Below are 48,243 nucleotides of genomic sequence, written 5' to 3' on the forward strand. Positions count from 1 at the left end.
GTAGGACGTCGCCAAGCAACTAAAAACACAAGTCATTTGACTTGTGTTTTTTTGTATTGTTAAAAAGAATGGGAAAGAAGTAAGGGTGATACAAACACGTTGCCCAAGAGTTAATCATATTATATAAAAGATGGGTGTATATTTTTCTGTAAATTGTTAAGGATTAGAAGTATAAAATAGGTTCACTGAAATAGGGAGGGAAGGCTATGAAATTACAAAGTGAAGTTTGTATTGTTTGTGAGACAAAAAGAAAAGAAGGTATATATGTTTATAATAATTTAATATGCTATGAATGTGAAAAGGATATGGTGAATACAGAGACAGATGATCCGAAATATATACATTATTTAAAGCAGCTTCGAAAACTAGAAGTATCATATTTTTAAATAGGCATATGCCTATTATTTTTTTTGTTCTGTATAATAGATAGAGAATGAATAATAAGGAAGAGATGTAGATGAATCAAAATCGTATGCCTTTATATGAGGCGTTAATAGAGTTTAAAGAAAGAGGGCCGTTATCCTTTCATGTTCCAGGTCATAAGAATGGTTTAAACTTCCCTCAGGAGGCAATAAGAGAGTTTAAAGATATTCTATCTATTGATGTAACTGAGTTAGCAGGACTAGATGATTTGCATAGTCCGTTTGAATGTATAGATGAGGCACAACAATTATTGGCTGAAGTTTATAATACAAAGAGGAGCTATTTTTTAATTAATGGTTCAACAGTCGGGAACTTAGCAATGATTTTGTCTTGTTGCGGGGAACATGATATTGTTCTTGTACAAAGAAATTGCCATAAATCAATTATTAATGCTTTAAAACTTGCGGGAGCAAATCCCATTTTTTTAGATCCATGGATTGATGAAGCTTATAACGTACCGGTGGGAGTTCGTAACGAAATTATTAAGAAAGCAATTGAAAAGTATCCAAATGCGAAAGCACTCATTTTAACGCATCCTAATTATTATGGTATGGGTATGGGTATGGATCTAGAGGCAAGCATCGCTTTTGCACATGCACATAAAATCCCTGTTTTGGTAGATGAGGCACATGGGGCACATCTGTGCTTGGGAGAACCATTCCCGAAGTCAGCATTAACATATGGTGCAGATATTGTAGTTCATTCTGCACATAAAACATTACCCGCAATGACAATGGGTTCCTATTTACATATAAATAGTCACTTAGTAGACGAAGAGAAGGTTACTACTTATTTAAGTATGCTACAATCTAGTAGTCCATCGTATCCAATTATGGCTTCCTTGGATATAGCACGCTTTACAATGGCGCGTATAAAAGAAGAAGGTCACAGTGAAATTGTTGAGTTTTTACGAAGATTGAAGGAACAATTACGTTCTATTCCCCAAATCGCCATTTTAGAATATCCGTTGCAAGATGAGTTAAAGGTCACCGTACAAACTCGTTGTCAGTTATCAGGGTACGAATTACAGTCTGTATTTGAAAAGGTCGGTATATATACAGAGATGGCTGATCCGTACAATGTCCTATTTATTTTACCCTTACAAGTAAATGAGGGATATATGAAGGTTATAGAGATGATCCGAGTAGCATTGCAACATTATGAGGTGAAAGACAAGAGGGAATCTATTCGTTATACTTATAAAGGTGAATTCTCTCGTTTACCGTATACGTATAAACAACTAGACGGATATGAAACAAAGATAGTATCTATAAAAGAGGCTGTTGGAATGATAGCGGCGGAAATGGTGATTCCGTATCCACCTGGAATTCCATTGATTATGTATGGAGAGAGAATTACTTCAGAGCATAAAGAGCAAATTATGTATTTAGAGAGAGCAGGAGCTCGTTTTCAAGGTAATACGAAATATATGAAAGTGTATGATATAGAAAGTAGGTTTTAGGATGAAGGGATTATTTGTAACAATTGAGGGCCCAGAAGGTTCAGGTAAAACAACGTTAATTAAAAGCTTATTGCCATATTTTGAAAAAAAAGCACAAAAGGTAATGGCGACAAGGGAACCAGGCGGTATTGCAATTTCTGAGGACATTAGGACGATTTTACATAAACAAGAATATACGATGATGGAAGCACGTACAGAAGCGCTTCTTTATGCTGCTGCGCGCAGACAACATTTAGTAGAAAAAGTTATGCCAGCACTTAATGAGAACTACCTCGTGTTATGTGATCGTTTTATAGATAGCTCTTTAGCATACCAAGGCTATGCAAGAGGATTGGGTATGGATAAGGTATTTGAAATAAATCGTTTCGCAACAGAGGACTGTATGCCTAGTTTAACAATTTATCTAGACATTGAGCCTGAGGTTGGTTTGGCTCGGATTGAAAAAGATGCAGGACGTGAAGTAAATCGACTAGATATGGAAGATATCTCTTTCCATAAACGTGTGCGCGAAGGGTATTTACAAGTTGTAGAACGTTTCTCGGATCGTATTGTATTGGTAAATGCTGATCAGCCGATGGAAAAACTTATAGAAGAAGTTGTTCAGATTATAGAAGATAAATTGTTATAATAGAAGGAAAGAATGAAATAAGTGAGGTATGCATTATGACGAAGACGTGGGAGCAGCTTTCTGCTATACAACCCATCGGTGTAAAAATGTTGATGAATAGCATTGCAAAAGAGCGTATATCCCACGCTTACTTGTTAGAGGGAGGGAAAGGGACAGGAAAGTTTGCGACAGCAATTCAAATGGCAAAGAGTTTCCTCTGTTCTGAGCGGAATGGGGTAGAGCCCTGCCATGTATGTACAAACTGTAAGCGAATTGATTCAGGTAACCACCCTAACTTACATATTGTAAAACCAGACGGATTATCTATTAAAAAGCAGCAAATTCATGATTTACAAGAAGAGTTTTCAAAAACAGGATTAGAGGCAAATAAAAAATTATATATTATTGAGCACGCAGATCGTATGACAGCAAATGCGGCAAATACACTTTTGAAATTTTTAGAAGAACCAAGTAGTGATACAACTGCTATTTTACTTACTGAACAAAGTCATCAAATTTTAAATACGATTTTATCTCGTTGCCAAGTTGTTACGTTTAGACCGTTACCTACGGAATCTTTAATTAGAAGATTACAGGATGAAGGGATTACAGCATCTTTATCGACACTTGCTGCTCAACTTACAAATAGTTTTGATGAAGCTTTAGCTTTATGTAGTGATGAATGGTTTGCACAAGCACGAGCTTTAGTGATAAAATTATGTGAAGCGCTCGAAAAAGATAAAACCTCTATTTTTTTTGTACAAGAAAAATGGGGAAAACACTTTGGAGAGAAAGAACAATTACAGCAAGGTTTAGATATGTTACTCCTTATTTATAAGGATTTATTATATGTTCAACTTGGAGAAGAAGATCGTCTTGTTTTTCATGATCAGAAAGAGATGTTTGAATCGTTTTCCTATGCTCAGAAGCGCATTGTATCAGCTCTCTTTAATATATTAGAGGCAAAAAATAGAATCAACGCTAATGTAAATGCGCAGCTTGTGTTCGAACAGTTAGTGTTGCGGTTGCAGGAGGGATGACCGTTTTGTATGATGTAGTAGGTGTTCGCTTTAAGAAGGCCGGAAAGGTATATTACTTTGATCCAAACCAGTTCGATATCTCTGAAAATGAGTTTGTCATTGTAGAAACGGTAAGAGGTATTGAATACGGAAAAGTAGTTATTACCAAAAAACAAGTTGATGAAAACGACGTTGTATTACCGCTAAAAAAGGTTATTCGTATTGCAAATGAAAATGATCGTACCATTGTTGAAGAGAACAAACATGCTGCCAAAGAAGCATATCAAGTCTGTCAACAAAAGGTAGTAGAGCATAATCTTGATATGAAACTTGTAGATGTAGAGTATACATTCGATCGTAATAAGATTATTTTCTATTTTACTGCGGATGGTCGGATCGATTTCCGCGAACTAGTGAAGGACTTAGCCGCAATTTTTAGAACAAGAATTGAACTAAGACAAATTGGTGTTCGTGATGAAGCGAAGATGCTAGGTGGTATTGGTCCATGTGGTCGTATGCTTTGTTGTTCTACTTTTTTAGGGGATTTTGAACCTGTATCCATTAAAATGGCAAAGGATCAAAATTTATCATTAAATCCTGCAAAAATCTCTGGTTTATGTGGTCGCTTAATGTGTTGCTTAAAATATGAGAATGATGAATATGAGGCAGCAAAGGAACAACTTCCTGATTTAGATCAACGTATACAAACCCCGCATGGTACTGGCCGTGTTATCGGATTAAATATTTTAGAAAGATTAATTCAAGTGGAACTAGTAGACAAGGAACGGATAGTAGAATATACGTTAGATGAGTTAGTGAATAAAGGGGTCGTTTCGAGTCAAACCACAGATTAATGAGGTGGGTGCTTGTGGAGAAAAAAGATATTTTTGAATCGGTTTCTAGTATGGAAGAGCAAATTGGACATTTATATAAACAGTTGGGAGAGTTAAAACAGCATCTTGCAGAGTTGTTGGAAGAAAACCAGCATATAAAAATGGAAAATAACAATTTGCGACACCGTTTTGAAGAAGTGCAGAATAAAGAAAAACAAAAAACTCAAAAACGTAAAGAAGTGAAGCCGAAAACAGATATTGGTGAAGGCTATGACAATTTAGCGAGACTGTATCAAGAAGGTTTTCATATTTGCAATCTACATTATGGAAGTGTACGTAAAGAGGGAGATTGTTTATTCTGTCTGTCATTCTTAAATAAAAAGTGAAATTACCTTTCCAATTATAATTGGAAAGGTAATTTTTTATACATGAAATAGGGTAGGTTAAGGGTAAGAAAAGGAGCAGTATATGAATTTATATGAAGATGAACGTTTAGATTACTTATTAGCACAAGACATGAAGATTATACAAAGCCCATCAGTATTTAATTTTTCTTTAGATGCCGTTTTACTTGCAGATTTTGCATGGGTACCAATTCAAAAGGGGAATTTACTTGATTTGTGTACAGGTAACGCGGTTGTTCCCCTTCTATTAAGTACAAGAACAAAAGGAAATATTACTGGGGTGGAAATTCAAGAACGCTTATATGATATGGGAGTAAGAAGTGTTCAATACAATGGGTTGGAGGAAAGAATTCACCTCATACATGGAGATTTGAAAGATATGCCAGAGAAACTTGGGCGTCATCAATATGATGTTGTTACATGTAATCCACCATATTTTCAAACACCTCAAACTTCAGAGAAAAATATGAATGAACATTTAGCGATAGCTCGTCATGAAATTATGTGTACATTAGAAGATGTTGTATCTGTAAGTAGTCAGTTAGTAAAACAAGGTGGGAAAGTAGCGTTTGTACATCGTCCAGGGCGATTACTAGACATTGTCACATTAATGCGTAAATATAAAATTGAACCAAAGCGCGTGCAATTTGTTTATCCTAAGGTTGGAAAAGAAGCAAATACATTGTTAATTGAAGGAATTAAGGATGGAAATGCAGATTTGAAAATTTTACCGCCTCTCGTTGTATATGAGAACAATAACGAATATACAAAGGAGCTACGTTCGATTTTATATGGAGAAGAATAAGCACTTTTTTTATGTGGTAGAGTGCTCTGATGGAAGTTATTATGCTGGATATACAAACCATATAGAAAAGAGAATTCAGACTCATAATAGCGGCAAAGGGGCTAAGTATACACGCGTCAGGCTTCCTGTTGTTTTAAAATATGTAGAGACCCACGATGATAAGCGTACAGCTATGCAAGCGGAGTATTACTTTAAGCAATTAACGAGAAAACAAAAAGAGGCATATATGCAAAAAGGAGAACGCTATGTGGCAACAAAAAAGCTTTCAACAAAATGAAAAGGGAGTTTTATATTTAGTACCAACTCCTATTGGAAATCTAGAAGATATGACATTTCGTGCAATCCGAATTTTAAAAGAAGTTGATTTAATTGCTGCTGAAGATACGAGACAAACGAAAAAACTTTGTAATTATTTTGAAATTGAAACACCTGTTACGAGTTATCATGAGCACAATAAAGAAGTAAGTGGGAAGAAACTATTAGAGAAATTAGAGGATGGAAAGAATGTAGCACTTGTTAGCGACGCTGGTATGCCGTGTATTTCTGATCCAGGTTACGATATTGTCGTTGAGGCAGTAGCTGAGCAATATCATGTAATTCCGCTTCCTGGAGCAAATGCAGCCCTTACAGCATTAATTGCATCCGGTCTTGAAACAAAGCAGTTTTATTTCTATGGTTTCTTGCAGAGAAACAAAAAGGAACGAAAGATGGAGTTAGAAAAGCTTCGTTATGTACAAACTACAATGATGTTTTATGAAGCGCCTCATCGTTTAGACGATACTTTAATTTCGATGCAGGAAGTGTTGGGAAATAGAGAGATTGTATTATGTCGAGAGTTAACTAAAAAATTTGAGGAATTTATTCGAGGGACAATCGAAGAAGCAATTGAGTGGACGAAGCAAAATGAAGTACGTGGTGAGTTTTGTATTTTAGTAGCTGGTTCAACAGAAGAACCTGCTCCAGAAGAACAATGGTGGGAATCTCTTTCGGTATATGATCATATTGAATATTATATAAATGAAAAAAGTATGAATTCAAAAGAAGCGATTAAAACAGTCGCTAAAGATCGAGATTTGTCGAAAAGAGATGTATATCAAATCTATCATGTCGATAAAAAATAAGCTTCTCATAATTGAGAAGCTTATTTTGCTGTTTCGATATAATCTTGAAGTTCGTTTAAGATTTGCTCAGCGCCTTCTTTGCTTAAGATGATTTTACCTTCAGCTAAAGAAAGGTTACCGTCAGATACTTCACCAGTTACTTGGCAAGTCATGTTTGGTTTATATTTCTTTAAGATGATTTTTTCGTCATCAACATAGATTTCAAGAGCGTCCTTTTCTGCAATACCTAAAGTACGGCGTAATTCGATTGGAATTACTACACGACCTAATTCATCAACTTTACGAACAATACCAGTAGATTTCATAATTTTTTTCCTCCTAAATAAATAGTTTATAAGTTTCGAGTCTATTTTTAGATTCGTCATTTTTCGACAAAATACCCTATGGACATATGATACCAATCATTTACATTTCCGTCAATTCTTAAATTCTATATTTTTTAAAAAGATTTATAGATTTCTTATTTCTTATATATAATAGATTGAGAGGAAATTCCACAATTATTTACATTATTTTCTGAAAAAATAATAAATTAAAAGTGGAGATTGTATATTTTTGTGAAATATGAGCAATAGATGATAAAGATATCGAGCATTAAGACCTAAATTTAAAATTAGGTTGGCGTAAAGAAGATAAGTTAGATTTGGGCTGCTCGTAAAAGCCCAATTAATGTGGGCTAATAATTAGTGGGGAGGAACAAAAACCCTACTGATTAAAGTTTCACTTTATATATGAGTTTTTGATATACTGTTTATAAATACATATGAGGTTATTCGGGAGGTCCAAAACAATGACAGAGGAAAATAAGTCCTTTTATATTACTACCCCAATTTATTATCCAAGTGGAAAATTACACATTGGACATGCTTATACGACAGTAGCAGGAGATGCGATGGCACGATATAAGCGTATGCAAGGTTATAATGTGCATTATTTAACAGGAACTGATGAGCATGGACAGAAGATCCAAAAGAAAGCAGAAGAGTTAAATATTACGCCACAGGCATATGTTGATAACATTGTTGCAGGAATTAAAGAGCTTTGGGAGAAGATGGATATTTCTTATGATGATTTTATTCGTACAACTGAAGATCGTCATAAAGATGTTGTCGAAAAAATCTTTAAGCAATTAGTAGATCAAGGTGACATTTATCTTGATGAATATGAAGGTTGGTATTCTGTACAAGATGAGACGTTCTATACAGAGCATCAATTAGTAGATCCAATTATGGAAGGCGACAAAGTAGTTGGAGGAAAAAGCCCAGATAGTGGTCATGATGTAGAACTTGTTCGTGAAGAATCTTATTTCTTTAGAATGGGTAAATATGTCGACAGACTATTAAAGTTCTATGAAGATAATCCACATTTCATTCAGCCGGAGTCTCGTAAAAATGAAATGATTAATAATTTTATTAAACCAGGATTAGAAGATTTAGCGGTTTCTCGTACTTCATTTGACTGGGGAGTTCGTGTTCCTGGTAACCCAAAACATGTTATTTACGTATGGGTTGACGCATTATCTAACTATATTACGGCGTTAGGTTATGGAACAGCAAATGAAGAGAAATATAAAAAATTCTGGCCTGCAGATGTGCATTTAGTTGGGAAAGAAATTGTTCGTTTCCATACAATTTATTGGCCGATAATTTTAATGGCATTAGATTTACCTCTTCCGAAGAAAGTCTTTGCTCATGGCTGGATTTTAATGAAGGATGGAAAGATGAGTAAGTCAAAAGGAAACGTAGTAGATCCAGTTACATTAATCGATCGTTACGGATTAGATGCATTACGTTATTACCTACTTCGTGAAGTTCCATTTGGATCTGATGGTGTATTCACACCAGAAGGATTTGTGGAGCGTATTAATTTCGACTTAGCAAATGACTTAGGTAATTTATTAAATCGTACAGTAGCTATGATTGATAAGTATTTTAACGGAGAAATCCCTGCATTTAAAGAAAATGTGACGGAATTTGATGAAACGTTAGTAGCGTTTGCACAAGATACTTTGAAAAAAGTAGAAGAAGCAATGGAGAATATGGAGTTCTCTGTAGCGTTAGGATCTATTTGGCAACTAGTTAGTCGTACGAATAAATATATTGATGAAACACAACCATGGGTATTAGCAAAAGATGAGAATGATCGTGAAAAGTTAGCTTCTGTAATGGCTCATTTAGCAGAAGTACTTCGTCAAACAGGTATTATGCTTATGCCATTCTTAACAGTAGCACCAAGCAAGATGTTTGCTCAGCTTGGCCTTACTGATGAAGCTCATAAATCTTGGGAAAGTCTATCTACAATTGGCTGCATTCCAGCTGGAACAAAAGTAGAAAAAGGAAACCCAATTTTCCCTCGTTTAGAAATGGAAGTGGAAGTAGAGTACATTAAAGAACAAATGAAAAGCTCTGCTCCTAAAGTAGAAGAGAAAAAAGAAGAAGAACCGAAGGCAGAAGAAATTACAATTGATGATTTCTTTAAAGTAGAATTACGCGTAGCTGAAGTACTATCTGCTGAACCTGTGAAAAAAGCAGACAAGTTGTTAAAAATTCAACTAGACTTAGGCACAGAAAAGCGTCAAGTTGTTTCTGGAATTGCAAAATTCTATTCGCCGGAAGACTTAAAAGGTAAAAAGGTTATTTGTGTAACAAACTTAAAACCTGTAAAATTACGCGGTGAATTATCGCAAGGTATGATTTTAGCGGGTGAAGAGAATGGCGTATTGTCATTAGCATCAATTGACCAAAATCTACCAAATGGTACAAAAATCAAGTAATTAAGACAAAAAAAGAGATGTTTCACGTGTAACATGTGTGAAGCGTCTTTTTTCTTTTTACACTCTCTATTTTTGCATTAAGATTGTAGTATTGTTATCGTTAAGTTATTAAAGAACTTATTTTTGTAGAATAAACTTGATTTCAATATAAAAGGAGTTATGTATTATGTTGTTTGATACACATTCACATTTGAATGCAGAGCAATTCGAAGAAGATTTGCAAGAGGTTATTGCCCGAATGAAAGAAGCGGGAGTTACTTATACAGTTGTTGTTGGTTTTGATGAAGTAACGATAAAAAAGGCGATGGAATTAGCTGAAGCCTATGATTTTATTTACGCTGCGGTTGGCTGGCATCCAGTTGATGCAATCGACATGACAGAAGAACATTTAGCTTGGTTAGAAGAACTTGCTTCTCATCCTAAAGTCGTTGCACTTGGAGAAATGGGCTTAGATTATCACTGGGATAAGTCCCCAAAAGAAATACAGAAAGAAGTATTTCGTAAACAAATTGCATTAGCGAAAAAAGTAAATTTGCCGATTATTATACATAACCGCGATGCAACTCAAGATATTGTCGATATTCTAGAAGAAGAGAATGCAGCTGAAGTAGGAGGCATTATGCATTGCTTTAGCGGTAGCGTAGAAGTAGCAGAGCGATGTGTTGATATGAACTTTTTAATTTCGTTAGGTGGACCAGTTACATTTAAAAACGCTAAGAAACCGAAAGAAGTTGCTACGGAGATTCCATTAGAGAAATTGTTAATAGAGACGGATTGTCCCTATTTAACGCCGCATCCATTTCGCGGGAAACGAAATGAACCGAGTTATGTAAAACTCGTAGCAGAAGAAATTGCGAATTTAAAAGGAATTTCTTATGAGGAAGTAGCAGAAATGACAACTAAAAATGCAAAAGTTTTATTTGGTGTTGAATAAAAAGAACGGGGGAAACCTGTTCTTTTTTATTTTGAGAAAAACTAGTAGAAGTAATGAAGAAAATAAATGTGAATGATGAAGTGTTACAATAAGGACAGGGAACAAAGATTTTTCTATTCTATTTTTTAAAATATAAGAATGGGGAAAATAATAATGGAAAAGTCGTCATTTTTTTGTTTTACTAAGTAGAGACGAAATGAGTGTGGAGGCAAGCATGAAAATAAAAGAGATTATCGTTGTAGAAGGTAAAGATGATACAGTTGCGATTAAGCGTGCTGTTGATGCGGATACAATTGAAACGAACGGTTCAGCAATCGGTGATCATGTTATTGAGCAAGTTAAATTAGCGCAGCAAAAAAGGGGCGTTATTATTTTCACAGATCCGGATTATCCTGGAGAGCGTATTCGAAAAATTATTTCTGACAAGGTTCCTGGCTGTAAGCATGCTTTTTTACCGAAGGAAGAAGCGCTTGCTAAAAGGAAAAAGGGTGTTGGGATTGAACATGCTTCTAATGAGTCGATTCGCCGTGCTCTAGAGAATATACATGAAGAAATGGAAGCTTACACAAGTGAAATTAGTTGGAGTGATTTAGTCGATGCAGGCTTAGTGGGCGGAGAAATGGCAAAGAGCCGCAGAGAAAGAATGGGTAAGCTATTAAAGATTGGTTATACAAATGCAAAACAGTTACATAAACGATTACAGATGTTTCAAGTTTCAAAGGAATCATTTGCAGAAGCTTATAAGCAAGTAATACAGGAGGAAAAAAAATGAAGGATATCGCAACGCCAAATCGTACAAAAGACATTGTTGAAAAGTATGGATTTTCATTCAAAAAAAGTTTAGGACAAAACTTTTTAATTGATACAAATGTATTAAATCGTATTGTCGATCATGCAGAAATTGGTTCAGAAAGTGGTGCAATTGAAATTGGACCAGGTATTGGTGCATTAACAGAGCAATTAGCGAAGCGTGCTAAAAAAGTAGTGGCTTTTGAAATTGATCAAAGACTATTACCAATTTTAGATGAGACGTTAGCGCCATATGGTAATGTTACAGTTATTAATAAAGACGTACTAAAAGCAGATGTACATGAAGTATTTAATGAGCAATTTGAAGAAGGGCAAGATGTAATGGTAGTAGCTAACTTACCGTACTATATTACAACGCCAATTTTATTTAAATTGCTTGAAGAAAAGTTACCAGTTCGTGGATTTGTTGTTATGATGCAAAAAGAAGTTGGAGATCGTTTAGCTGCTAAACCTGGAACGAAAGAGTATGGTTCTTTATCGATTGCCATTCAGTACTATACAGAGGTTGAAACAGTTATGACTGTACCACGTACAGTGTTTGTACCACAGCCAAACGTTGATTCTGCAATTATCCGCCTTCTAAAGCGTCCTAAACCGGTTGTAGAGGTGACAGATGAAACGTTTTTCTTTGAAGTAGTACGAGCAAGTTTCGCACAGCGCCGTAAAACTTTAATGAATAATTTATCAAATAATTTAAATGGTTTCCCGAAAGATAAGGAGTTATTGGATCGAATTTTAACAGAAGTAGGAATTGATCCAAAGCGAAGAGGCGAAACGCTATCTATTGAAGAGTTTGCAACATTAAGTAATGCATTAGTTCTTCATAAATTATCATAAGAATATGAAAGGGACAGTTCAAGTTGAACTGTCCCTTTTGTCACCTTTCGCTCTCTAAATTCATACTTTAAAAACAGGTAAGATGGCCTAATGAGTTTGGAGGTAGGAGAATGGTTTTACATGTTGGAGAATTAGTGGAACGATATTCTCATAAGAGGGATATTCTTTTTCGTATTATAGAAATAAAAGGCGAGATAGCTATATTGTTTGGAGAGGAAATTAGACTGGTGGCGGATGCGCCACTTGAAGATTTAATTAGTATAGATCAAAGAGAACATAAAAAAAGGGTGAAGCGTGAGAAAGAAACAATGGAGCGCACGTATCGTTTGTTTCAACAAGATTATGTACTGATGAAACAAAGGCATGAACATACTTCAACTGGTGGATACACAAGTGAGGTAAATTATTTTCAAATGCCGGGACGTGTATTGCATATAGATGGAGACCCTTTATATTTGCGCAAGTGCTTAGATTTATATAATAAAATTGGCGTTCCTGTTCAAGGTATTCATTGTAAAGAAACGGAGATGCATGAAAAAGTAGTAGACTTAATAGATCACTTTCGCCCAGACATTCTCGTTATTACAGGGCATGATGCATATACAAAATCAAAAGGAGTGAAGGGAGATTTAGCGGCATATAGGCATTCAAGGCATTTTGTACAGGCTGTTCGTGAAGTGCGAAAAAAATATCCATCATTGGATCAACTTGTTATTTTTGCTGGGGCATGTCAATCACATTTTGAGGCACTAATTCGTGCAGGGGCCAATTTCGCTAGTTCACCATCTAGAATTAATATTCATGCACTAGATCCTGTATATGTAGTTGGTAAAATTAGTTTTACTTCATTTATGGAGAGAGTCAATGTATGGGATGTCGTACGTAATACAATTACTGGTGAAAAGGGACTAGGTGGAATTGAAACGAGAGGGATTTTACGAACGGGATTACCTTTTCAACATTACGAAGAGTAAGCAGGGTACATATGTATCTTGCTTTTTTGTATGGAAGGATTTAAATGAATTTGGATAAAAAGAGGTAAGAACGTAAAGACTACGTAATGATACTTTTACAATATAGTATTTCTTCTATCTATTCAAACGCAGGATGATATTAGCTGTGAATCGCGGTTAATAATTAGGATAGATATATCGTGCTTTAAGTGTTCAATCTAAATTACAGCGAGGTGTAGCGAAGTATATGTCAAAACGTTTAGATGAAATTAAAAGCGAATTAGATCACCATCTTGGACAGCGACTTATGTTAAAAGCAAATAGTGGAAGAAGAAAAACTGTGGAGCAATCAGGTGTACTAGCAGAAACATACCGTTCCGTTTTTGTTGTACAATTGGATCAACAAGAAGATGCGTTGCAACGTGTATCTTATAGTTATGCAGATGTTTTAACAGAGACAGTAGAGTTAACATTTTATGGAGACCCTCATAATGAGGTCATTTTATAATCCATATATCATTACATATATTCCCATAAATGAAAAGCTATATTATTTTGCATACTAACTATACCGTAGCAAAATAAGGAGGGACTCTGCATTGAGTAGACGAAGAGGTGTCATGTCAAACCAATTTAAAGAAGAGCTAGCAAAAGAGCTTGGCTTTTATGATGTTGTTCAGAAAGAAGGATGGGGCGGAATTCGTGCGAAAGATGCTGGTAACATGGTGAAACGTGCTATAGAAATTGCAGAACAGCAATTAATGAAACGAAACCAGTAGTTGTAAGATACTTTCTGTGCTACGGTAGCCGAGGAGACATTCCTCGGCTTTTTGTACTCTAAAAGGTGCCATCATTTTACATAAGTAGTTTCATTCTGAATGCTTTTCGTTATAATTAGGGAAGTGTCATCGTCTTACTATAAATTTATGGTAAAATAAACGATAAAAGATTGAGTACATAGAGTGGGTGAATAGATTGAAGCTACTAGTGAAAGCACCAGCAAAGATTAATCTGTCGTTAGATGTACTGGGAAAAAGACAAGACGGATATCATGAAGTGAAAATGATTATGACAACCATTGATTTAGCAGATCGTCTAGAACTAACGGAATTAGCAGAAGACCGTATTGAAATTTTATCCCATAATCGGTATGTCCCAGACGACCAACGAAATTTAGCTTATCAGGCAGCGAAATTATTAAAAGAGAAGTTTAATGTAAAAAAAGGTGTATCTATTACTATTGAAAAAACGATTCCAGTAGCAGCTGGATTAGCAGGTGGAAGTAGTGATGCAGCAGCGACATTACGTGGTCTTAATAAATTATGGAATTTAGGGCTTACAATTGATGAGTTAGCAGAGCTTGGTGCAGAAATTGGATCAGATGTATCGTTCTGTGTATACGGAGGCACAGCAATTGCCACTGGAAGAGGAGAGAAAATTGAGCATATAAAGACTCCGCCTTCTTGTTGGGTTATTTTAGCGAAACCACATATAGGTGTATCTACTGCTGATGTGTATGGAAATTTAAAGTTAAATCGAGTTACACATCCAAATGTAGATAAAATGGTTGATGTCATAAATTCTGGTGATTATAAAGGAATTTGTGATACTGTTGGTAACGTTTTAGAAGATGTAACATTTGGAATGCATCCTGAAGTTGCCCGTATTAAATCACAGATGAAGCGATTTGGAGCAGATGCTGTATTAATGAGTGGAAGTGGTCCAACTGTATTTGGACTTGTACACCATGATTCACGAATGCATCGCATTTATAACGGATTAAAAGGATTTTGTGAACAAGTCTATGCGGTACGTTTATTAGGAGAGCGAGAAACGCTTGAATAAAGACGTATAATACGTTATGATTTGTTTAGAATATTCGTGATTTGAGGTGAGAGTATGAAAATTAGAAGAAGTACAAGATTAGTCGATATGACTTATTACTTGCTACAAAACCCTCGTCAGCTAGTATCTCTCACTTTTTTTGCTGAAAGGTATCAATCGGCTAAGTCTTCCATTAGTGAAGATTTAGTTATTATTAAGCAAACGTTTGAACAACAAGGGGTCGGCACATTGCAAACGATACCAGGAGCAGCAGGAGGAGTGAAATATATACCGTATATAAGTGAAGAAGAGGCAGATCTAATTATTGATGAGCTTTGTGGCTTATTTGAAAACCCAGATCGTATTTTGCCTGGCGGTTACTTATACATGACAGATTTATTGAGTAATCCTCGCCATATTAATGGCGCAGGTCGTTTGTTTGCTTCTGTTTTTGCTAGGCAACCAATTGATGCAGTTATGACGGTGGCAACGAAGGGGATTCCACTTGCTTATGCAGTGGCAAATTACTTAGATGTACCAGTTGTAATTGCAAGGAAAGATAATAAGGTAACAGAAGGTCCGACTGTTAGTATTAACTATGTGTCGGGTTCTTCTAAACGAATTCAAACAATGACGTTAGCAAAACGCAGTCTTCCAGAAGGGTCGAATGTTTTAATTATTGATGACTTCATGAAAGCTGGCGGAACAATTCAAGGTATGATGAGTATGCTAGAAGAATTCAAGGCTAATGTTGTTGGTATTGGTGTATTAGTAGAATCCACAGATATTGAAGAACGACTAATTAATAATTTTGTATCATTAATTCGTCTATCGGAAGTTGATGTGAAAGAAAAAACGATTCAAGTGGAAAAAGGGAATTATTCTCTTGCACCATTTGATGAAGGGCTTGTAGAGGCGGAATAAAAGATAGAGCAGATAGCTCTATCTTTTTTATTTTATTTATAGATTATAAAATAGATGGACAAACTGCCTTTCGTACACTATTTTTAAAGAGTAAAATAAATAATAAAAGGGTGAAAAGTATGAAAGTTGTTCAAACAAGCAAGGCACCACAAGCAATTGGACCTTATTCACAGGGGATTATTGTAAATAACATGTTCTATAGCTCAGGACAAATTCCATTGATGGCAAATGGGGAGCTTGTAACAGGAGATGTAACAGTACAAACAGAACAAGTATTTCAAAATTTACAAGCGGTATTAGAGGAAGCAGGTGCTTCATTTGATACAGTCGTAAAAACAACAGTATTTTTAAAGGACATGGATGATTTTAATGCTGTGAATGAAGTGTATAGCTCTTATTTCTCTACTCATAAACCAGCTCGATCTTGTGTGCAAGTAGCAAAATTACCGAAAGATGTTTCCGTTGAAATTGAAGTAATCGCCCTAGTTAAGTAACCTTTTGTAAGCGATAACCTCCACTAATCTCTATATTCAACTACTTTAAAAATTTTTATCTTAAAAATTTTTAAAAAATTAAAGGGAAAATAGAAAATTTGTGGAATTTATACAAATATATCGCTTATTTAGAAAAGGGTGGTGAACACAAGATGGAAGTGACTGACGTAAGATTACGCCGCGTAAACACAGAAGGCCGCATGAGAGCAATTGCCTCTATTACTCTAGACCATGAATTTGTTGTTCATGATATTCGTGTAATTGATGGTAATAATGGATTATTTGTAGCAATGCCAAGTAAACGTACTCCAGATGGAGAGTTCCGTGACATTGCACATCCAATTAATTCTGGTACACGCTCTAAAATTCAAGATGCGGTTTTAACAGAGTATCATCGTTTAGGCGAGTTAGAAGAGGTTGAGTTTGAAGAAGCAGGTGCTTCGTAAAATTCGAATGAAAAGGGCTTTTGACAAAAAGCCTTATAATTTTGTAGCAAACTCCTGTAAGCATTTACAGGGGTTTGTTTTTTTTGCTTTATATTTGGAAACTGTATAATTTATTAACATAAAAAGAAGAAACTACTAATTTTTTCAAAATCATTTTAAATAGTATAGCTTATTTCTTAAAAAAGATACTAAAGAGTAAAACATCTTATAAGAATTATGGTAAAATTTAATAGTTAAAATGTGTTTCTTGAAATATATGATGATTTAGGATAATATCTTTAATGGATAAATAGGTTGCGATGGAGGGTCTATATGTCAAACAGATTTGCAGTGATTCTAGCTGCAGGTAAAGGCACACGTATGAAGTCTAAGCTATACAAAGTGCTGCATCCTGTATGTGGAAAACCTATGGTACAACACGTAGTCGATCAAGTATCTCAATTAGGATTGCAGAAACTTGTAACGGTTGTTGGACATGGTGCTGAAATGGTACAAGAACAGCTAGGGAACGTAAGTGAATTTGCATTACAAGCAGAACAACTTGGTACAGCACATGCTGTAGATCAAGCTGCAAGTGTACTTGCAAATGAAGAAGGAACAACTTTAGTTATTTGTGGTGATACGCCTCTAATAACTGCTGAAACAATGGAAGCATTACTTCAGCAACATAAAGAAGCAGGAGCAATGGCGACGGTGCTAACAGCATACATAGAAGAGCCTGCTGGATATGGCCGTATTGTTCGTAATGAGAATGGTCATGTTGAAAAGATTGTTGAGCATAAAGATGCAAATGAGAAAGAATTAGCTATTAAAGAAATCAATACAGGTACGTATTGTTTTGATAATAAGGCTTTATTTGCTTCACTTTCTAAAGTTTCAAATGATAACGTGCAAGGTGAATATTACCTTCCAGATGTTATTGAGATTTTAAAAAATGAAGGTCATATCGTATCAGCTTATCAAACAGAGCAGTTCGATGAAACGTTAGGTGTTAACGACAGAGTCGCTCTATCGCAAGCGGAAATTATTATGAAAAACCGTATCAACCGAAAGAACATGGTAAATGGTGTTACAATTATTGATCCAAGTAACACTTATATTTCTGCTGATGCAATTATCGGTAGCGATACAGTTCTTCATCCAGGAACAATTATTGAGGGGAACACTGTAATTGGTTCTGATTGTGAAATTGGACCGCATACAGTAATTCGCGATAGTGAAATTGGAGATCGTACGACAATTCGACAATCTACTGTACATGATAGTAAGCTTGGTACAGAAGTATCGGTTGGTCCATTTGCACATATTCGCCCAGATTCAGTTATTGGAGACGAAGTACGCGTTGGAAACTTCGTGGAAATCAAAAAAACTGTCTTTGGTAATAGAAGTAAAGCTTCACACTTGAGTTATATCGGGGATGCACAAGTTGGAGAAGACGTGAATCTTGGTTGTGGTTCAATTACGGTGAACTATGACGGTAAGAATAAATTCAAAACTGTGATTGGTAATGGGGTATTTATTGGATGTAATTCAAACCTTGTTGCTCCAGTAACAGTTGAAGATGGTGCTTATGTGGCGGCAGGCTCTACAATTACAGAGAATGTTCCATCAAAAGCATTATCGGTAGCACGTGCACGTCAAGTTAACAAAGAAGACTATGTTGATCAATTGCTGAATAAGAAAAAATCATAATAATGTGGAGGGTTAATCTAGATGTCGACTCAATATCTAAATTCTAATTTGAAAGTATTCTCTTTAAACTCTAATAAGGAACTTGCTGAGCAGATTGCAAAGCATATTGGAGTAGGACTAGGAAAATGTTCTGTTGATCGTTTTAGTGATGGAGAAGTTCAAATTAACATTGAAGAAAGTATCCGTGGTTGCGATGTATTCATTATTCAATCTACAAGCTTCCCAGTAAACGAACATATCATGGAATTACTTATTATGATCGATGCATTAAAACGTGCATCTGCGAAAACAATTAATATTGTTATTCCTTACTATGGTTATGCGCGTCAAGACCGTAAAGCGCGTTCTCGTGAACCAATTACATCGAAACTTGTAGCAAACTTGCTTGAAACAGCAGGTGCAACTCGTGTAATCACTCTAGATTTACATGCTCCACAAATTCAAGGGTTCTTTGATATCCCAATCGACCACTTAATGGGTGTACCGATTCTTTCTGATTACTTTGAAACAAAAGGTCTTAAAGATATCGTAATCGTGTCTCCTGATCATGGTGGTGTAACTCGTGCGAGAAAAATGGCAGATCGTCTAAAAGCGCCAATCGCTATTATTGATAAGCGTCGTCCTCGCCCGAACGTTTCAGAGGTAATGAACATTATCGGTAATATTGAAGGCAAAACAGCGATTTTAATTGATGACATCATTGATACAGCTGGTACAATTACATTAGCAGCAAACGCTCTTGTTGAGAACGGTGCTTCTGAAGTATATGCTTGCTGTACACACCCAGTATTATCTGGTCCAGCAATTGAGCGTATTCAAAATTCAAACATTAAAGAGTTGGTTGTAACGAACTCTATCGTATTACCAGAAGAGAAGAAAATCGACAAAGTACATGAACTTTCAGTTGCTCCATTAATCGGAGAAGCAATCATTCGTGTATACGAAGAAGAATCTGTGAGTGTATTATTCAATTAATTGGATAGAATGAGACGTAACCAAAATTGGTTACGTCTTTTCGTATCGAAAAAAGAAAGTAGTGGTACAAGAATGAAATTGATAGTAGGACTTGGGAACCCAGGTAGAGAATATGAATTAACAAGGCATAATATTGGATTTATGGCCATTGATGAACTTGCGAAGCGTTGGAACATTTCTTTGAATGAACAAAAATTTAAAGGTGTATTTGGTGCAGGGTTTGTTAATGGAGAAAAGGTAATCTTATTAAAGCCGCTAACATACATGAATTTATCTGGGGAAAGTATTCGTCCACTTATGGATTATTATAAAATTGATGTTGAGGACTTCGTTGTTATGTACGACGATTTAGACATTCCTGTAGGTAAATTGCGTCTTCGCATGAAAGGTAGTGCTGGTGGACATAATGGTGTAAAGTCAACGATTTCGCACTTAGGAACACAAGAATTTCAACGTATCCGTATGGGAATTGATCGCCCGAAAAATGGAATGAAGGTAGTCGATTATGTATTAGGACGCTTTACATCTGAAGAGATTCCGGATGTTAACCATTCTATTGAAAAAGCAGCGGATGCATGTGAAGAGTGGCTAAATAAGCCTTTTCTTCAAATCATGAATACTTTCAATAGTTAAAAATGAGATTGGGAATATTTCTCTTTTGTTTTACCCATACTAGTAGTAATTGAATTTTTAGGAGGCTAGTATGGAAGGGTATTATTATTGCAGACACTGCGGAGGTAATGTAGGCTCCATTAACGCAGAAAAAGTATATAGCGACGTTTTATTTCAACTAACGGAGCAAGAAGTAGTAGAAATGATTCATTTTCATGAGAATGGAAATATATATATAAAAACGATTTGTGAATCGTGTCAAGAAACGCTCGCATCTTATCCTGAGTATTATGAGTATGAAAAATTTCTGCAATAAAATGTTGTCGCTTTGGCATGTCCAAAGCATTTTTCTGTTTTCCTTTTCCAAAATATTTGCATAAAATAGAATGACTTGCTCTTTATGTTGAGAGGAGTTTTAAAAATGATAGGTTTATTAGAGCAATTTTATAAAAATGAAGAGATACAATCGGTTATTAATGGGTTAGAAGATGGGTTAAAAGAACAACTTATATCAGGGATGGCAACGTCTTCTCGTTCATTATTAATGGCGGCTTTATATAAAAAAACAAAAAAATCACAATTAATCGTGACACATAACTTATACCAAGCACAAAAAGTACATGAAGATTTAGTGGCGTTACTTGGTGAAAAAGATGTGTGGTTATATCCAGTGAATGAACTGATAGCATCGGAAATTGGAGTTGCAAGTCCAGAATTGAAGGCGCAACGTATAGAAGTGTTAAATCGCTTGGCTGCGGGAGAGAATGGAATCATTGTAGCGCCAGTGGCAGGATTGCGTAGATTTTTACCAATAAAAGAATTGTGGAAGCAAAAGCAAGTTGAAATCAATCTAGGGCAAGAGATTGATTTAGATGCGCTCTTGCATACTTTACATCATATTGGCTATGAACGTAAGTCGATGGTAGAAGCTCCAGGGGAGTTCAGTTTGCGTGGGGGAATATTAGATATTTATCCTTTAACTGAAGAACTACCATTTCGTATTGAATTCTTTGATACAGAAGTCGATTCTATTCGATTATTTGATGTGGATGAACAGCGTTCTCAAGGTAAAAAAGAAAACGTTAGGTTTGGTCCGGCAACAGAGTTTTTATTTTCAAAGGAAGAATTAAAATCAGGAATTCAGCATCTTGAAGAAGGCTTGACTAAGACGATGCAAAAACTTTCTGATGATAAACTAAAGACTAAAGTGCTTGAGACGGTAAGTCATGAAATTGAGATGTTGAAAAACGGGCAAAGTATAGAACAGATGTTTAAATACTTATCTATTTTCTATAAAGAACCTGCTAGTCTGATAGATTATTTACCAGAAGATGGTGTTGTAATTTTAGATGAGATTTCCCGTATTCAAGAAACAGCATCACATCTTGAAACAGAAGAGGCGGAATGGTATATATCACTTCTTGGTGAAGGAACAATTATTCAAGATTTATCTTTCTCTCACCCATTCGAGGGGTTTCTTCATCATAAAAAAAGAAGTTTTGTATATTTAACGTTATTCTTGCGTCATATCGCACACACACATCCGCAAAATATTGTTAATGTAACATGTAAAACAATGCAAGATTTCCATGGACAGATGAATTTGTTAAAAACAGAAATTGATAGATGGAATGAAGGGCATTTTACGACTGTTGTACTCGGAACAGATGATGAACGTGTGAAAAAATTACAACATATTTTAAGTGATTATGATATTGAGGCAGATATTGTAGAAGGTACAGATATTTTATTGCCTGGAAGGTTACAAATTGCTGTAGGTGATTTACATGCAGGATTTGAAATGCCGATGCAAAAGCTTGTTGTCATTACTGAAAAGGAGCTTTTTCATAAGAAAGTTAAAAAATCACAACGTAAACAAAAGCTATCGAATGCTGAACGTATTAAAAGTTATTCGGAATTAAAAGTTGGAGATTATGTAGTTCATGTAAATCATGGTATAGGTAAATTTTTAGGTATTGAGACATTAGAGATTAATGGTGTTCATAAAGATTATTTAAATATTAAATATCAAGGTAATGATAAGCTATACGTTCCAATTGAACAAATTGATCAAGTTCAAAAATATGTAGGATCTGAAGGTAAGGATCCGAAAGTTTACAAATTAGGTGGGAATGATTGGAAAAAGGTTAAAACGAAAGTTGAAAAATCTGTACAAGACATTGCGGATGACCTAATTAAACTATATGCTGAGCGCGAAGCTTCAAAAGGCTATGCATATACGCCAGATACGGCAGAACAACAAGAGTTCGAATCATCTTTCCCATACCAAGAGACAGAGGATCAGTTACGTTCTATTGACGAGATTAAAAAAGATATGGAACGCGGACGCCCGATGGATAGGCTCCTTTGTGGTGATGTAGGGTATGGGAAGACTGAAGTGGCTATTCGTGCGGCATTTAAAGCGATTATGGATGAAAAACAAGTTGCAATTTTAGTACCGACAACGATTCTTGCGCAGCAACACTATGAAACAATTCGAGAGCGTTTTCAAGATTATCCAATCAATATAGGCTTATTAAGTAGATTCCGTACGAGGAAACAACAAAATGAAACAATTAAGGGCTTAAAGGATGGAACAGTAGATATTGTAATCGGAACACATCGTATTTTATCTAAAGATGTTACTTATAAAGATTTAGGGCTTCTTATTATTGATGAAGAACAAAGATTTGGTGTGACACATAAAGAAAAAATTAAACAATTGAAGGCGAATGTTGACGTATTAACATTAACGGCAACTCCGATTCCGCGGACGCTTCATATGTCTATGCTTGGTGTGCGCGACTTATCTGTTATTGAGACACCACCAGAAAATCGTTTCCCAGTCCAAACGTATGTAGTCGAGTATAATCCAGCGTTAATGCGAGAGGCGATAGAGCGAGAGCTTGCAAGAGGTGGTCAAGTTTACTTCCTATATAACCGTGTAGAGGATATTGAAAGAAAAGCAGATGAAATTTCGATGTTAGTTCCAGATGCCCGCGTAACGTACGCACATGGGAAAATGAACGAAAGCGAATTAGAGTCTGTTATGCTATCATTTTTAGAAGGACAGCATGATGTTCTTGTAAGTACAACAATTATTGAGACGGGTGTAGATATTCCGAATGTAAATACGTTAATTGTATTTGATGCAGATCGTATGGGATTATCACAGTTGTATCAGCTTCGTGGGCGTGTTGGACGTTCTAATCGTGTTGCATATGCATACTTTGCATATAAACGTGACAAAGTGCTGTCAGAGGTTGCAGAGAAGCGTCTACAAGCAATTAAAGAGTTCACGGAACTTGGATCTGGTTTCAAAATTGCGATGAGAGATTTATCTATTCGTGGAGCAGGTAATTTGTTAGGGGCAGAACAGCATGGATTTATTGATTCTGTCGGATTTGATCTATATTCTCAAATGTTAAAAGATGCAATTGAACAGCGTAGAGGAACAGATGGGGCTGAAAATATAGTTAATGTTGAAATTGACTTAGAGGTAGATGCATACTTACCAGATGCTTATATTTCAGATAGTAAGCAAAAAATTATGATGTATAAACAATTTAGAGGTGTTTCTGCAATTGAGGATATTGAAGAATTGCAGGAAGAAATGATCGATAGATTTGGCGATTATCCACAAGAAGTTGGTTATTTATTACAAATTGCAAATATTAAAGTGTTGGCAATGAAAGAACAAATTGAATTAATTAAGCAGAATAAATTTGAAGTAACATTCCTGTTTTCTGAACAAGCAAGTCAAAATATTGATGGTGGAAAATTATTCATGCTCGGAAATAGTTTTGGACGTATGATTGGTTTAGGAATGGAAGGATCACAATTGAAAATTGTTATGAAAACAAATGGCTTAGAGACATCGAAGTGGTTAACGATTGCTGAAAATTTATTAAAAGGCTTACCAGATGTAAAAAAAGAAGTAATAAATGCCTAAAATAAGATAAAAAAATACAATTCGACGTGCATAGAAGAACTAATGTGTAAAATACTATATCTAACAGTTGGTGATTTTTACATGAACAGGTAAATTCACCACTTTGATCATCAGTAGAAAGTGAGGCAGCATTAGAATGAAAGCAACTGGAATCGTACGTCGAATTGATGATTTAGGCAGGGTCGTAATCCCGAAGGAAATTCGTAGAACTTTACGTATTCGAGAAGGAGACCCACTAGAAATATTTGTTGATCGCGATGGAGAGGTAATTTTAAAGAAGTATTCTCCAATTAGTGAGCTAGGTGATTTTGCAAAAGAATATGCTGATGCTTTATATGACAGCTTAGGACATAATGTGCTTGTGTGTGATCGAGATTCTATCATCGCAGTATCAGGCGTATCGAAAAAAGAATACTTAAATAAAAGTGTTGGCGATTTAATTGAAAAAACGATGGAAGAACGAAAGTCTGTTATTATGACGGATGAAAGTGATATTTCCATTATTGATGGTGTAACAGAAAAGGTTCATTCTTATACAGTTGGACCAATTGTTGCAAACGGAGATCCGATTGGAGCCGTCATTATTTTTTCAAAAGAAGCTATTATAAGCGAGATCGAGCATAAAGCGGTTAATACTGCTGCCAGTTTCTTAGCGAAACAAATGGAACAGTAAGGGTATATTGATTTTAGAAGTAGCAATCTTTCCTAATTATGATCTTTCTTTTTGAGAAATCAATTATTTGGAGATATATGTATATTGAATGAAGGTAGCACTTTGCTACCTTTTTTCGTTGAATATTTTTAACGTGTAGGAACTCATTATTACCCGTGTTGGGAAGGGAGTTTGTTCTTTTCTTTATGATATAATACGAGAGGTGAGAATAGAAAAAGGAGTTTTCTTGTATGGAAGCGAAGAAGTATCAAGCCTTTTGGCGTGGGGCTATTATATTAACGATTGCAAGTTTCGTTACAAAAGTATTAAGCGCTTTTTACCGTATTCCATATCAAAATATAGCGGGGGATATTGGGTTTTATATTTACCAACAAATTTACCCGTTTTATGGATTTTGTTTAATTTTAGCTACTTATGGATTTCCTGTTATCATTTCGAAAATGGTTGCAGAACGATTAGAGCGGGGAAAACAAAAAGAAGCAGAAGAAATTATTTGTGTATCTTTTTGGTTCTTATTAGGAATTGGTTTTATAGGCTTCTTTACATTGTTTTTTGGGGCCGAAACAATTGCGGTAGCTATGGGCGATATACACTTAGATAAGTTACTACGTGTTATTTCATTTTCATTCTTATTGATGCCATTTTTGTCTGTAGCAAGAGGGTATTTTCAAGGATTTAATAATATGATGCCAACGGCTGTTTCGCAAGTAATAGAACAAACAATTCGAGTTTCTATTATTGTATTTTTATCGCTATTCCTAATTGCTCACGGATTTGATTTATATACAGTTGGTGCAGGGGCTATGTTAGGCTCAATTGCGGGTGGTCTTATTGGGATTATTGTACTTATATTGTATATGCGTCAAGATTTTCGTTCTATATTCTTCAAAAGTGCAGCGAGAATTAAGGGTAAAAGGAAGATAGTTAAAATCCTTTTTTGGCAGGGGTTAGCGATTTGTGTTAGTAATTTAGTGCTTATTTTTATACAGATGGCTGATTCAGTGTCCTTTTACAGCTTACTTATTGGTGCGGGAGAACAGGCTGAAAATGCAAAGGTATTAAAGGGTGTTTATGATAGAAGTATTCCGCTAATGCAATTAGGTACTGTTGTGACGACTTCTTTCTCGTTGTCACTTATTCCGATTATTACAGCGGCGAAGGAAAGAGGAGATCTTTCCTTTATTCAAGAAAAGGTAAAGTTAGCAGTGAAAATAACATGTGTTATTGGACTTGCAGCAGCTATTGGACTAACTTGTATTATTCAACCTACGAATATTATGTTGTTTGAAAACAGTGATGGATCAGATGTTTTATCTATTTTATCGTTATCTATTTTATTTAGTTCATTGTCAATTACGACAGCTTCTATTTTACAAGGATTGGGGCAAACGTTTAAGCCAGCATTATTTGTTGTATTTGGAGGTTGCTTAAAGTTAGCGTTAAATTATATATTCATGCCTTATTTTGGTGTGAAAGGTGCAGCCTTTGCGACTTTATGTGCGTTAATTATAATCTCTGGACTAAATACTTTGTTGCTTACGAGAGCTGTATCAGGGTCACTTATCAATAAGCGAAATATGTTAGGGATAGTAATTAGTGGTATCTGTATGGGATTTGTATTAATGATATTCACACGTGTGTTACAGATGTCTGGATTAGTAATTGATACGGAACATAGAGGAAGCGCGACACTTGAAGCGTTGTTAGGTGTAGCCATTGGCGGATTGACATATATGTTTTTTATTTTGAAATTACGTGTATTTACAAAAAAAGAATTAGGAACCGTTATGAAACAAGAGAAAAAAGAAGGTTCATTGAAGAAGAGTGGATAGAGGTGACTGGTTGTGAGTGGAATCATTACTATTTTAGGTTTAGGAGCTGGTGAATTAGATCAGCTAACGATGGGTGTATATCGAAAAATAAAAGAAGCAGACCATCTGTTTGTTAGAACGAAAGAACATCCAGTTATAGAAGAATTGGAGAAAGAAGGCGTACAATATACGTCTTTTGATGCTGTATATGAAGCACATGATACGTTTGAAATTGTATATGAAACAATTGCGAATAAATTGCTAGAACAAGCTGAAGGTACAGAAATTATCTATGCTGTTCCCGGGCATCCACTTGTAGCAGAAAGAACAGTTCAGCTACTGTTGGAAAAAGGAGAAGTTTCAAATGTTGAAGTGCGAATTGAGGGTGGACAAAGTTTCCTTGATCCTATGTTTGCAAGTCTAAAGATTGATCCGATTGAAGGATTCCAATTACTTGATGCTACATCATTTGAAAGAGGGCAATTAGAACTGCGTCAACATTTAATCTTTTGCCAAGTATATGATGCATTCGTTGCATCTGATGTGAAATTAACATTAATGGAGATGTTACCAGATGATTATGAAGTGTATATCGTAACAGCTGCAGGAACTTCATTTGAACAAGTAAAGAAGGTACCGTTGTACATGTTAGATCATGAAACGGAATTGAATAATTTAACGAGTGTGTACGTGCCGCCAGTTCAGGAGCGTGCGTCCTTGTATCAACAGTTTGATGTTCTTAGAGAAATTATTGCGGAACTTCGTGGTCCAAATGGTTGTCCGTGGGATAAAAAGCAAACACATCAATCATTAAAGAAATATTTAATTGAGGAAGCTTATGAAGTGTTGGAAGCAATCGATGAAGAGGATGATGATCACTTAGTAGAAGAATTAGGTGATATATTATTACAAGTTATGCTTCATGCTCAAATCGGAGAAGATGAAGGTTGGTTCTCTATAGATGATATCATTCGAACTCTATCTGAGAAAATGGTTCGTCGCCATCCGCATGTGTTTGGAAATACGGATGTAAACAGCGCTGATGAAGTGATTGCAAATTGGGAAGAAATTAAAAAACAAGAAAAAGGATTCGTGAAAGAATCTGTTTTAAATGGCGTTCCCAAAAGTTTGCCGCAGTTACTACGCGCCTATGAAATTCAGAAGAAAGCTGGTAAGGTTGGATTTGATTGGGTTGATGTGCAACCGATGATAGAGAAAGCTTTGGAAGAATGGCAAGAGTTCCAACAAGAGGTTACAAATATGGATGAGAAAAAGATGCTGGGTGAGTTTGGTGATTTACTATTTGCATTTGTTAATATAGCTCGTCATTACAAAATAGATCCAGAAGAGGCGTTACGTTCAACTAATGAGAAATTTACTGGTCGTTTTTTATACATGGAGGCAAAAGTAGCTGAAATGAATAAAGAGATGAAAGATTTATCATTAGAACAGTTAGATGTTTTATGGGAAGAAGCGAAACAGACAGAGCGTTAATAGGGGGATTTGATATGCGTCTAGATAAGTTTTTAAAAGTATCACGTTTAATTAAAAGAAGAACATTAGCGAAAGAAGTAGCTGATCAAGGAAGAATATCTATTAATGGTCAAGTGGCAAAAGCAAGTTCTGATGTGAAAGTAGCTGACGAATTAACAATTCGTTTTGGTCAAAAAATAGTGACTGTGAAAATAAATGAATTAAAAGAAACAACTAAAAAAGAAGATGCAGCAAATATGTATAGCTTAGTTCGTGAAGAAAAAGTAAAAGCGGAAGAAGGCTTGTTCTAAAATCATTTATCCCCTCATACATTACTATTAGCTAGTAAAAACCTATGGGGGGATTTACGTGAATAATGGTTACTCACCTACGTCTTCTAATCAACAAAATGTTTCTGTAGAGCATGACATTATTATGCGTGGCAGGCGTATAATTGATATTACCGGTGTGAAGCAGGTAGAGAGTTTTGATAGCGAAGAGTTTTTACTAGAGACCGTAATGGGTTTTTTAACAATTCGTGGTCAAAATTTACAAATGAAAAATTTAGATGTGGAAAAAGGTATTGTGTCGATTAAAGGGAAAGTTAATGAGATGCTGTATATTGATGAAAATCAAGGGGAAAAAACTAAAGGTTTCTTTAGTAAGTTGTTTAAATGAGCTTAACAATTCAGTTGTATACAATGCTTTCAATGATTGGAATGGGTGCTTGGATTGGAGCGTCTTTAGATACATATCAACGTTTTTTAAAGCGCCAAGAACGTAAACGTTGGCTTGTATTTATACATGATATATTATTTTGGATTGTCCAAGCATTATCCGTCTTTTATGTATTGCTTCTCGTAAATGAAGCTGAGCTACGTATATATGTGTTTTTGGCATTATTATGTGGTTTTGCGGCATATCAAAGCTTACTGAAGGCACTATACATGAAGCTGTTAAATTTTCTCATCTATATTTTTATGCAAACAACATATTTTTTTGTTCGAATTATACAGCTACTCATGATAAAACCTGTTATTATTATAGCGCAGCTATTTATTGCATTTATATTATTCTTATTTCGTATACTGCTTTCAATTGGACATGTGTTATGGAAAATGGTGATTTGGATATTACTTTTCATATGGAAAGTTTTTTTCTGGCCTGTTCGATTTATTGCTTCGCTCATATGGAAACTTCTCCCTAATCGTGTTAAACTTTTTATAGTGAAACATATAGGGTTCCTGCAATATATAGCAAAATTGAAGGGACATATCTTCCAACTATGGGAGCATATAAAAAAGAAGTTAGGGGGACCTCGGAAATGAGGGAACTGAGACAAAGAACAATCGAAAAACAGAGTCCAAATCCTGTTAAAGAGCATATAATACAAACGGATGAGAACAGGAAGCGACTTTATCGCCGTTTAGCGGTTTTTCTTGTCTTTACTTTTACAATTATTGCGAGTATTAGTGTAACGTTTTATCAACAAAACAGTTCCATTAAAGCAAAAGAAGCAAAAGTTAAGGACATGAAAAAAGAACTGGATTCATTAACGAATAAAGAAAAAAGTCTAAAAGACGAAGTTCAAAAGTTAAATGATGAAGAGTACGTATTAAAGATTGCTAGAAGGGATTATTTCTTCTCTGGTAAAGGGGAGATAATTTTTCCTGTTTCTAAGTAGAGTATGTCTTATTGACACTATATTTTAGGATTATATATAATAAAGTAAAATTTGACTTTTTAACCACTAAGGAGGAGCATTTTTTTTATGTCAATCGAGGTAGGCAGCAAGTTACAGGGTAAAGTAACAGGTATTACAAATTTTGGGGCTTTTGTGGAGCTGCCAGAGGGCTTAACGGGTCTTGTTCATATTAGTGAAGTTGCTGATAACTATGTAAAAGATATTAACGATCACTTAAAAGTGGGCGACCAAGTAGAAGTAAAAGTTATTAATGTTGAAAAAGATGGAAAGATTGGTTTATCTATCAAAAAAGCGAAAGAACGTGAAAAAACAGAAGGAGATCGTCCACGCGGTGAATACCAACGCGGTGGTGATCAACAACGTTCTGGACGTCCACAACGTAATAATCGCTCTTTCAACAGAGATAATCGCGGTGGCGGTAACGACCGAGCTCCGAAAGAAACATTTGAGCAAAAGATGGCACGCTTCTTAAAAGATAGCGAAGATCGTTTAACTTCTTTAAAGCGTAACACAGAGTCTAAACGTGGTGGCCGTGGCGCGCGTCGCGGATAATAAGGACGTTTAGTTTTTAACATATAGAGAGGTACCCAGAGTGATGGCTCAGGGTGCTTTTTTATATGTTAAAAATATTTTTAAAAAAGTTTTTGAGATGTGTTGACTTTAATTAGTATCTGATGTAAGATACTAATTGTCCGTTAAATAAGACGACATGGCGGTGTAGCTCAGCTGGCTAGAGCGTACGGTTCATACCCGTGAGGTCGGGGGTTCGATCCCCTCCGCCGCTATATTTAATTTAACGGCCCGTTGGTCAAGTGGTTAAGACACCGCCCTTTCACGGCGGTAACACGGGTTCGAATCCCGTACGGGTCATCTAAAAAGATCATGCAAATTTGCATGATCTTTTTTTGTTAAATAAATTAAGATATACAACACTTCTACAAAATCACCCTATATTTTCTGAATATTTAATTAAAATCTCAAAAATACCTTACATACCGTGTATATCTGTAGAGTTATTTCGAATAAAAAGTCGAACGATTATAAAAGTGAAAACTGTTGTTTTGACAAAAAAACCAACAATCATCTTTTATAATGACAGTAATTAAACTATGCAGGTGGTGTTAAAAATATGCCTAAAGCAGGAAGGAATACTATGAATACAAGTGCATTGGCAATGAATGAGAGTCAGCTTGGAGGAATAAAGTGGACGAGTAAGTTGCGAATGAAATTTGAGCAAGTTTTCTTTAGATGGGGATTTATTATTGTTGTTATTGGTTTTCTTTTGGGACGAGCATATATATTAACAAATATTTTACCGTTTGCACTGCCGTTTTTTGCTGCTGTTTATGTTATGAAGCGGGATAAGATGCCGCTAGCATTTTTAGCTCTAATGGGAGGAGCTCTTTCGGTATCGATAGATAATTTGTTTTTTACCTTTGCATCTATCTTTACCTTCTTCATTTATAATATCTTCTTTAGTCGATTTACACGTAAAACTGTTGGACTTGTTCCATTTCAAGTATTTATCTCCGCATTAACCGCACACTTAGTTGTTGTATATTTTGCGCAACAAACTGTCACCATGTACGATTTACTCGTTAGTACCATTGAGGCTGGGCTTAGTTTCGTATTAACTATGATATTTTTACAAAGCGTCCCGCTTTTAGTGGAAAGGAAAGGAAAACAACAGGCATTAGAGACGGAAGAAATTGTTTGTTTGATTATATTACTAGCATCTGTTTTAACGGGTACAACAGATTGGTTTGTATATGATGCTTCTATTCAACATATTTTTACAAGGTATTTAGTGCTAGTATTTGCATTTATTGCAGGTGCTGCCACAGGATCCACAGTAGGGGTTGTAACAGGACTAATATTAAGTTTAGCAAATGTGTCTAGCTTGTCTCAGCTTAGCCTTCTTGCTTTCTCTGGATTGCTTGGTGGATTGTTAAAAGAAGGGAAGCGTTTAGGTGTTAGTTTAGGTTTATTAATTGGGACAAGCTTAATTACATTATATGTGGACAAACAGACAAATATTGTAACAACTTTAATTGAGTCAGGTGTAGCGATTGTTATCTTCTTATTAACACCGAAGCTTGTTTTGGATCGTATTGCTAAATTTATGCCAGGTACACAAGAGCATTCGCAAGACCAACAACAATATTTAAGAAGGATGCGTGATGTTACAGCAAATAAAATCAACCAATTTGCAAATGTATTTGCTGCTTTATCTAATAGCTTTTCTGTATATGGGTATGTAGAGGAAGAAGATAAAGAGACAGAAGCAGATTTGTTTTTGAGTACAATTACTGCGAAAACATGTCAAACATGCTTTAAAAAGGATCAATGCTGGGTAGTGAATTTTGATAAAACGTACGATTATATGAAACAAATAATGAATGAAACGGAAGAAGGAACCCTACAACATAATCGTAAATTAGTTCGTGAGTGGGACAAGCATTGTGTGAGAGGGAAAAAAGTGACGGATTTAGTAGCGGGTGAATTAGATCACTTCTATGAGGGACAAAAATTACGAAAACAAATGAAGGAAAATCGTAGAATAGTAGCGGAGCAACTATTAGGTGTATCAAAGGTTATGGAGGATTTTGCTAAGGAGATACAACGAGAGCGTGAAAATCATCAAGTGCAGGAAGAACAGATTATGCAAGCATTCCGTGATTTTGGTGTCGAAGTAGAGCATGTTGATATTTATTGTTTAGATAGAGGAAGTATTGATATTGAAATGTTAATTCCAGTTGCATCTAATGAACATGGTGAATGTGAAAAGTTAGTTGCACCGATGCTTTCGGATATCCTTAAAGAAAATATTGTCGTTAAACATGAAGAAAAGTCTTCTTATCCAAATGGCCATAGTTTAATATCATTTGGTTCGGCGAAGACGTATTCTCTTGATACAGGATTGGCTACAGCTGCAAAAGGCGGTGGATTTGTTTCGGGTGACTCTTATGCGATGATGGATTTAAGTGTTGGTAAATATGCACTTGCAATTAGTGATGGTATGGGGAATGGGCAAAGGGCTCATATGGAAAGTAAGGAAACGGTGAAATTATTACAAAAAATACTCCAATCGGGCATTGATGAAGAAATAGCAATTAAGTCTATCAATTCAATTCTTTCTTTGAGAACGACAGAAGAGATGTTTACGACGTTAGATTTAGCTATGGTAGATTTGCGGGATGCGAGTGCAAGGTTTTTAAAGATTGGATCGACGCCGAGTTTTGTTAAACGCGCAAATAATATTTTGAAAATTGAAGCAAGTAATTTGCCGATGGGAATCATTGAAGATGTTGAAGTTGATGTGGTGGGTGAACAATTAAAAACGGGCGATATTCTTATTATGATGAGCGATGGGATTTTTGAGGGAGCACAGCATGTGGAGAATCATGAATTGTGGATGAAACGAAAAATTAAAGAATTGCAAACCGAAGACCCGCAAGAAATTGCTGATATCATTATGGAAGAAGTGATTCGCTCTTGTGATGGTTATATAAATGATGATATGACTATTGTAGTGGCAAAAGTGAAGAAAAATATGCCGAAGTGGGCTACGATTCCGATTGTAGGAATGCAGGCGCAGTAAAATGTAAGTGGAATGTTTATCTATAATTTGATTTTAAAAACCTAGGTGAATACCTAGGTTTTTTTGTGGAAAAAGGTAATGTTATTAATTTTGTGAATATACACGGAGGATGTAAGATAAAAATGTAATTTTTGTATATCTTTTTTTTGCACAATGTTTGTAAAAGTTGTACCATTGTAGACAAGGCAACTAACGTTGCTGTTCTTGTTTAATGAAAGGTGATTACGAAGTTGAAAGATACATTTGTTGAAAAAGTAGATGACTTTGTAAAGCGGCATGATGTATTAAAAAATGATTCAACAATTGTTGTGGGAGTTTCTGGTGGTCCTGACTCGTTAGCGCTTTTATATTATTTATTAGAAAAAAGAGCGGAAAAACAGTTGGAAATTGTAGTAGCTCATGTGGATCATATGTTTAGAGATGATGAATCTCATGAGGATTTACGGTTTGTGCAGGGCCTTTGTGAAGAACTGGGAATTATTTGTGAAACGATAAGGATTAATGTATCACAATATCAACAGCAATACGGAATGAATGCACAGGTTGCTGCTAGAGAATGCAGATATGCATTTTTGGAAAGAATAATGAAGAAATATGATGCAAGATATGTTGCTCTTGGACATCATGGAGATGATCAAGTCGAGACAATTTTAATGCGTCTTGTAAGAGGGAGTACTCCGAAAGGATATGCAGGAATTGCAGTGAAGCGTCCTTTTCATAATGGGTATTTAATTAGGCCGTTACTTGGGGTAACGAAGGAAGAAATTGTTGATTACTGTAATAAGCTAAATTTAATGCCACGTATAGATCCGAGTAATAAAAAGGAAGTATATACAAGGAATCGATTACGTAAATATGTCCTTCCTCATTTGAAAGAAGAAAATCCACAAGTGCATGAGAAATTCCAAAAATTTAGCGTGCAGATGCAAGAGGATGAGGCTTATTTGCAGGAATTAGCTTTTGAGAAAATGAATAAAGTAATTACAAAAAAAAGTGATAAACAAATTAGCTTATCAATTCCTGCCTTTGAATCCATGTCTATGCCTTTACAAAGAAGAGGGATTCAACTAATATTAAACTATCTTTATGAATATAAGATTCCATCTTCTCTTTCTTCCATACATATTGACAAGGTGATTGAGTTTTTTAAGCGGACACAACCTTCAGGTTCACTTGATTTTCCAGGTGATTTGAAAATTGTTCGTACATACGAGGAGTGTAGCTTTAGATTTAAACAAGAAATTGTTTCTCCTTTTTTACAAGATTTATCAGTACCCGGGACCATTACGCTATTGAACGGGGATGAATTTGTAACAGAGGTGAGCGAAGATATACCAAGTAACATGAATGAAACAGTATTTGTTGCTAAGTATAATGATATATCATATCCACTTCGTATTCGTTCTAGGGAAAATGGAGATCGCATGTCAATACAAGGTATGAATGGCACGAAAAAGATAAAAGCTATTTTTATCGAAGCAAAAGTACCGAAAGAAAAAAGAGAAGAATGGCCGGTCGTTTGTGATGCAAGTGGGACCGTTATTTGGGTACCCTTGTTGAAGCGATCTGCATTTGCAATTTCGAAAGAGATGGCAAAGAAGGATAAATATATGATTATTCACTACAAAAGCAAGGAGTCTTCCGGGAGGATAATGAAATGATGAATCAAGATATCGAAAAAGTATTAATTTCTGAAGAGCAAATACAAGAAAAGGTGCGCGAACTAGGTGCAATTGTTGCAGAGGATTATAAAAACACGGTACCTCTTGCAATTGGTGTATTAAAAGGCGCAATGCCATTCATGGCAGATTTATTAAAGAGAACAGATACATATCTTGAAATGGATTTTATGGCTGTATCTAGTTACGGTCACTCTACAGTTTCAACAGGCGAAGTGAAAATTTTAAAAGATCTTGATACTTCTGTAGAAGGTCGCGATATTTTAATCGTCGAAGATATTATTGATAGTGGTCTTACACTAAGCTACTTAGTAGACTTATTCAAATATCGTAAAGCGAAGTCTGTAAAAATTGTTACATTATTAGATAAGCCAACAGGCCGTAAGGTTGATCTGAAAGCGGATTATGTTGGATTTACTGTTCCACATGAATTTGTAGTAGGATATGGATTAGATTATAAAGAGCAGTACCGTAATCTTCCTTATGTAGGCGTATTAAAACCAAGCGTTTACTCAAATTAATTAAATATAGGCTTCACAATTGTATAGGAAAGTTTTTCTATGTTACGATTTACTATAGTGTTTATGCCGTGAGAGGAGGTTAGGAATGAATCGTATCTTCCGTAATACCATCTTTTATTTACTGATATTCTTAGTAGTAATTGGAATCGTGAGCTATTTTAATGGTTCGACACAAAAAACGACATCAGTTAGCTACGACAAATTCATTACTAAACTAGAAAGCGGTGAAGTGCGTAATGTGCAACTTCAACCGAAAAATGGTGTATTTGAGGTAAAAGGACAATTTAATAACTCTAGCCAAGGAGAACAATTTGTTACTTATGCACCAAATACTGAGGAATTACAAAAGAAAATTAATGATAAAGCGAAAGGTGCCGAAGTTAAGTATCAACCAGCAGAAGAAACAAGTGCCTGGGTAACATTCTTTACTTCAATCATTCCATTTGTCATCATCTTCATTTTATTCTTCTTCTTATTAAACCAAGCTCAAGGCGGCGGTAGCCGTGTTATGAACTTCGGGAAAAGTAAGGCGAAGTTATATAATGATGAAAAGAAAAAAGTTCGTTTCAGAGATGTTGCTGGTGCGGATGAAGAGAAACAAGAACTTGTTGAGGTAGTTGAATTCTTGAAAGACCCTCGTAAGTTCTCTGAAGTTGGTGCTCGTATTCCAAAGGGTGTCCTATTAGTTGGACCTCCAGGTACAGGTAAAACTTTATTAGCACGTGCTGTTGCAGGTGAGGCTGGCGTTCCATTCTTCTCTATCAGTGGTTCTGACTTCGTAGAGATGTTTGTGGGTGTCGGTGCATCACGTGTACGTGATTTATTTGAAAATGCAAAGAAAAATGCTCCTTGTATCATTTTCATTGATGAAATTGATGCAGTAGGGCGTCAACGTGGCGCAGGTCTTGGTGGTGGCCATGATGAGCGTGAGCAAACGTTGAACCAATTACTTGTTGAAATGGATGGATTCGGTGCAAACGAAGGTATTATTATCATCGCTGCGACAAACCGTCCTGATATTCTTGATCCAGCATTATTACGTCCAGGTCGTTTTGACCGTCAAATTACAGTAGATCGTCCAGATGTAAATGGCCGTGAAGCTGTACTGAAGGTGCATGCTCGTAATAAACCGCTTGATGAGAATATCAACTTAAGAGCAATTGCAACTCGTACACCAGGATTCTCTGGTGCTGATCTTGAAAACTTATTAAACGAAGCTGCTTTAGTAGCTGCGCGTCAAGATAAGAAGAAAATTGATATGAGTGACATTGATGAAGCAACGGATCGCGTTATTGCAGGTCCGGCTAAGAAAAGTCGTGTTATCTCTGAAAAAGAACGTAATATCGTTGCTTTCCATGAAGCGGGTCATACTGTAATTGGTGTTGTTCTTGATGAAGCTGATGTCGTTCATAAAGTAACAATTGTCCCTCGTGGTCAAGCTGGTGGATATGCAGTAATGCTTCCGAAAGAAGATCGTTACTTCATGACAAAGCCAGAGTTACTTGATAAAATCACTGGTTTACTTGGTGGTCGAGTAGCTGAGGAGATTGTATTTGGTGAAGTGAGTACAGGTGCTCACAACGACTTCCAACGTGCGACGGGCATTGCAAGACGTATGGTTACAGAATTCGGTATGAGTGATAAGCTTGGACCAATGCAATTTGGTAGTTCGCAAGGTGGTCAAGTGTTCTTAGGAAGAGACTTCCATTCAGAGCAAAACTACAGTGATGCAATTGCACACGATATCGATGTAGAAATGCAAACGATTATGAAAGAATGTTATGCTCGTGCAAAAGACATTCTGACTGAAAATCGTGATAAGCTAGATCTTATTGCAAAAACGTTACTTGAAGTAGAAACGTTAGATGCTGAGCAAATCAATCATTTATGTGATTACGGCAGATTGCCAGAACGTCCAACATCTTCAGATGATGTGAAAGTAAACATCAACATGAAGAAAGACGATGAAGATAAAGAAGATAAGTAAGAAACGAAGGAGTGACTATCGTCACTCCTTTTTTGTTTGTTAAAACCTTTGTTAATTACTATTGAGAACTTAGTGGATAAAGTAATTTAAGTAAAACTAGTATTAAAAATTGAAATAGAGAGCAATCTTTTTGTAAAATGATGAGGATAGGAAAGCTGATTATATAAGTATGTGTGATATGATGTTTTTATAAGTTTTATACATACTGCACAAATATAGATTAAATAAGATAAGTGGTGAGAATATGATTTTTGTATTGGATGTAGGGAACACAAATGCTGTACTAGGTGTGTTTGAAGAGGGGGAACTTCGTCAGCATTGGCGCATGGAAACAGATCGTCATAAGACAGAAGATGAATATGGAATGCTTGTAAAGCAATTGCTTGAGCATGAAGGTCTTTCGTTTGAAGATGTGAAAGGTATTATTGTGTCTTCAGTCGTACCACCAATTATGTTTGCTTTAGAGCGCATGTGTGAAAAATATTTTAAAATTAAACCGCTTGTAGTAGGGCCTGGGATAAAAACAGGGCTAAATATTAAATATGAAAATCCGCGTGAAGTAGGCGCAGACCGAATTGTAAATGCAGTAGCAGGAATCCACTTATATGGAAGTCCGCTTATTATTGTTGATTTTGGTACGGCTACTACATATTGTTATATTAACGAAGAAAAGCATTATATGGGTGGAGTTATTACGCCAGGAATTATGATTTCAGCAGAGGCTTTATATAGCAGAGCAGCAAAACTTCCTCGTATCGAAATTACAAAACCAAGCAGTGTAGTTGGGAAAAATACAGTAAGTGCGATGCAATCGGGTATTCTTTATGGTTATGTTGGACAAGTGGAAGGTATTGTTAAGCGTATGAAAGAAGAAGCTAGACAAGAACCTAAAGTTATTGCAACAGGTGGATTAGCAAAATTAATTTCCGAAGAATCGAATGTAATTGATATTGTAGATCCATTTTTAACGTTAAAAGGTTTATACATGTTATATGAACGTAATGCAAATTTACAGCATGAGAAAGGTGAATAAATACGTATGAAAGATTATTTAGTAAAAGCGTTAGCGTTTGATGGAGAAGTGCGTGCGTATAGTGTACGTACAACAAATACAGTAAGTGAGGCGCAAAGACGTCATGATACATGGAGAACGGCTTCAGCGGCACTAGGGCGTTCTTTAACTGCGGGTACAATGATGGGCGCAATGTTAAAAGGTGAGCAAAAGTTAACGATTAAGGTAGAAGGTAACGGTCCGATTGGTCCTATCTTAGTAGATGCTCATGCAAATGGAGATGTACGTGGTTATGTAACGAATCCGCATGTTGATTTTGAAGGAACAGAACAAGGGAAGTTACGTGTATATCAAGCGGTAGGTACAGAGGGGTTTGTAACTGTAATTAAAGATATTGGAATGCGTGAGCCGTTTATTGGTCAATCTCCAATCGTTTCAGGAGAATTAGGAGAAGACTTTACGTATTATTTTGCAGTTTCTGAACAAACGCCTTCTTCTGTAGGTGTTGGTGTTCTTGTAAATGGAGATGATAGCATATTAGCGGCAGGTGGATTCATCCTTCAAATTATGCCGGGTGCGCAAGATGAAACGATTTCATTTATTGAAGACCGTTTACAAAAGATTCCACCTGTATCAACGTTGATTGAACAAGGACTTTCTCCGGAAGAGCTACTATATGCAGTTCTTGGAGAAGATAAAGTAAAAGTATTAGAAACAATGGATGTTCAATTTAATTGCACATGCTCACGCGAGCGTATTGAGAGTGTATTAATTAGTTTAGGTAAAACAGAGTTAGAGCAAGTTCGTGAAGAAGAGGAAGAGACAGAAGTTCACTGTCATTTCTGTAATGAACGATACAAGTTCTCTAAAGAAGATATTACAAATTTAATCGAGAATTTGTAATAAGGGAATTAAGAGGAGCAATCCTCCAAATGAATTGACAAACAGGGAATTTTCTGACAAAATCTAAATATAGATAAAACCAATAAAAATACTCGGTGTTAGGAGTGACAGGAATGCGAGTGGCACAATCAGTTTCAGAATTAATCGGGAAAACGCCGATCGTTAAGTTGAACCGCATCGTAGAATCAGACAGCGCAGATATATACTTAAAATTAGAATTTATGAATCCGGGGAGTAGCGTTAAAGATCGTATCGCATTAGCTATGATTGAAGATGCTGAAAAAAATGGATTATTAAAAGAGGGCGATACAATCATTGAGCCGACAAGTGGTAACACAGGAATTGGTTTAGCGATGGTAGCGGCTGCTAAAGGATATAATGCAATCTTAGTAATGCCAGAAACAATGAGTATTGAGCGTCGTAATTTATTACGTGCTTACGGTGCGGAATTAGTATTGACTCCAGGGCCTGAAGGAATGGGTGGAGCAATTCGTAAAGCGACTGAATTAGCAAAAGAGCATGGCTACTTTATACCACAACAGTTCAAAAACCAATCGAATCCAGAAATTCACCGTTTAACAACAGGTCCAGAAATTATTGAACAAATGGGCGACCAATTAGATGCGTTTATTGCAGGTATTGGTACAGGTGGAACGATTACTGGTGCTGGTGAAGTACTGAAGGAAGCGTATAAAGATATTAAAATTTATGCAGTAGAACCTGCAGATTCACCAGTATTATCTGGTGGGAAACCAGGTCCACATAAAATTCAAGGAATTGGGGCGGGATTTGTTCCAGAGACGTTGGATGTAGAAGTATATGATGAAATTATTCAAGTGAAAACAGAGCAAGCATTTGAATATGCGAGAAGAGTGGCTAAAGAGGAAGGTATTTTAGTTGGTATCTCTTCAGGCGCAGTTATTTATGCAGCAACAGAAGTTGCGAAAAAGTTAGGTAAAGGGAAAAAGGTACTTGTTATTATCCCGAGTAACGGTGAACGTTATTTAAGTACACCACTTTATCAATTTGAATCATAATTAAACGCGATTGAAAAAGCATCCTTGAAAAAGGGTGCTTTTTCTTTTGGGATTGGAAATAGGAAAAGAGTGAATGACTAGAAAACTTCATGTAAAATAAGAGGTAGTATAATTAAATTATTTTCACTAGCCTTCGAGTATAATCAATCTCTATATAAATAACTTATGTAGTTTGAGCTGGTTAATCTAAGAGGGTGGGATAAAAGAAGACGGGGTGTTGATATGCAACGAAGAAAATCTTTAGCGCTTTCTATTCCATATCAGTTAGATTTCTTTAAGCAATATAAATTTCTTTCTCAGGGTAAATCGCAACATATTTTGTTAGAAAGCGGCCGTGGCGGTCGTTATAACATTGTAGGGCTGAACCCAGTAGCGGTAATCCGAGGGAAGGATGAAACGTTACATATAAGTGAAAGTGGTAAGGAAACAATAAAACGAGGGAATCCGTTAGATTTAATGCAAGAATATATGGAACAATGGAAGACGGACTATAACCCAGAGTATCCGCCTTTTCAAGGTGGTGCAATTGGCTATTTCAGTTATGACTGTATCCGTTATATTGAAAAGCTGCCTTCTCTTGCGGAAGATGATATTAATATACCTGACATCTTCTTTTTATTATTTGATGACGTATTTGTCTATGATCAAAAAGAACAAGTGTTATGGGTTATTACGCATTATGTAGATAAATATGAAGAGGCAAAAGAACGGCTAAATGAGTGGAAGAGTCTTTGGATGACAGAAGCGCCTGAAGTGACTGTGCCCTTTGAAAGTCCTGAAAAGAAAAGTGAAGCAGTTGCTTTTACTGAAGCCGGCTTTATGAAGGCAGTTGAATGTATTCAAGAATATATTGGGGCGGGTGATGTGTTCCAAGTAAACTTGTCGACGAGACAAGAAAGAACGTTACAGACACACCCACTAGAAATTTATACAAGTCTTCGTGAAATTAATCCATCTCCATATATGGGTTACCTGGAGCTTGGGGATTTTCAAATTGTTAGTGGATCGCCAGAGTTGTTAATTAAGAAACAAGGAACTGAAGTAAGTACAAGACCAATTGCTGGAACGAGATCTAGAGGCGCGGATGAGCAAGAGGATGAAGAATTAGCAAGAGAATTAATTGAGAACGAAAAAGAAAGAGCAGAGCATGTAATGCTTGTGGATTTAGAAAGAAATGATTTAGGACGTGTTTGTAAATATGGCACTGTAGAAGTAGATGAATTTATGGTAATTGAGAAATACTCACATGTTATGCATATTGTTTCTAATGTGCGTGGTGAGGTGGAAGAAGATAAAGATGCTTTTGATTTAGTGAAGGCTGTATTCCCTGGGGGAACAATTACTGGTGCCCCGAAAATACGTACGATGGAAATTATTGAGGAATTAGAACCTGTTCGAAGAGGGATTTATACAGGTTCAATCGGTTGGATTGGTTATTCTGGAGATACAGAATTGAATATTGTAATTAGAACACTTCTTGCTAAAGATGGAAAAGCTCATGTACAAGCAGGGGCGGGAATTGTAATTGATTCAAATCCAGAAAATGAATATAAAGAGTCGTTAAAAAAGGCGATTGCTTTATGGCGTGCAAAAGAACGTAGCGAAGAAACGGTTAGGTGAGAGAAATGATATTAATGATTGATAATTATGATTCTTTTACATTTAATTTAGTGCAGTTTCTTGGAGAACTTGGACAAGAGCTCGTTGTTAAACGTAACGATGAAGTGACCATTTCAGATATTGAGAATATGAAACCAGATTTTCTAATGATTTCTCCAGGTCCATGTAGTCCTAATGAAGCGGGGATTAGTATGGAAGTTATTAAATACTTTGCTGGAAAGATTCCGATTTTTGGAGTTTGTCTAGGGCATCAATCCATTGCACAAGTGTTTGGTGGAGAGGTTGTCCGTGCAGAACGATTAATGCATGGGAAAACGTCGCTTATGCATCATGATGGAAAGACGATTTTTTCGGATATTCCTAATCCGTTTACTGCGACGCGCTATCATTCCCTTATTGTTAAGAAAGAGACGTTACCCGATTGCTTAGAGGTAACATCTTGGACAGAGGAAGGAGAAATTATGGCACTTCGTCATAAGACATTGCCGATAGAGGGTGTGCAATTCCATCCGGAATCTATTATGACTTCTCATGGGAAAGAGTTGTTACAGAATTTCATTTGTAAATACAGTCCAAGTGCAACATTATGTTAATTTACGTAAATGGTCAGTATGTAGAAGCAAGTGAAGCGAAAATTTCTCCTTATGATCATGGTTATTTATATGGTCTTGGAGTTTTTGAAACGTTTCGTATTTATAATGGTCATCCTTTCTTATTGGATGATCATTATGACCGTTTAATAGAAGCGCTGGATACATTGCAAATTAAATGGACAATGACAAAAAATGACGTGATGCTTATTTTGAAAGATTTACTCGCTAAGAATGAATTGAAGCATGCATATGTACGTTTTAATGTATCAGCGGGTATAGATGAAATAGGATTACAAACGGAAATGTATGAAGAGCCTTCGGTTATTGTTTTTATAAAACCTTTAACAGCTCCAGGAGATGTAGTGGAAAAAGAAGGTGTTATTCTAAAACAAGTGCGAAATACACCGGAAGGAACATTTCGTCTGAAGTCTCATCATTATTTAAATAATATTTTAGGGAAGCGTGAAATTGGAAATGTTGTGAGTAAGGAAGGTATTTTTCTTACTGAAGCAGGTTATGTTGCAGAGGGTATTGTTTCCAATCTATTTTTTGTGAAAGGTGATGTTTTATATACACCTTCGTTAGAGACAGGGATTTTAAATGGTATCACTCGTGCGTTTATTATAAAGAGTGCTGAAGAATTAAATATAGAAGTAAAGGAAGGTTTCTTTACAAAAGATGAGCTACTTTCAGCGGATGAAGTCTTCGTAACAAACTCCATTCAAGAAATTGTTCCGCTTTATCGTATAGAAGCGCAGGATTTCCCGGGTAAAGTAGGAGTGGTTACAAAAAGTTTAATGTACCTTTATGGAATGCAAAGAGAGAAATTATGGAGCAGAAATGAATTACGAAGAGGAGATGTGTAGTTTGAAGTGGGATTATGATTTACGCTGCGGCGAATATACATTGAATTTAAATGAAAAGACATTAATTATGGGGATTTTAAATGTAACACCAGATTCGTTTTCTGATGGTGGGAGTTACAACGAGGTAGATGCTGCGGTACGTCACGCAAAAGAAATGCAAGGTGAAGGTGCTCATATTATTGATATTGGTGGCGAATCTACTCGCCCGGGTTTTGCTAAAGTATCAGTAGAAGAAGAAATAAAGCGAGTTGTCCCGATGATTCAAGCAGTTTCAAAAGACGTAAAATTGCCTATATCTATCGATACATATAAAGCTGAAGTTGCAAAGCAAGCAATTGAGGCTGGTGCTCATATTATTAATGATATTTGGGGAGCGAAGGCGGAGCCGAAAATTGCTGAAGTCGCAGCTCATTACGATGTACCCATCATTTTAATGCATAACCGCGATAACATGAATTATCGTAATTTAATGGCGGATATGATTGCTGATTTGTATGACAGTATTAAAATTGCTAAAAATGCTGGTGTGCGAGATGAGAATATTATTTTAGATCCAGGTATCGGTTTTGCTAAAACACCTGAGCAGAACTTAGAGGCGATGCGTAATTTAGAACAGTTAAATGTGCTAGGTTATCCGGTTCTCTTAGGTACTTCGAGAAAGTCCTTTATTGGGCACGTATTAGATTTGCCAGTAGAGGAACGCCTTGAGGGAACGGGAGCTACTGTTTGTCTTGGTATTGAAAAGGGCTGTGAGTTTGTTCGTGTCCATGATGTGAAAGAAATGGCGCGTATGGCTAAAATGATGGATGCGATGATTGGTAAGGGGGTAAGGTAATTGGATAAAATTTATATCCATGATATGGAGTTTTATGGTTATCATGGCGTGTTCCCAGAGGAGAATAAATTAGGTCAGAGATTTAAAGTTGACTTAACGGTGGAGTTGGATTTAAAGCGTGCAGGGGAAAGTGATGACTTAGAGCATTCGGTCAATTATGGAGAGCTTTTCGAATTATGTAGAAAAGTTGTTGAGGATAGAAAGTATAAGCTTGTGGAGAGTATCGCTGAAAATATTGCTGCAGATATATTAAAACAATATGAAAGTATTTCGCGCTGTACAATTAAGGTAATTAAGCCGGATCCACCGATACCGGGTCATTATCGTGCTGTAGCAGTAGAAATTACGAGAGAACGTCCATGAACAATATAGCTTACATTGCATTAGGGTCAAATATTGGAGAGCGTTATACGTATCTAACCGAAGCGATTCAGTTTTTAAATAAAAATCCTTATATTCAGGTTGATGATATTTCATCTGTATATGAAACTGAGCCAGTTGGCTATACTGACCAAAGTTGCTTTTTAAATTTAGTTATAAAAATTTCTACCAATTTATCACCACAAGAATTATTGAAAGTAACACAAAAAGTAGAAAATGACCTAGGAAGAAAAAGGGAAATTAGGTGGGGGCCGAGGACTATCGACCTTGACATTTTACTTTATAATCAAGAGAATATTGAAGCAGAGAATCTTATTGTTCCGCATCCGCGGATGTTTGAAAGAGCTTTTGTTATCGTTCCGTTGTTAGAAATTAATCAAGACATAAAACAAAACATTTCATGTTCACAAGTAGAAGAAATGAAAAGGCGAGAGGGAGTAACGGTATGGAAGCAGAAAAATGGGGAAGACGCATTCGTGCTTTTCGAAAGCTAAAAGGTTACACACAAGAAGGTTTTGCTAAAGCACTAGGGGTATCTGTATCTGTTTTAGGTGAGGTTGAGAGAGGGAATAGATCGCCTTCTCAAGATTTTGTAGTAGAAGTTGCTAAGGCATTAAATGTTTCGATAGAGGAATTAATGCCAAAGTGATTGTACAGGAAGGAGTAGATTGATTGTTAAAGATTGCAAATATCGAGATGAAAAATCCGGTTGTACTAGCACCGATGGCGGGAGTGTGTAACTCTGCATTCCGTTTAACAGTAAAAGAATTTGGTGCCGGATTAGTTTGTGCTGAAATGGTAAGTGATAAGGCAATATTACTTAATAATAAAAGAACATTAGATATGTTATATATCGACGAGAGAGAAAAGCCATTAAGTTTACAAATTTTTGGTGGAGAGAAAGAAACTCTTGTAGATGCTGCGAAATATGTAGATAAATATACGACAGCAGACATAATTGATATTAATATGGGTTGTCCAGTGCCGAAAATCGTTAAATGTGATGCTGGAGCAAGGTGGCTTTTAGACCCGAATAAAATATATGAAATGGTAGCAGCGGTTGTAGATGCTGTTGAAAAGCCGGTTACAGTTAAAATGCGTATCGGTTGGGATGAAGAACATATTTTCGCAATAGAAAATGCTAGGGCTGTTGAGCGTGCTGGTGGCCAAGCTGTGGCGGTTCACGGACGTACACGAGTGCAAATGTATGAAGGAAAAGCGGATTGGGATATTATTAAACAAGTAAAACAATCTGTAAATATCCCGGTTATCGGAAATGGTGATGTCGCAACGCCGCAAGATGCAAAGCGTATGCTTGATGAAATTGGTGTAGATGGTGTTATGATTGGTCGTGCTGCTCTTGGAGATCCGTGGATGATTTATCGTACGGTAAAGTATTTGGAGACAGGTGAATTAATGCCGGAACCAACAGTGCGCGAGAAAATTGATGTATGTATGTTGCATCTAGATCGTCTTATCGACTTAAAGAATGAAAGTGTCGCTGTAAGAGAGATGAGAAAACATGCAGCTTGGTATTTAAAAGGTGTTCGTGGTAATGCGAGTGTACGTAATGGTATTAATGCTTGTAACACACGGGAAGACCTTGCGAATGTGTTAGGTACATTTGTAGAAGAAGTGGAAGCGAAACAACAAACAATTTACGTTGGTTAATAATGGACATAGGAGATTGACATTCTTCTATACACTTCCTATAATTACGTGAAAGAAAGAAGAGCTGCCAGTTAGTTGCTGGCAGTTTTTCTAGTTGAGTAGAAAATGCTATACTGTATATATTGTAAAATTAAATAGAGCTGGAGTGATATCAATATCATGGATAACATGAACCACGAAGAATTAAACGACCAATTGATTGTTCGTCGTGAAAAGCTACATAATTTACGTGAACAAGGAATTGACCCGTTCGGTAAAAGATTTGAACGCACAAATTCAACAACTGACTTAATGAGTCTATATGGAGAGTTCTCTAAAGAGGAATTAGAGGAGAAGGAAATCGCTGTTTCTATCGCTGGTCGTATTATGACAAAACGCGGAAAAGGGAAAGCTGGATTTGCACATGTTCAAGATTTACATGGACAAGTTCAAATTTATGTTCGTAAAGATGCTGTTGGAGATGACGAGTACGAATTATTTAAAACAGCAGATTTAGGTGATTTAGTAGGTATTGAAGGTAAAGTGTTCAAAACAAACGTTGGAGAACTTTCAGTAAAAGCAACAGGCTTTACGCTATTAACGAAATCTCTTCGTCCATTACCAGATAAATACCATGGATTAAAAGATGTTGAACAACGCTACCGTCAACGTTACTTAGACTTAATTACAAGTATGGAAAGTCGTGAAACGTTCGTTACTCGTAGTAAAATTATTCGTGAGATGAGAAGATACCTAGATGACAACGGTTATCTTGAAGTGGAAACACCTATGATGCATGCAATTGCAGGTGGAGCTTCTGCGCGTCCTTTCACTACACACCATAATGCGTTAGATATGGAATTATATATGCGTATCGCAATTGAGCTACATTTAAAGCGTCTTATTGTGGGTGGTTTAGAAAAAGTATATGAGATCGGCCGTGTATTCCGTAATGAGGGTGTATCAACTCGTCATAACCCTGAGTTTACGATGATTGAATTATATGAAGCATACGCTGATTATAAAGATATTATGAAGTTAACAGAAGATATGGTTGCTCATATCGCGAAAAAAGTACTGGGTACAACAACAATCCAGTATGGTGATTATGAAATTAATCTAGAACCAGAATGGACACGTCTTCATATGGTAGATGCGATTAAGCAATACTCTGGAGCTGATTTCTGGAATCCGATGAGTATAGAAGAAGCGCGTGAACTTGCAAAAGAACATAATGTAGAAATTAAAGATACAATGGAAGTTGGTCATATTATAAATGAATTCTTCGAACAAAAAGTAGAAGATAAATTAATCCAACCAACATTTATTTACGGTCATCCGGTAGAAATCTCGCCGCTTGCGAAAAAGAATGATGAAGATCCAAGATTTACAGATCGTTTCGAATTATTTATCGTTGCGCGTGAACATGCAAATGCATTCACTGAGTTAAATGATCCAATCGATCAAAAAGAACGTTTTGAAGCGCAATTAAAAGAGCGTGAACAAGGTAATGACGAAGCTCACATGATGGATGACGATTATATTGAAGCTCTTGAGTACGGTATGCCTCCTACGGGTGGATTAGGAATCGGTATTGATCGTCTAGTTATGTTATTAACAAATGCACCATCTATTCGTGATGTATTATTATTCCCTGCTATGCGCCATAAACAAGACTAAGCTTTGGAGATTTCTCCAAAGCTTTTTTTATTTGAGCATGAGTTGCGTGGGTATAGTAAATCTTGATAGTGCGAGAAATTATATTTATATAGAAGAAATGTGCTGTTTTTATACTTTTTTACTAAGTTAAAAGTTTTATTAGAAAAACTATTGCATTTTAATAATCAAACTGGTATATTTATATTCGTTGCCACGAAAGGTAACAAACAAAACAAACGAAAAACAACTTATTAAAAAAAGTTGTTGACGAAAATATAACGAAATGTTATATTGATAAAGTCGCTTCTGAGCGACAAAGTAGTTCTTTGAAAACTGA

At 36.0% G+C, this 48,243-nt stretch carries 50 protein-coding genes and 2 tRNA genes; 51 read left to right on the forward strand and 1 reads right to left on the reverse strand.

Annotation, left to right across the window (positions count from 1 at the left end):
* Positions 1–206 precede the first annotated feature (206 nt).
* The 9 genes from ABWK52_RS07535 (at position 207) to rsmI (ending at position 6,674) form a co-directional block, all read left to right on the forward strand.
* A complete protein-coding gene (locus tag ABWK52_RS07535) occupies positions 207–386 on the forward strand; it encodes a sigma factor G inhibitor Gin (RefSeq protein WP_000776279.1) in 180 nt (59 codons plus the stop codon).
* Between the two features lie 71 nt (positions 387–457).
* A complete protein-coding gene (locus ABWK52_RS07540; protein WP_098542416.1) occupies positions 458–1,885 on the forward strand; it encodes an aminotransferase class I/II-fold pyridoxal phosphate-dependent enzyme in 1,428 nt (475 codons plus the stop codon).
* 1 nt (position 1,886) lies between these two features.
* On the forward strand, positions 1,887–2,513 hold the full coding sequence (tmk, locus tag ABWK52_RS07545; protein ID WP_000677214.1) for a dTMP kinase: 627 nt from the start codon (positions 1,887–1,889) through the stop codon (positions 2,511–2,513).
* Between the two features lie 35 nt (positions 2,514–2,548).
* Complete coding sequence (gene holB, locus ABWK52_RS07550; RefSeq protein WP_000169563.1) at positions 2,549–3,532, forward strand: DNA polymerase III subunit delta'; 984 nt, start codon at positions 2,549–2,551, stop codon at positions 3,530–3,532.
* A 5-nt stretch (positions 3,533–3,537) separates the two neighbouring features.
* Positions 3,538–4,365 (forward strand): PSP1 domain-containing protein, encoded by an 828-nt coding sequence (locus ABWK52_RS07555; protein WP_000272429.1) that lies wholly within the window; start codon positions 3,538–3,540, stop codon positions 4,363–4,365.
* Between the two features lie 14 nt (positions 4,366–4,379).
* Positions 4,380–4,730 (forward strand): DNA replication initiation control protein YabA, encoded by a 351-nt coding sequence (gene yabA, locus ABWK52_RS07560; RefSeq protein WP_000412063.1) that lies wholly within the window; start codon positions 4,380–4,382, stop codon positions 4,728–4,730.
* 82 nt (positions 4,731–4,812) lie between these two features.
* A complete protein-coding gene (locus tag ABWK52_RS07565; protein ID WP_001055367.1) occupies positions 4,813–5,553 on the forward strand; it encodes a tRNA1(Val) (adenine(37)-N6)-methyltransferase in 741 nt (246 codons plus the stop codon).
* Positions 5,540–5,830 carry a GIY-YIG nuclease family protein gene (locus tag ABWK52_RS07570; RefSeq protein ID WP_000414350.1) on the forward strand — a complete coding sequence of 97 codons (291 nt, stop codon included), beginning with the start codon at positions 5,540–5,542 and terminating at the stop codon, positions 5,828–5,830. The genes ABWK52_RS07565 and ABWK52_RS07570 overlap by 14 nt, the downstream gene beginning before the upstream one ends.
* A complete protein-coding gene (rsmI, locus tag ABWK52_RS07575; RefSeq protein WP_000267821.1) occupies positions 5,799–6,674 on the forward strand; it encodes a 16S rRNA (cytidine(1402)-2'-O)-methyltransferase in 876 nt (291 codons plus the stop codon). The genes ABWK52_RS07570 and rsmI overlap by 32 nt, the downstream gene beginning before the upstream one ends.
* 20 nt (positions 6,675–6,694) lie before the next feature.
* Here the strand turns inward: rsmI and ABWK52_RS07580 are convergent, their stop codons facing one another.
* Complete coding sequence (locus ABWK52_RS07580; protein WP_000843036.1) at positions 6,695–6,979, reverse strand: AbrB/MazE/SpoVT family DNA-binding domain-containing protein; 285 nt, start codon at positions 6,977–6,979, stop codon at positions 6,695–6,697.
* A 485-nt stretch (positions 6,980–7,464) separates the two neighbouring features.
* Between ABWK52_RS07580 and metG the strand changes: the two genes are divergently transcribed.
* The 42 genes from metG (at position 7,465) to lysS (ending at position 47,927) form a co-directional block, all read left to right on the forward strand.
* Entirely contained in the window at positions 7,465–9,447 is a 1,983-nt protein-coding gene (gene metG / locus ABWK52_RS07585; protein WP_000134135.1) for a methionine--tRNA ligase, read from the forward strand.
* A 166-nt stretch (positions 9,448–9,613) separates the two neighbouring features.
* Complete coding sequence (locus ABWK52_RS07590) at positions 9,614–10,381, forward strand: TatD family hydrolase (protein ID WP_000895843.1); 768 nt, start codon at positions 9,614–9,616, stop codon at positions 10,379–10,381.
* A 214-nt stretch (positions 10,382–10,595) separates the two neighbouring features.
* The gene (rnmV, locus tag ABWK52_RS07595; protein ID WP_000692835.1) at positions 10,596–11,153 is read left to right on the forward strand and encodes a ribonuclease M5; all 558 of its coding nucleotides are present in this window, start codon (positions 10,596–10,598) and stop codon (positions 11,151–11,153) included.
* The gene (gene rsmA / locus ABWK52_RS07600; RefSeq protein WP_000651548.1) at positions 11,150–12,028 is read left to right on the forward strand and encodes a 16S rRNA (adenine(1518)-N(6)/adenine(1519)-N(6))-dimethyltransferase RsmA; all 879 of its coding nucleotides are present in this window, start codon (positions 11,150–11,152) and stop codon (positions 12,026–12,028) included. The genes rnmV and rsmA overlap by 4 nt, the downstream gene beginning before the upstream one ends.
* A gap of 110 nt (positions 12,029–12,138) precedes the next feature.
* The gene (yabG, locus tag ABWK52_RS07605) at positions 12,139–13,002 is read left to right on the forward strand and encodes a sporulation peptidase YabG (protein ID WP_000242868.1); all 864 of its coding nucleotides are present in this window, start codon (positions 12,139–12,141) and stop codon (positions 13,000–13,002) included.
* A gap of 226 nt (positions 13,003–13,228) precedes the next feature.
* Entirely contained in the window at positions 13,229–13,489 is a 261-nt protein-coding gene (veg, locus tag ABWK52_RS07610; protein ID WP_000044347.1) for a biofilm formation stimulator Veg, read from the forward strand.
* A 91-nt stretch (positions 13,490–13,580) separates the two neighbouring features.
* Positions 13,581–13,760 (forward strand): acid-soluble spore protein SspF, encoded by a 180-nt coding sequence (gene sspF, locus ABWK52_RS07615; RefSeq protein ID WP_002094215.1) that lies wholly within the window; start codon positions 13,581–13,583, stop codon positions 13,758–13,760.
* A gap of 196 nt (positions 13,761–13,956) precedes the next feature.
* Positions 13,957–14,826 (forward strand): 4-(cytidine 5'-diphospho)-2-C-methyl-D-erythritol kinase, encoded by an 870-nt coding sequence (gene ispE / locus ABWK52_RS07620; protein WP_000772104.1) that lies wholly within the window; start codon positions 13,957–13,959, stop codon positions 14,824–14,826.
* Positions 14,827–14,880: 54 nt separating this feature from the next.
* Positions 14,881–15,729, forward strand: a complete 849-nt coding sequence (purR, locus tag ABWK52_RS07625; protein ID WP_000702466.1) for a pur operon repressor — start codon at positions 14,881–14,883, stop codon at positions 15,727–15,729.
* Between the two features lie 119 nt (positions 15,730–15,848).
* Positions 15,849–16,223, forward strand: a complete 375-nt coding sequence (locus tag ABWK52_RS07630; protein WP_000869811.1) for a RidA family protein — start codon at positions 15,849–15,851, stop codon at positions 16,221–16,223.
* 152 nt (positions 16,224–16,375) lie between these two features.
* Positions 16,376–16,669: a septation regulator SpoVG gene (gene spoVG / locus ABWK52_RS07635; protein ID WP_000454041.1), complete on the forward strand. Its 294-nt coding sequence runs from the start codon at positions 16,376–16,378 to the stop codon at positions 16,667–16,669.
* Between the two features lie 312 nt (positions 16,670–16,981).
* On the forward strand, positions 16,982–18,361 hold the full coding sequence (gene glmU, locus ABWK52_RS07640; protein ID WP_000071039.1) for a bifunctional UDP-N-acetylglucosamine diphosphorylase/glucosamine-1-phosphate N-acetyltransferase GlmU: 1,380 nt from the start codon (positions 16,982–16,984) through the stop codon (positions 18,359–18,361).
* 21 nt (positions 18,362–18,382) lie between these two features.
* Positions 18,383–19,336, forward strand: a complete 954-nt coding sequence (locus ABWK52_RS07645) for a ribose-phosphate diphosphokinase (RefSeq protein ID WP_000107420.1) — start codon at positions 18,383–18,385, stop codon at positions 19,334–19,336.
* Positions 19,337–19,408: 72 nt separating this feature from the next.
* Positions 19,409–19,969 (forward strand): aminoacyl-tRNA hydrolase, encoded by a 561-nt coding sequence (gene pth, locus ABWK52_RS07650; RefSeq protein ID WP_000767702.1) that lies wholly within the window; start codon positions 19,409–19,411, stop codon positions 19,967–19,969.
* A 70-nt stretch (positions 19,970–20,039) separates the two neighbouring features.
* The gene (locus tag ABWK52_RS07655) at positions 20,040–20,264 is read left to right on the forward strand and encodes an anti-sigma-F factor Fin family protein (protein WP_000399438.1); all 225 of its coding nucleotides are present in this window, start codon (positions 20,040–20,042) and stop codon (positions 20,262–20,264) included.
* 105 nt (positions 20,265–20,369) lie between these two features.
* Positions 20,370–23,900 carry a transcription-repair coupling factor gene (gene mfd / locus ABWK52_RS07660; RefSeq protein ID WP_098542417.1) on the forward strand — a complete coding sequence of 1,177 codons (3,531 nt, stop codon included), beginning with the start codon at positions 20,370–20,372 and terminating at the stop codon, positions 23,898–23,900.
* 136 nt (positions 23,901–24,036) lie between these two features.
* On the forward strand, positions 24,037–24,573 hold the full coding sequence (gene spoVT / locus ABWK52_RS07665) for a stage V sporulation protein T (protein ID WP_000648302.1): 537 nt from the start codon (positions 24,037–24,039) through the stop codon (positions 24,571–24,573).
* A gap of 230 nt (positions 24,574–24,803) precedes the next feature.
* Entirely contained in the window at positions 24,804–26,405 is a 1,602-nt protein-coding gene (locus ABWK52_RS07670) for a putative polysaccharide biosynthesis protein (protein ID WP_000387588.1), read from the forward strand.
* A 12-nt stretch (positions 26,406–26,417) separates the two neighbouring features.
* Complete coding sequence (gene mazG, locus ABWK52_RS07675; RefSeq protein ID WP_000014241.1) at positions 26,418–27,878, forward strand: nucleoside triphosphate pyrophosphohydrolase; 1,461 nt, start codon at positions 26,418–26,420, stop codon at positions 27,876–27,878.
* 14 nt (positions 27,879–27,892) lie between these two features.
* On the forward strand, positions 27,893–28,168 hold the full coding sequence (locus ABWK52_RS07680; RefSeq protein WP_001234876.1) for an RNA-binding S4 domain-containing protein: 276 nt from the start codon (positions 27,893–27,895) through the stop codon (positions 28,166–28,168).
* Positions 28,169–28,226: 58 nt separating this feature from the next.
* Positions 28,227–28,535 carry a sporulation protein YabP gene (gene yabP, locus ABWK52_RS07685; protein ID WP_001059104.1) on the forward strand — a complete coding sequence of 103 codons (309 nt, stop codon included), beginning with the start codon at positions 28,227–28,229 and terminating at the stop codon, positions 28,533–28,535.
* On the forward strand, positions 28,532–29,185 hold the full coding sequence (yabQ, locus tag ABWK52_RS07690) for a spore cortex biosynthesis protein YabQ (RefSeq protein WP_000059777.1): 654 nt from the start codon (positions 28,532–28,534) through the stop codon (positions 29,183–29,185). Before yabP ends, yabQ begins: the two co-directional genes overlap by 4 nt.
* Positions 29,182–29,541 (forward strand): cell division protein DivIC, encoded by a 360-nt coding sequence (gene divIC / locus ABWK52_RS07695; protein ID WP_001208739.1) that lies wholly within the window; start codon positions 29,182–29,184, stop codon positions 29,539–29,541. Before yabQ ends, divIC begins: the two co-directional genes overlap by 4 nt.
* Positions 29,542–29,628: 87 nt before the next feature.
* Positions 29,629–30,114: a S1 domain-containing RNA-binding protein gene (locus ABWK52_RS07700; RefSeq protein ID WP_000021451.1), complete on the forward strand. Its 486-nt coding sequence runs from the start codon at positions 29,629–29,631 to the stop codon at positions 30,112–30,114.
* A 159-nt stretch (positions 30,115–30,273) separates the two neighbouring features.
* Positions 30,274–30,347: transfer RNA gene (locus tag ABWK52_RS07705), tRNA-Met, on the forward strand.
* Between the two features lie 13 nt (positions 30,348–30,360).
* Positions 30,361–30,432: transfer RNA gene (locus tag ABWK52_RS07710), tRNA-Glu, on the forward strand.
* Between the two features lie 259 nt (positions 30,433–30,691).
* Positions 30,692–33,163 carry a stage II sporulation protein E gene (gene spoIIE, locus ABWK52_RS07715; protein ID WP_001123552.1) on the forward strand — a complete coding sequence of 824 codons (2,472 nt, stop codon included), beginning with the start codon at positions 30,692–30,694 and terminating at the stop codon, positions 33,161–33,163.
* Between the two features lie 230 nt (positions 33,164–33,393).
* Entirely contained in the window at positions 33,394–34,824 is a 1,431-nt protein-coding gene (gene tilS / locus ABWK52_RS07720; protein WP_098542418.1) for a tRNA lysidine(34) synthetase TilS, read from the forward strand.
* Positions 34,821–35,363: a hypoxanthine phosphoribosyltransferase gene (hpt, locus tag ABWK52_RS07725; RefSeq protein ID WP_000981844.1), complete on the forward strand. Its 543-nt coding sequence runs from the start codon at positions 34,821–34,823 to the stop codon at positions 35,361–35,363. Before tilS ends, hpt begins: the two co-directional genes overlap by 4 nt.
* Positions 35,364–35,448: 85 nt before the next feature.
* The gene (ftsH, locus tag ABWK52_RS07730; RefSeq protein ID WP_001079672.1) at positions 35,449–37,350 is read left to right on the forward strand and encodes an ATP-dependent zinc metalloprotease FtsH; all 1,902 of its coding nucleotides are present in this window, start codon (positions 35,449–35,451) and stop codon (positions 37,348–37,350) included.
* A gap of 244 nt (positions 37,351–37,594) precedes the next feature.
* Complete coding sequence (locus ABWK52_RS07735) at positions 37,595–38,383, forward strand: type III pantothenate kinase (protein ID WP_000578368.1); 789 nt, start codon at positions 37,595–37,597, stop codon at positions 38,381–38,383.
* Positions 38,384–38,389: 6 nt separating this feature from the next.
* The gene (gene hslO / locus ABWK52_RS07740; RefSeq protein WP_000656372.1) at positions 38,390–39,265 is read left to right on the forward strand and encodes a redox-regulated molecular chaperone HslO; all 876 of its coding nucleotides are present in this window, start codon (positions 38,390–38,392) and stop codon (positions 39,263–39,265) included.
* A gap of 113 nt (positions 39,266–39,378) precedes the next feature.
* Positions 39,379–40,302 (forward strand): cysteine synthase A, encoded by a 924-nt coding sequence (gene cysK / locus ABWK52_RS07745; protein ID WP_001261719.1) that lies wholly within the window; start codon positions 39,379–39,381, stop codon positions 40,300–40,302.
* Positions 40,303–40,524: 222 nt separating this feature from the next.
* On the forward strand, positions 40,525–41,922 hold the full coding sequence (gene pabB / locus ABWK52_RS07750) for an aminodeoxychorismate synthase component I (protein WP_001189719.1): 1,398 nt from the start codon (positions 40,525–40,527) through the stop codon (positions 41,920–41,922).
* A gap of 5 nt (positions 41,923–41,927) precedes the next feature.
* Positions 41,928–42,515, forward strand: coding sequence for an aminodeoxychorismate/anthranilate synthase component II (gene pabA / locus ABWK52_RS07755; RefSeq protein WP_000602296.1), 588 nt, complete (start codon positions 41,928–41,930; stop codon positions 42,513–42,515).
* Positions 42,509–43,381: an aminodeoxychorismate lyase gene (gene pabC / locus ABWK52_RS07760; RefSeq protein ID WP_000909873.1), complete on the forward strand. Its 873-nt coding sequence runs from the start codon at positions 42,509–42,511 to the stop codon at positions 43,379–43,381. The genes pabA and pabC overlap by 7 nt, the downstream gene beginning before the upstream one ends.
* A complete protein-coding gene (gene folP, locus ABWK52_RS07765) occupies positions 43,356–44,216 on the forward strand; it encodes a dihydropteroate synthase (RefSeq protein WP_061655189.1) in 861 nt (286 codons plus the stop codon). The genes pabC and folP overlap by 26 nt, the downstream gene beginning before the upstream one ends.
* Entirely contained in the window at positions 44,217–44,579 is a 363-nt protein-coding gene (gene folB / locus ABWK52_RS07770) for a dihydroneopterin aldolase (RefSeq protein ID WP_000358062.1), read from the forward strand. It begins immediately after the preceding gene.
* On the forward strand, positions 44,576–45,091 hold the full coding sequence (gene folK / locus ABWK52_RS07775) for a 2-amino-4-hydroxy-6-hydroxymethyldihydropteridine diphosphokinase (protein WP_001059447.1): 516 nt from the start codon (positions 44,576–44,578) through the stop codon (positions 45,089–45,091). Before folB ends, folK begins: the two co-directional genes overlap by 4 nt.
* A complete protein-coding gene (locus ABWK52_RS07780) occupies positions 45,043–45,246 on the forward strand; it encodes a helix-turn-helix domain-containing protein (RefSeq protein WP_000387024.1) in 204 nt (67 codons plus the stop codon). Before folK ends, ABWK52_RS07780 begins: the two co-directional genes overlap by 49 nt.
* Before the next feature lie 23 nt (positions 45,247–45,269).
* The gene (gene dusB, locus ABWK52_RS07785; protein ID WP_000912251.1) at positions 45,270–46,268 is read left to right on the forward strand and encodes a tRNA dihydrouridine synthase DusB; all 999 of its coding nucleotides are present in this window, start codon (positions 45,270–45,272) and stop codon (positions 46,266–46,268) included.
* 159 nt (positions 46,269–46,427) lie between these two features.
* Complete coding sequence (lysS, locus tag ABWK52_RS07790) at positions 46,428–47,927, forward strand: lysine--tRNA ligase (protein ID WP_098379061.1); 1,500 nt, start codon at positions 46,428–46,430, stop codon at positions 47,925–47,927.
* The last annotated feature ends 316 nt before the right edge of the window (positions 47,928–48,243 follow it).

The organism is Bacillus sp. AP50, assembly GCF_040492675.1.
GTDB classification, from domain to species: Bacteria; Bacillota; Bacilli; order Bacillales; family Bacillaceae_G; genus Bacillus_A; species Bacillus_A cereus.

What these genes read in the sequence shown, in the direction of transcription:
- rsmI (WP_000267821.1), top strand. Translation starts at nt 5,799, where the DNA reads ATGTGGCAACAAAAAAGCTTTCAACAAAATGAAAAGGGAGTTTTATAT.
- hslO (WP_000656372.1), top strand. Translation starts at nt 38,390, where the DNA reads ATGAAAGATTATTTAGTAAAAGCGTTAGCGTTTGATGGAGAAGTGCGT.
- ABWK52_RS07570 (WP_000414350.1), top strand. Translation starts at nt 5,540, where the DNA reads ATGGAGAAGAATAAGCACTTTTTTTATGTGGTAGAGTGCTCTGATGGA.
- cysK (WP_001261719.1), top strand. Translation starts at nt 39,379, where the DNA reads ATGCGAGTGGCACAATCAGTTTCAGAATTAATCGGGAAAACGCCGATC.
- ABWK52_RS07535 (WP_000776279.1), top strand. Translation starts at nt 207, where the DNA reads ATGAAATTACAAAGTGAAGTTTGTATTGTTTGTGAGACAAAAAGAAAA.
- pth (WP_000767702.1), top strand. Translation starts at nt 19,409, where the DNA reads ATGAAATTGATAGTAGGACTTGGGAACCCAGGTAGAGAATATGAATTA.
- mfd (WP_098542417.1), top strand. Translation starts at nt 20,370, where the DNA reads ATGATAGGTTTATTAGAGCAATTTTATAAAAATGAAGAGATACAATCG.
- metG (WP_000134135.1), top strand. Translation starts at nt 7,465, where the DNA reads ATGACAGAGGAAAATAAGTCCTTTTATATTACTACCCCAATTTATTAT.
- ftsH (WP_001079672.1), top strand. Translation starts at nt 35,449, where the DNA reads ATGAATCGTATCTTCCGTAATACCATCTTTTATTTACTGATATTCTTA.
- lysS (WP_098379061.1), top strand. Translation starts at nt 46,428, where the DNA reads ATGGATAACATGAACCACGAAGAATTAAACGACCAATTGATTGTTCGT.
- ABWK52_RS07670 (WP_000387588.1), top strand. Translation starts at nt 24,804, where the DNA reads ATGGAAGCGAAGAAGTATCAAGCCTTTTGGCGTGGGGCTATTATATTA.
- veg (WP_000044347.1), top strand. Translation starts at nt 13,229, where the DNA reads ATGTCAAAACGTTTAGATGAAATTAAAAGCGAATTAGATCACCATCTT.
- holB (WP_000169563.1), top strand. Translation starts at nt 2,549, where the DNA reads ATGACGAAGACGTGGGAGCAGCTTTCTGCTATACAACCCATCGGTGTA.
- ABWK52_RS07680 (WP_001234876.1), top strand. Translation starts at nt 27,893, where the DNA reads ATGCGTCTAGATAAGTTTTTAAAAGTATCACGTTTAATTAAAAGAAGA.
- rsmA (WP_000651548.1), top strand. Translation starts at nt 11,150, where the DNA reads ATGAAGGATATCGCAACGCCAAATCGTACAAAAGACATTGTTGAAAAG.
- ABWK52_RS07540 (WP_098542416.1), top strand. Translation starts at nt 458, where the DNA reads ATGAATCAAAATCGTATGCCTTTATATGAGGCGTTAATAGAGTTTAAA.
- folK (WP_001059447.1), top strand. Translation starts at nt 44,576, where the DNA reads ATGAACAATATAGCTTACATTGCATTAGGGTCAAATATTGGAGAGCGT.
- purR (WP_000702466.1), top strand. Translation starts at nt 14,881, where the DNA reads ATGAAAATTAGAAGAAGTACAAGATTAGTCGATATGACTTATTACTTG.
- yabG (WP_000242868.1), top strand. Translation starts at nt 12,139, where the DNA reads ATGGTTTTACATGTTGGAGAATTAGTGGAACGATATTCTCATAAGAGG.
- spoVT (WP_000648302.1), top strand. Translation starts at nt 24,037, where the DNA reads ATGAAAGCAACTGGAATCGTACGTCGAATTGATGATTTAGGCAGGGTC.
- ABWK52_RS07580 (WP_000843036.1), bottom strand. Translation starts at nt 6,979, where the DNA reads ATGAAATCTACTGGTATTGTTCGTAAAGTTGATGAATTAGGTCGTGTA.
- ABWK52_RS07565 (WP_001055367.1), top strand. Translation starts at nt 4,813, where the DNA reads ATGAATTTATATGAAGATGAACGTTTAGATTACTTATTAGCACAAGAC.
- pabA (WP_000602296.1), top strand. Translation starts at nt 41,928, where the DNA reads ATGATATTAATGATTGATAATTATGATTCTTTTACATTTAATTTAGTG.
- spoVG (WP_000454041.1), top strand. Translation starts at nt 16,376, where the DNA reads ATGGAAGTGACTGACGTAAGATTACGCCGCGTAAACACAGAAGGCCGC.
- hpt (WP_000981844.1), top strand. Translation starts at nt 34,821, where the DNA reads ATGATGAATCAAGATATCGAAAAAGTATTAATTTCTGAAGAGCAAATA.
- ABWK52_RS07645 (WP_000107420.1), top strand. Translation starts at nt 18,383, where the DNA reads ATGTCGACTCAATATCTAAATTCTAATTTGAAAGTATTCTCTTTAAAC.
- glmU (WP_000071039.1), top strand. Translation starts at nt 16,982, where the DNA reads ATGTCAAACAGATTTGCAGTGATTCTAGCTGCAGGTAAAGGCACACGT.
- ABWK52_RS07630 (WP_000869811.1), top strand. Translation starts at nt 15,849, where the DNA reads ATGAAAGTTGTTCAAACAAGCAAGGCACCACAAGCAATTGGACCTTAT.
- tmk (WP_000677214.1), top strand. Translation starts at nt 1,887, where the DNA reads ATGAAGGGATTATTTGTAACAATTGAGGGCCCAGAAGGTTCAGGTAAA.
- rnmV (WP_000692835.1), top strand. Translation starts at nt 10,596, where the DNA reads ATGAAAATAAAAGAGATTATCGTTGTAGAAGGTAAAGATGATACAGTT.
- yabQ (WP_000059777.1), top strand. Translation starts at nt 28,532, where the DNA reads ATGAGCTTAACAATTCAGTTGTATACAATGCTTTCAATGATTGGAATG.
- ABWK52_RS07700 (WP_000021451.1), top strand. Translation starts at nt 29,629, where the DNA reads ATGTCAATCGAGGTAGGCAGCAAGTTACAGGGTAAAGTAACAGGTATT.
- ABWK52_RS07780 (WP_000387024.1), top strand. Translation starts at nt 45,043, where the DNA reads ATGGAAGCAGAAAAATGGGGAAGACGCATTCGTGCTTTTCGAAAGCTA.
- divIC (WP_001208739.1), top strand. Translation starts at nt 29,182, where the DNA reads ATGAGGGAACTGAGACAAAGAACAATCGAAAAACAGAGTCCAAATCCT.
- spoIIE (WP_001123552.1), top strand. Translation starts at nt 30,692, where the DNA reads ATGCCTAAAGCAGGAAGGAATACTATGAATACAAGTGCATTGGCAATG.
- ABWK52_RS07735 (WP_000578368.1), top strand. Translation starts at nt 37,595, where the DNA reads ATGATTTTTGTATTGGATGTAGGGAACACAAATGCTGTACTAGGTGTG.
- ABWK52_RS07655 (WP_000399438.1), top strand. Translation starts at nt 20,040, where the DNA reads ATGGAAGGGTATTATTATTGCAGACACTGCGGAGGTAATGTAGGCTCC.
- ABWK52_RS07590 (WP_000895843.1), top strand. Translation starts at nt 9,614, where the DNA reads ATGTTGTTTGATACACATTCACATTTGAATGCAGAGCAATTCGAAGAA.
- pabB (WP_001189719.1), top strand. Translation starts at nt 40,525, where the DNA reads ATGCAACGAAGAAAATCTTTAGCGCTTTCTATTCCATATCAGTTAGAT.
- folP (WP_061655189.1), top strand. Translation starts at nt 43,356, where the DNA reads ATGAATTACGAAGAGGAGATGTGTAGTTTGAAGTGGGATTATGATTTA.
- pabC (WP_000909873.1), top strand. Translation starts at nt 42,509, where the DNA reads ATGTTAATTTACGTAAATGGTCAGTATGTAGAAGCAAGTGAAGCGAAA.